Genomic DNA, 57,671 nt, shown 5'->3' on the forward strand with positions numbered 1-57,671 from the left:
CGTCGTCAACAACGCCAACGCCACGGTCAACGCCCTGAGGACGGCGAGCAACACTCTGACGGACACCTTCACCTACACGATGAGGGACACGGCCGGGGCGACCAGCACGGCCAACCTGGTGATCACGATCCAGGGCGCCAACGACGCGCCGGTGGCCTCGGGCGCGATTGCCGCTGCGGTGACGGACACGGCGGCAGCCGACACCTTCACCAGCCTGACGGGCAGCTTCACGGCCACCGATGTGGACACGGCAGACACCAAGACCTGGAGCGTCGGTGGTGGCACCAGCCAGGTCGGAACGTACGGCACCTTGACGCTGAACGCCTCGACAGGCGGCTACACCTACGTGGTCAACGCGGCGGCGGTCAACGCCCTGCCGGCGGGCAGCAACCCGACCGACGTGTTCACGGCAACGGTCACCGATGCGGCCGGCGCGACAGCCACGCAGACCCTGACGGTCACGCTCAACGGCGCCAACGACACGCCGGTGGCAGTGGTGGATGCGGGCACGGCGGTGGAAGCCGGAACGGGCGCGGGCAGCAACGCCACGGGCAACGTCTTGAGCAACGACACGGACGTGGACACGGGCGACACCAAGACGGTGAGCGCGGTCGCTGGCGTGGCCGGCAACGTAGGCAACGCCCTGGTGGGCACTTACGGGACCTTGACCTTGAATGCCGACGGCAGCTACAGCTACGTCGTCAACAACGCCAACGCCACGGTCAACGCCCTGAGGACGGCGAGCAACACTGTGACCGACACCTTCGCCTACACCATGCGCGACGCAGGCGGGTTGACCAGCACCACCAACCTGGTGATCACCATCCAGGGCAGCAACGACGGCCCGGTGGCGGTGGCCGATACCGGCACGGCGGTGGAAGCCGGAACGGGCGCGGGCAGCAACGCCACGGGCAACGTCTTGAGCAACGACACGGACGTGGACACGGGCGACACCAAGACGGTGAGCGCGGTCGCTGGCGTGGCCGGCAACGTAGGCAACGCCCTGGTGGGCACTTACGGGACCTTGACCTTGAATGCCGACGGCAGCTACAGCTACGTCGTCAACAACGCCAACGCCACGGTCAACGCCCTGAGGACGGCGAGCAACACTCTGACGGACACCTTCACCTACACGATGAGGGACACGGCCGGGGCGACCAGCACGGCCAACCTGGTGATCACGATCCAGGGCGCCAACGACGCGCCGGTGGCCTCGGGCGCGATTGCCGCTGCGGTGACGGACACGGCGGCAGCCGACACCTTCACCAGCCTGACGGGCAGCTTCACGGCCACCGATGTGGACACGGCAGACACCAAGACCTGGAGCGTCGGTGGTGGCACCAGCCAGGTCGGAACGTACGGCACCTTGACGCTGAACGCCTCGACAGGCGGCTACACCTACGTGGTCAACGCGGCGGCGGTCAACGCCCTGCCGGCGGGCAGCAACCCGACCGACGTGTTCACGGCAACGGTCACCGATGCGGCCGGCGCGACAGCCACGCAGACCCTGACGGTGACGCTCAACGGCGCCAACGACCGACCCATTGGCACGGTGAGTGGTGGTGCGACGACCTTCTCCGAAGGCAATAACGTCACTTCAACGCCGGTGGTGATTGATGGTGGCATCACCGTCAGTGATGTGGACAACACCAACCTGACAGGAGCGACGGTCTCGATTGGAGCCGGTTTCGCAACGGGTCAGGATGTCCTGGGCTTCGCCACCATGGGTGGAATCACAGGCAGCTACAACGCGACCACCGGTGTGTTGACCCTCAGCGGTACCGCGACGGTTGCGCAATACCAGGCTGCCCTGCGCAGTGTGACTTACACCAATACCAGCGAAACCCCGTCCACAGCAGTCAGGACGATCAATTACGTTGTCAACGACGGGCAGGCGCTGAACAACCTGAGCACGGTCGCCAGTAAAACGGTCAATGTGGTCTCGGTCGACGACACACCGCTCAATACCGTGCCCGGCGGGCAGACTATGGCCGAAGATGCCAGCAGGGTGTTCAGCACGGCCAATGGCAATGCGATCACGGTGTCCGACGTGGACAGCGGCACGCTGACGACGACGGTCAGTGTGACCAACGGGACCCTGACGGCGCTTGCCTTTGCAGGCGCCACCATCACCAATAATGGCAGCGGAAGCGTGACCATCAGCGGGACAGCAGCAGCGATCAATGGCGCCTTGAACGGGTTGAGTTATACCAGCACCGCCGACTACCATGGTGCCGCGACCCTGACGGTATTGACCAGCGACGGAACAACAACCGACAGCGACACCGTGACCGTGACGGTGACGCCGGTGGTTGATATCACAGCCGATGCGGCAACAACGCTGGAAGACACCGCGGTAACGATCAACGTTCTGGGCAACGATACGTTCGAGAATGCAGGAAGAACCATCACGGCAGTCAACGGAAGCGCAATCACGGACGGCGGAGCTGCGGTCGCGGTGACCAATGGCAGTGTTGCCTTGGTGGGCGGTCAACTGGTGTTTACGCCGGCGGCCAACTTCAACGGTGCGGTTCCTACATTCACCTACACGGTTACCTCCGGCGGCGCCACAGAAACCGCCAACGTCAATGTAACGGTCACGCCCGTCAACGATGCGCCGACACTGACCGTTTCGGCGGTCAGTCCTAACTTCACAGAGGGTTCTGGTCTGGCCCAGGCAGGGCCTGTTTCGGTGTTCAGTGGCGCAACGGTAAGTGCCGTCGAGGTGGGCCAGAACATCACCGGGCTGACGTTCACGGTCGGTGGTCTGCTTGACGGTGCCAATGAATCGATTGTGGTTGATGGCAGGACCATCACTCTGGCGGCCAGCAGTTCGGGAACCACGGTGACCAACGGGCTGGGCTATATCGTCACGGTCAGTGGAGGTGTCGCGACGGTGGCGCTGCTCGGCGGCTCCATGTCGGCTGCGGCCGCGCAGACTCTGGTCAACGGCATTTCCTACCAGAACACCAATGTCAACGAGCCGACTGCCGGCAACCGCACGTTCACCCTGACCCAGGTCAAGGACAGTGGCGGAACCACCAATGGCGGCGTGGACACCACCGCTCTGTCGGTTTCCTCTACCGTCAACGTGGTTCCTCTCAATGATGCCCCCACGCTGACGGCGACAGCGCGCAATCTGACCGTGACCGAGACGGCTGCGGCCGGCGATCAGGCGCCGTCGGCCCTGGTATTCAACGGCGCTGCCGTGAGCACCGTCGAAAGTGGCCAGAGTATCACCAGCCTGACTTTCACTGTCAGCGGCTTGCAGGACGGCGCCAACGAAACCATTGTGGTGGATGGACGTACTATCAATTTAGGAGCTAGTGTCGCAGGCTGGACAACGACCAACGGCCTTGTCTTCACCTCAACGGTGAGCGGTGGCACCGCAACCGTGACCCTGAGCGGCGCTTCCCTGACGGCCGCGCAGGCACAGACGCTGGTCAATACCATCAGCTACGCCAACACGGCTGTCGATAACCCGACTGCCGGCGTGCGGACGTTCACCCTGACCCAGATTCAGGACAGTGGCGGTACCCTGAATGGCGGCTTGGATGCTTCCGCTCCGGCTGTGGTATCGACGGTTACGGTTGTGGCCAACAACGACGCGCCCGTTCTGGATCTGGATGCGAGTGCGGGTGGCGATGGCTATACAACGACCTACATCTATGCGGGCGGGCGCGCTGCGGTAAAAATTGTGGATACCGACGTTCTCATCACGGATGTCGATACCCAGAACATTGCAAGCGTAACGATCGATATCAGCACCAACTTCAATGACAGGGGAACCGATTCTCTTGCATTCAACAACATCAATCCAAGCAAATTCACCAGTACCTATAACGCGGGGACGGGGACGCTGGTCATCAGCACCATTGGCGGGCAGACCGCGAACTTGGCGGAATACCAGGCAGCCCTAAGAGAGGTTACTTTCGACAACGTCAGCGCAAATCGAGCCCGTACACGGAGCGTGGACATCACCGTGACGGATGCACAAGGCGCTACAAGCAATACCGCGACAACATCTATCGTATTCTCAACTTCCACTGCCCCCATAGCCATTGTCGCGGGTGCGTCGGGCGATGAGGATGCTGCCTATATCCCTATCACGCTGACTGGTACTGATGACACTGCGATCACGCGTTTTCAAGTGGCCAGCTTTCCTGCAGGCGGAACCCTGTTCAGAGATGCAGCGTTCACACTTGCTGTGGCGTTAAACACCAGTTACACGGCTACTGGCAACAGTTTGACCCTGTACTTCAGGCCGAATGCTGACTACAACGGCACTTCGACTTTCAACTTTAAGGCCGGCGACGCGACCGCGTTGACCGTAAACCAGACCGCAACAGTCATCGTCAACCCTGTCAACGACGCACCAGTGCTGGCCGACTCCGTCCTCACCCTGGGGTCAGTCAATCAGAACGCAGCGGCTCCCACCGGCGCCGTGGGCAGCCTGGTCTCGACGCTGGTGGGCGGCGCTACCGATGTGGATGCTGGCTCGGTCAAGGGTGTCGCCATCACGGGGACCAATGCCACCAGTGGCACCTGGTACTTCACGACCGACGGTGGCACGACGTGGCGAGCCATGGGGTCCGTGAGTGACACGAGTGCTTTGTTGCTGGCTTCCGACGGCAACACGCGGGTTTATTTTCAGCCCGCACCGGGCTTTTCAGGCACGGTGGCCGACGGTCTCACCATCCGGGCGTGGGACACCACGTCCGGCGAAGCCGCCACCAAAGTGAATACCAGTTCCAACGGTGGAACCACCGCTTTTTCCAGCGCAACAGACACGGTGTCCATCAGCGCGATTGATATCAACGATGCGCCGACCTTGACCGCGACGGCGTTGAGCCCGACTTTCACCGAAGGGGTGGGAGCCATTCAATCTGCCGCGGTGGCTGTATTCAGCAGTGCGGCAGCCAGCACGATCGAGGCGGGGCAAAGCATCACGGGTATGACCTTCACGGTCACGGGTCTCCTTGACGGCGCCAGCGAATCGATTGTGGTCGACGGCAGAACCATCACGCTGGGCGCCAACAGCTCCGGCACCACCGTCACCAATGGGCTGGGTTATACGGTCACGGTGACGAGCGGCGTCGCCACAGTGGTGTTGACGGGCGGCACGCTGTCAACTGCTGCCGCGCAGACTCTGGTCAACGGCATCACCTACCAGAACACCAACGTGAACGACCCCGGTGCCGGTGACCGGACATTCACGCTCACGCAGATCAAGGACAGCGGCGGGACGGCCAGCGGCGGCGTGGACACCGCGACGCTGTCGATAAGCTCGATGGTCACGGTGGTCTCGGTCAACGACGTCGCCCCCACGCTGGATCTGGATGGAGGAACGGGGGGGACGGGTTATGTCACTTCCTACACCGAAAACGGTGCGGGCGTGCCCATCACAGCGGCCACCCAGGTGCTGGCGGACGACAACACCAATCTGTCCGGTGCCGTCATCACACTAACCAACTGGCAGGCTGGAGACAGCCTCTCGATTGGTTCGATTGCGGCCGGAATCACCTACACGTTCTCCGGCCCCAACAACAACATCCTGACCCTGTCCGGTTCGGCACCTGTCGCCAGTTATGCTGCGGCGCTTCGGGCCATCACTTACCTCAACTCATCAGAGAGCCCGAACACCACACCCCGAAGCATCACGGTGTCGGTGAGTGACGGAACTTTCAGCAGCGCGGTGGCAACAACGACGGTGAATGTGGTGTCCGTCAACGATGCGCCGGTCCTTGACCTGGACGCCAGTGCGGCCGGCACCGGCTTCTCGACCTATTTCATCCGGAGCACCGGTCCTGCGCCCACACCGGTCAAGATCGCTGACTCCGATGTCCTGATCACTGATGTGGACAATACCAACCTGACAGGCGCTACCGTCACCTTGACCAACTGGTTCACCGGTGATGTGTTGTCGATGGCCGGCATTCCAGGCGGTCTTGGCATCACTGCCGTGATCAGCGGTGCGAACAACAACATCGTGACCCTGTCAGGGGCGTCGAGCCTGGCCAATTACCAGACGGCACTCAATGCCATCACCTTTACCAACGCCAACACCGGCGCCAGCCTGACGGCACGTAACTTCACGGTCAGCGTGACGGATGGCGCATTGACAAGCAATGTGGCCAACACGACCATCAACATGGCGACCTCGGGTAATCCGATTGCGAGCGTCACCACTGCGGCGGGCAACGAGGACGCGGCTGGCGGGATCGCTGTGGCACTGACTGCGGTGGATCCCAACGGCACGGTGGCCAGCTTCACGCTCAGCAGCACGCCATCCAATGGGGTGTTGTATACCGATCCGGCGATGACGATTGCGGTAGCCACCGGCGTGGCTTACACCGCCAGTTCTGGAGGCTTGACGCTTTACTTCAAGCCGACGGCCAACTGGTCCGGCAGCACCAATTTCAACTTTTTCGCGACCGATAATTCCAGCGCCACCAGCGCCAGCACCGTGGCCACCATCAATGTCACGGCGGTGGCCGATGCGCCCAACCTCAGTGTGGTCAATTCGTTCACAGAGGTGTTTAACACCAACTGGGAATCTGTCGGTCCGCTGGCCGGTTCTGCCGACGACACCAACAATGCCACCCATGCCCTGGGAACGGCGCCCATTGAAGGCTGGTCGCTGCTCACAACGCTGACGGGGGACACGGCCGGCGCTTCCGCGGGTCGCCAGGTGAACCAGTTCTATTTCAATGCGGATGGTGATGCGATCACAACATCGGGTGGGACGCCCTACATTGCAGGCGGAATGCTTGGCAGCGCCACAGGCGGCGATTCGCAAAAGGTGTTTCTGCACCTGGACAACGCCGCCAATGGCGTTTCGGCACTCAACCCGAACTATCAGACACTGGGCATCACACGAACCATCAACGTGAGCAACACCTCGGACGTGTACCAGCTGAGCCTGAACTACGCGCCGGATGCGGCGCCGGTTGCGGGCACCGGCTTCCAGGTGGTGCTGGATGCGGGAACGGCTGGCGAGGTCGTGTACACCTATGCCGCAGGTGCAGTCAATTCCGCTTTGGTGTGGGAGGCTGTGCGCGCCGGGTTCAACTTCTCGACAACCGGCAACCACACGATCACCATCCGGACGTCCTCGGCCGAAAGCGGTGAGGGCGTGGGGGCCTACTTCGATGACATCCGGCTGGTGCAGGCGCAGGGCGCGATGCAGGACAATGCGACCAACCTCAACTCGGTGACGGGAACAACCACACAGATATCGCTCGCCGGAAAGATCACGACAAGCCTGGTGGACGCAGATGGGTCTGAAACCCTGTCGCTGCGCATCTCCAACATGCCGGGTGGTTCGCGCATTGTCTCCGGTGGTGTGACCTACAACCCGGTCAACGGTTCGGTCACCATTCCGACGGCGGCGCTTGCAGCCGCGTATCTGGTGTTCCCGGAAGACTATTCCGGCCGGGTAGACCTGGGGGTGACCGTCACGAGTACAGAAGGGTCCAACGGGACAAGCGCGAGTTCGTCCCAGACGCTGACCTTCAATATCTTCACCAGCGGCCTCTCTGCGAGCCCGCCGCCTTCGCTGGCCGTCGTCAGCAACACGACGATTGTCGAGGGCGATTACGCGGTGTTCGACATCCGGCTCGGCGCCCAGACCGGCAACGACGTGACGGTGACCTTGACCACCGGCAACGGGACGGCCACCGCCGCCGACTACGGTCCGGGACTGGAATATTCCATCAATGGCGGAACCACCTGGACCGCCTATGCGGGCAGCCTGGTGATTGCCGCCGGCAAGACCAGCGTGTTGGTGCGTACGCCCACCACGGTCGATGGAAGTATCGAGAGCTCGGAAACCTTCACGTTGACGGCCAACCTGTCAACTGGCCCGATCTCCAACTCCATTGCAGTGGGTACGGCGACCATTCTTGACCTGGACAGCGCGCCCATCCTGTCTGTCCGCCCCGTCGGGCAGTGGACCTTTGACGAAGCTTTTGGCGTGCCGGCAGTCAATGAGCTCAGAAACATCAAGGGGACGCTGTCGGACGCCAACACGGCCAATGGCGCCGCGCTGCCCACCTGGGTCGCAGGCCATGCGGGGACCGCGGGGACCGCGCTGCAGTTCGATGGCAAGGGGGCGTCCCTGGCTGTGGATCCGGTGGAATTGACGCCCATCACCGGTTCTGCCACGGTGTCCTTCTGGATCAAAACCACGCAAAACGCGATAACCGACACGGCTCAATTTGGCGGGGCCGATATCGGCTGGAACCGCCCCAGCGTGATTGGCTCCGAGCAAAATGGTGCCGTCAACGATGCGCAGTGGGGTTGGATAGACAACAACGGCCGCATTGGCTTGAACGTGGGGGATACCACGGGCGCCAAGAGCACGACGGTGATCTCCGATGACACCTGGCATTTTGTCGCCATGACGCGCAATTCGGTCACCGGCCAGACCCAGATCTGGGTCGATGGCGTGCTGGAGGGTAATGTCACGGCGGGTGGTCTCTCCGGTACGATTACCAATGTGTTCGGCATTGGTTTTACCAATGGCGTGAATGCCGATTTCTCGCGTCGGATCGACAATGACAAATACCTGAACGCGACCGTGGATGACCTGCGCATTTACAGCTCCGTGTTGACCACCGAACAGGTGCGCTCGGTCTGGCAGGTCGAGTCGGGTCATCACGACGTAGCGATTGCCAATGACGGCACCACCTTCCAGCTTGACGTGCAGGCACGAGCTTTCGATACCTTGACGGTCAATGGGCTGCTCACCGGCTGGACCATCAGTGACGGGGCGGGCCACAGTGCCACGGTCACCACCGGGCCGACGCAGGTGATAGATCTTTCCACCTGGGATCTGTCAACCCGGCTGACGGTCAGCGGCGTGGGCACGACCCAGTCGGCGCTGATTGATGTCACTGCAACCCACGGTGTACATGCGGTAGACCAGATGATCAGTCTGGTGTCCGCTACGAACGCGTATGAGGGAACGGCCGCGAACAACACGCCGACGCTCACAGCGTCTTCAGACTTCGTGTACGGCGGTGACGGCAATGACACGCTCAACGGTGGCGCGGGCGATGACCGGCTGGTGGGTGGGACTGGCAACGACACCATCAACGGCGGCGACGGGCGTGATCTGATCATCGGCGGTCAGGGGGCCGATATCCTGACCGGCGGCCTGGGTGCAGACATCTTCCGCTGGGAGCTGAACGACGGCGGAACGGCAGGCGTGCCGGTGACCGATACGATCACCGACTTCAATCTCGGCGCGCGCTCGGCGGGAGGGGATGTCCTGGATCTGCGAGATCTTCTGGTTGGCGAAACCGCAGGAACCCTGCTCGGACAGGACAATCTGGCGAATTTCCTGCACTTTGAAAAGTCGGGTGCTGACACGATTGTCCACATCAGCAGCACGGGCGGCTTCTCCGGTGATCCACACGCCGTGGGCGCGCCTTCGGGCGTTGTGCTGGGCGCTGTGGATCAGAGGATTGTGTTGTCCGGGGTCGACATGATTGGCGTGTACACCACCGACCAGCAGGTGATTCAGGATTTGCTGACCCGAGGAAAACTCAATACAGACTGACGCGCCTGGTTGCTGGCAAAAAAAGGAAGCCGCCGGTTTTTTTCTGATCCGGCGGCTTTTCCCAGGGCGGTGACCGGGGATTTGTCAGGCAGGCTCTTTGACGGCGGGTCCCGAGGCTCCGTCGAAGCCCGCTCCCTCCAGCGCCACCAGTTCCGCGCGGTCGATCACCCCATCGGCGTATACCTTCATGCCCATCTTGTGGGCGGCGCTCGCCAGGCTCTTGAGGAAAAGCTGGTTGTCCGTGCTGTATTGCAGGCCCCGAACGAAGCTGGCGTCGACCTTCAGGAAATCGAGCCCGAGATCGTGCATGGCGTCGACCTCGCTGAAATGCCGGCCGAATTGGCCCAAGCCCACACGGCTTCCGGTTTTCCTGATGTCGGCGACGAAATCGCGAAAGCTGTCAATGTGCTTGACGGCCGCGGCTTCGGGCACCTCCAGTAGCAAGCGGCGCGCCGCTTCCTGGTTGCTCATGAGAATGTCCAGCAATCGCGAGCGAAATTCCTTCTCGCTGAAGGAGCGCGCCGACAGGCTGACCGCCAGGCCAGCCAAGCCCGGCTCGCTGCCCAGGGTTCCAAGCGCCAGCCGGATAGCCGACAGATCCATCAGCGGCATCAGTTGAAAGGTCTCGCCTATTTGCCGAAAGTGTCGGGTGGGCTGCCAGGCTGGCGTGCCATCGAGCATCAGTTCCATGGTGCAATGCCGGTGGACAAGATGGCCCTGCAGGTCAAGCACCGGGAAGGAGAGCTGGCGGACCTTGCCGTTGGCGAAGGCTTGCCTGATCAGGGCAGCGGTTTGGTGGTCATCCTCGCTGGTGGTTTCGACGCCGGCCTCCCGGATGGCGTTGTCGCCTGTCGCCTCGGCCGCCACCAGGGCACCCGAGACCTGGGCCATCAAGCCCGCCATGTCCTGTCCGTGTTGCAACTTGCCCATGCCGATGTAAGCGGTCGGCCCGCTTCCGGTCAGGGGTGCACTCGCCTTCACCAGCGCCGCCAGCAGCTGGCGGGCCATGTCGTGCGCATCGGTCTGGCCCGGTAGCAGCAGCGCAAAATCGGATTCGCCGATGCGTGCAGCCACCGCGTGGGCCTGCTCGGCGTGCCGTTCAAGCACTGCGGCGAAGGTTTTCAGGAGATCATTGACGGCCGGTGTCCCCAGGCGCTGGTGATGCCGGGAAAGATGGGCCAGACGTACCAGCAGCAGCGTGCCGCCCGTGGCGTCTTCGGTGTCGAGCGAGTCCAGCAACTGGGTCAAAAAGAAGGTCCGGTTGGCCAGACCAGTGAGGTGGTCGTAGTTGGCGCTGATACGAAGAACCTCCAGGCGCTGCGCTTCTTCGGCAAACATGGTCTTGAGACGGGAAACCGTGCTGTTCATGGCCAGGGCCAGTTGTTTGAGTTCCGGCACTTCCGGCACGTCAATCAGCACAAAGCGGCGTTCGCTGATGTCGCTGGCCTGCTTGATGACCCGTTGTAGCGGTTCGCGAAGGCGTCGAAGGATCATGGCTCCCAGGAAACCGCCAAGCAGTCCCGACAAGGCCAGGGCGACCACCAGTTGCACGACGCTTTTCCAGAGTGCCAGATAGGCAAAATGGCTGTCGCTGACGAGGGTCACGGTGCCGAACTGGGTCCAGCCGTTGCTGATCTGCGCCTGTCCGGGTGTTGCGTTCAGGGGCAGGGCCCGGACAAACCAGGCGGGTACCGTGCGTACAGCGGCGGGCGCATTCCGCTCAACAATGGTTTTTCCAAGAGGGTCCACGACGCGGATCGAGGCATAGTGGCCGCTGTCGAAGAGGGCCGAAACCGCCAGTTCGACCATGACCGCGTCGGGTCGCTGCTGACTCAGTGCCAGTGCCAGTGCGGTGGCGTTGTCGGCATTTTTGGCCTTGAGCTGCTCTGTCAGGTAGCTTCGCGCGTTCAGCGTGGACGCGAGCAGGCCACCCAGCAGCGCGAGCAGCGTGCTGAGAATGATTGCGAGCCACATTTGGCGGTACATCGACATGGAAGATTCCCCTCGGAACAGTTCTTTATAGCGTTTTCTAAATGGATTCAATCAAAACCTTCGGCGCGCGCGCGCTTGAGCAATTCCTGCCAGCGGGTCAGATTGGCGGGGCCTCCGGCCCCTCTCGGACCGGAAGCGCCTTGCCAGAGCCCCTGGCTGTTGAAGCTGAATACCGGCTGCAGGTCCGGGCGGCGCGATGCAGGCAGCAAGTCGCCAATCAGGTTGTCCAGAATCAGGGGTTCGGCGTCCGGGGACGGGTAATAGGCCAGCACCATGTGGGCCTGGTTGATGCTGCTGTTGACGCCTCCCAGCCGGGCCTGCACATAGATCAGGCGCAGTTTCTCGTCGGGAATGTTGAGGAGCAACAGCGTGAAATACTTGGCGATAGCGAAGTCTTCACAGTCCCCCGCACCTCTGCCCAGCGTTTCCATGGGGGTGGCCCAGTAGTCGCTTTGACCCCAGATGGACTGGTCCTCGCCGAACTTGATCCGGTGGTTGTAAAAGTCGTTGACCCGCTTGAGCTGGGCGGGTGCTGGCTGATCGGCGCCGGTCTGCAGGAGTTTTTGCCAGTCGCGAAACGCTTCTCTGGCGGTCGGGCCAAAGCGCTGGATCAGGACGCTTTGCATACGGTCAAAATCAACCGCGGCCACCTTCAGCGCCCCGAGAACGAGCAGCACGACAATCAGGGCGGCTTTGGGAAGATGCTTCAAGTGTTTCGTTTTCGCCGCAATGGCGAAAATCGCCCGGATATTAATTGATCTTCGGAAATTCCTGCGTTAATATGAAAATGTCTATATAAAACAGTAACTAACGGTGATTTGTTAACCTGATTTCGAATGATTTTTCGTCATTCGGCTCATAACGAAGCCGTCATATGCCTCGCGCGACCTTGTAGCAAAGAGTAAGAAGATGCCAGAAAAGCAACCAGAACGCTTTGCCATGCTGACCCCGGCGGCTGCGGCCTGCACGCGGCTTTCTGTCAGTGTAACGGCGAAGCTGTGGACTGCATGAACTTGCGAGCGCCCATGCCGGCACCTCCTGTTGCCGGCGCTTTTTTGCATGGCCAGCGCATGGCTGTGCACTGCCGCCTGAAAAGCACGGTAGTCGCGCTGATGCTTGCCGGTGGTGCACTGGGGATCCTAGCGCTGGCGCTTCCGGCGCCGGCGTTTGCCCAGGCAACAGGCCAGTCGCTGACCCTCAAGGAAGCCGTACAGAACGCGGTGCTGAACAATCCCGAAGTTCTTGCGCGCTGGCACACCATCAAGGCCGCAGACGGTGAGCGTGATGCTGGCGCCGGTGCCTTGTTGCCCAAGGTCGATCTTGCCGCCGGCAGTGGCGCGGAGCGGCGCAGTGCGACGGCCACGACCACGACTGGCACCCGCTTTGACCGCAACTCGGCGAGCCTGACCATCACCCAACTGCTTTATGACGGTTTTGCCACGCGCAACGACATCAAGCGGCTCGATCATGCGCGGCTGGTGCGTCTGTTTGAGTTTTTTGACACCTCGGAGAGTGTGGCCCTCGAAGCGGCGCGTGCCTATTACGATGTCTTGCGTTACCGGGAGTTGTTGCGCCTGGCCGAGGACAATTTTGTCCAGCACCGTTCGGTTTTCGACCAGACGGAGCGTCGCGTCAAGGCGAAGGTGGCGCGGGCCGTCGATCTGGAGCAGATTTCCGCGCGTCTGGCCCTGGCCGAGGCCAACTTGCTGACCGAGACCTCCAATTTGCACGACACCACCGCGCGTTTCCAGCGCATTGTGGGCCTGATGCCAACCCGGGACATGCCTCTGCCTACGCCGTTGATGCGCGATATTCCGGAGGACCCGTCCGCGGCCGTGCGCAGCGCGCAGCAGCGTAATGGTGCCTTGCGTGCATCGATTGAAAACGTTCGCGCCTCCAATGCTGCGCTGGCCTCCCGCAGTGGTGCTTATCAGCCGCGATTCGATCTGCGTTTGCGCCGCGAGCAGGGCGCCAACCTGAACGGTGTGACGGGCAATACCGACGCCACCGTGGCTGAAGTGATCATGAGCTGGAACCTGTTCAACGGCTTCGGCGACCGGGCAAAGGAGCGCCAGTTTGCCGAGCAACTCAATGTGGCCAAGGATTTGCGTGACAAGACCTGTCGCGACATCCGGCAAACGCTGCTGATCGCTTACAACGATCAGCGCAAGCTCAAGGAACAGATCGGCTATTTTGATCAGAACAAGCTGTCGGTCGAGAAAGCGCGCAATGCCTACCGCCAGCAATTTGACATCGGTCAGCGTACGCTGCTGGATTTGCTGGATACGGAAAACGAACTTTTCCAGGCCAAACGTGCCGTGGCCAACGCCGAGCAGGACCTCAACATCGCATACGCCAGAACGCAGGCGGGTCTGGGCACCCTGTTGGCTTCCCTCGAGCTTTCCAAAATCGAAACGGGAGGCTTTCCCGGGCTGGATCAGTGGAACGACGGAGAAGACGCTTCCCAGCACTGCCCGGCCGAACCCGTCAGTGTGTACGTCGTGGACAAGAGCGCCTTGATCCAGCGTGCCGCCGATCAGGTGAAGGAGACCGCCCTGTTCAACGCGCGCGAACGCGCGGTGCAGGAGGTTTTTGCACCCACCGTGACGCCCTTGCCCCCGGCGGGCGGTCGTCCGGCCCCCGCCCCTGCACCGGCCACACCGGCTGCACCGCCTGCAACCGCGGCGCCGGCGGCACCGCCCGCTGGTTCCGGAAACAGCGAACTCCGACGGACGCTGGAACAGCAGACGGCCCTGGCCAATGCGCGGGAGCGTGCCGCGCAACAGGCCTTGGCCAATGCGCCAGCTGCCAGGTCCGCCGTGCAGCCGACATCCCCCGTAGCTGCGCCGAAGCCGGCACCCGTTGCGGCGCCGGTGCCGACCGCAGTGCCGGAAGCTGGCAGCAGCAGCGAGATCAGCACTGCTCTGGAAGCCTGGCGCGCGGCCTGGTCAAAACGCGACGTGGACGCTTACCTTGGTTTTTATGCACCGGGCTTCGTGCCATCCAACGAAGGTGGCCGGGACGCATGGATAGAAAAGCGCAAGGCGGTGCTGGCGCGTGCCGTCGATATTTCGGTGGAAGTGAGCGACCTGTCCGTCGCCACGCCCGACGCTAGCCACGCAACGGCGACATTCCGGCAGACCTACCGCTCGGCCAACTACCGGGACGTGGTGACCAAAACCCTGCAATGGGTCCGGGTGGGTGACCGCTGGCTGATCGTGCGTGAGAGCTCCGTGACGCCGGTGCAGGGCATCCAGTAATTCCCCGAGCGACCCGGAGACGGGCGAAGATTTGTCAGATGGAGTGCACGCGCGGCAGGCTTCACTGCGGGCCGTCCGCGTCGGCGAGCGCGGCTTCCTGGGGCGGTTCAGCCGGGGTACGCGCTCGCCAACAGGCGCCGGAGCAGGTTCCTAGCCCAGATCGGTTTCGGCTGCCACCCGGTCGAGCTCGTCGAACACCTTGTCAAAGTCCACCGGCTTGGTCCAATAGCCGGAAAATCCCGCCTGCTCGGCAAGGATCTTGTGCTCCGGCTGGGTGTCGGCCGAACACATGAAGGCCGGCGTTGACCGCAAACCGGGGATCTCCTGAATGCGTTTGAGCAGATCAATCCCGTGGGTGTCCGGCAGGCGGCCATCGAGCACCAGCACATCAGGCAACCAGCTGCCGGCCACCTCAAAGCCCTGGGCACCGTTTTGTGCCATGCGGACCTCGACGTCGTCGCGTGTTCGCATCACGTCGTCAAACAGCATGAGGTTGTACATGTTGTCCTCGACATACAGCACCCGCATTTTTCGCCGCAAGCTGTGGCTGGCAGCCTTGGGAATCTGCAGGGGTGCCGACAGTGTGTCTGCCGGGCTGGCGCCCTGCGCGGTGGCGCTCTGCTCCCAGTAACCATCGGTGGACACCAGGTCCAGTGCCCGGCACAGCCGCGCAGACTGGAGCAGGGCGTTTTCCACCCGTTTGCGCTCGGTCACGTCCAGGCTCATTTCGATATAGGCCAGCGGTCGGCCCTGGGCATCGGACTCCAGATAGAGCAGGGCATACACGTCCACCAGGCCGCCATCGGGGCGGATGACGCGGTAGTCCAGTTCGATCGCGCCCGGGCTCTTGCGCAACTGGTCGCGCGCCCTGACCAACAGGTCCAGGTCGTCCGGATACACCAGGCCCATGGCTGTTTCCAGCGTCATGGGGGTGCCCGCAGGCAGGCCAAACAGCTGATAGGCGCGCGGGTTCCAGCTGAGCTGCTGGCTTTCCAGGTGGAAGACGGATTGGGCCACCCCGGTCATTTCCATCAGCTGCAGCTGCATTCGTCGCTGGGCTTCGGCCAGGCCGAATTCGGGCTCGGGTGTGGTCTGCTTGAAACCGGATGTCTGATCAGCCATGAAATGAAAGCCTGGTGAGTGTGAGTCGGAGGGGGTTCATGTAAATCTCCAGCCACGTCGACATCAACGTTGCCAATCCGCCCTCATCTTAAGCCCAAAAGCCCCGAAAACTCCGTCGACCGGCCTGCCTCTCTGCCGGCTTTCGGGGCAAGGGCCAACAGCTCAATCCGGCAGGACCGCCGTCACTTCAATTTCGATGCGGGCGCGCTCTTCCACCAGCGCGGAGACTTCCACGCAGGTCATGGCCGGAAAGTTTTTGCCCATCACTTCGCGGTACACCGTGCCCAGCTCCTTGAGCCGTGTGATGTATTCCAGGCGGTTCACCACATACCAGGTCATGCGTGCCATGTGCTCTGGCCCCGCGCCGCCGGCCTGCAGCACGGCCAGAATGTTTTGCAGGGCCTGGCGGGTCTGGACGATGAAGTCGTCGCTTTCAAATTGTTGTTGTGCGTTCCAGCCGATCTGCCCGCCTACGAAAATCAGCGCGCCTCTGGCCATCACGCCGTTGGCATAACCCCTGGGGGCGGTCCAGCCGTCCGGCTGCAATAGTTTCATCATGACTTTTCTTCCAGGGGGGATTGCAGATAAGGCCGCATCGCCTCGCGCCATCCCTCAGGGATGCGCAAAGCCTTGCCGTTGGGGATCTCGGCGCAGACGACCACCGCGTTTGCACGCAATTTAAGGCTCTGGCCCTTGTCTTCATTGCGCAAGTCGCTATGAATTTCATAGTGCATGCCGATGCTGGTGTGGCCCAGACGGGTCAGGCTGAGTTCGATGTCGACCTTGTCGCCATAGCGGCACATGCCGAGAAACTCAGTTTTCATGTCCACGATGGGCACGCCCAGACCACCGGCAATCATCTCGTGCTCGGGAAAACCGATGTGGGCCAGAAAATCTTCCTGCGCCTCATGCAGCAGATAAAAGTATTGCGGGTAAAAAACAATGCCTGCAGGGTCGCAGTGGTGAAAGCGGATCAGCTTCTGGGTGGTGAACTTCATGCCTGTCTCATTTCTGGCGCAGCTTGAAGCGCTGGAGTTTTCCGGTCTCCGTGCGCGGCAGGCTGCTCACGAACTCAATCCGGCGGGGGTACTTGAACGGCGCCAGCGTGGTCTTCACGTGGTCCTGCAGCAGCCGGGTCATGGCTTCGCCAGCTTCCTGGCCGGGCTTGAGCACGACAAAGGCCTTGACGATCATGCCGCGCTCCTCGTCGGGTTCGCCGATCACGCCGCATTCGGCCACCGCCGGGTGTTTGAGCAGGGCATCTTCCACCTCAGGGCCACCCACGTTGTAGCCCGAGGTGATGATCATGTCGTCGGCCCGGGACTGGAAGAAGAAGTAACCGTCGGCGTCCTGCAGGAAAGCGTCTCCCGGGTAGTTCCAGCTGTCCTTCACATACTTTGCCTGACGTTCGTCGTCGAGGTAGCGGCAGCCGGTGGGCCCGATGACCGCCAGTTTGCCAATGGTGCCGCGCGGGACTTCCCGGCCTTCGTCATCCACGACCTTCGCCGTGTAGCCGGGTACCACCTTGCCGATGGCACCGCGGCGCACATCGGCCGGTGCAGCGGAAATGAAGATGTGGAACATCTCGGTCGCGCCTATGCCGTCCGTCATCTCGATGCCGGTCGCGTCCTTCCAGAGCTGGCGCGTGGCGTCGGGCAGTCCCTCACCGGCGCTGACACAGATGCGCAGCGTCGGTACGCCATGCTGCTTCGCAAAGGAGGCCATCTGGCGGTAGAAGGTGGGGGCGGTGTAGCAGATGGTGGCGCCCACCTGGTTGATGAGCTTGACCATGGCTTCCGGGGTGTAGGGGATGCCGGGGTAATACACCGAGGCGCCCGCCCACATCGGGAAGACCAGCATGCCGCCCAGGCCGAAGGTGAAGGCCAGCGGCGGCGAGCCCATCACGATGTCTTCCGGCGTGGCCTGGAGCACATGGCGCGGCCAGGCCTCGCAGGCGGCGAGTACGTCGCGGTGGGTGTGCACCGCGGCTTTTGGCGTGCCCGTGGTGCCGGAGGTGAAGGCCATCATCGCGATGTCGTCGGCCGAGGTCAGGCAGGGCGCGAACTGGCCATCCTTGCCGGCGGCACGCACGGCGAGCGAACCGGGCTCGTTCAGGTTGAAGGGAACAAGGGTGGCGAGCGTCGGGTTCAGGTCGCGCGCGGCCTGCAGCTCGGCCAGCAGGCTGGCATCACACAGGGCCACCGTGGCCTGGGACTTGGCGATGATTTCGCCGAGCTCCTTGGCGCGCAGCAACGGCATGGTGGCCACGGCCACCAGCCCGGCCTTCACCACACCCAGCCAGGCCAGCGCCATGCCGATGGTGTTGCCGCCGCGCAGCAGCACACGGTTGCCGGGCACCAGCTGCAGGTCTTCGGTCAGCACCTGGGCGATGTGCCTGACGCGTTCGTGGGCGTCGGCATAGGTCAGGTTGATCTTGTCGGAGCGCAGGAAAGGTCGGTCCGACAGGCCGCGCTGGTCAGCACGCTCGAACAGCACGTCCACCAGGTTGGCCTGCGCTGGAATCTGCAGCTCCGGCAAGTCATAGCACATCTGCGGCCACTGGTCCGCAGGCGGCAGGCGATCATGCACGAAGCGGTCGGTCTGGACGGAAGGGTGGGAGGGGGTGCTCATGATTGCAATACCGCCTTGCCAATGATGAGTTGCTGGACTTCGGTCGCGCCTTCGTAGATGCGCAGCGAGCGGATGTCGCGGTACAGGCTTTCGACCTTGGTGCCGACTTTCACGCCCAGGCCACCGTGCATCTGCAGGGCCATGTCGATCACGCGCTGGGCATTTTCCGTGGCCGTCATCTTGGCCATCGCCGCTTCCGCAGTGATGCGCTTGCCGGCACCGCTGGCTTCGCTGTCATCGCGCAGCCAGGCGGCGCGATAAGTGAGCAGGGCGGCCGCATCGATCAGGGCTGCCATCTCGCCGATTTTGGCCTGCGTCAGCTGGAAGTCGGCCAGGGTCTGGCCGAACATCTTGCGCTCGCGCGAGAAACGCACCGCCTCGAACAGTGCGCGGCGCGCCATGCCCAGCGCGGCGGCGGCGACCGAGGCGCGGAAAATGTCCAGCGTCTGCATCGCCAGCTTGAAGCCGCCGTTGAGCGCGCCCAGCTGCGCCTCGCCGGGGAGTTTGCAGTGCGCAAACTTCAGCGTGGCCAGCGGGTGCGGCGCCATCACCGCGATGTGCTCGCTGCTGTCCAGGCCGGGATTGCCGGCGTCCACGATGAAGGCGGTGATGCCGCGTGTGCCGGCTTCGCGGTCGGTCTTGGCGAAGGTCACGTAAAAGTCGGCGATGTCACCGTTGCTGATCCATGTCTTGCTGCCGTTGAGGGCCCAGCCGCCATCGGAAGGGCCGGCGCTGGTCGTCATGGCGCCGGCGTCCGAACCGGCGTCGGGTTCGCTCAGCGCAAAGGCGGCGATCTTGTCGCCGCGTGCGACTGCGGGCAGGTAGGCGGCCTGCTGCGCTGGTGTGCCCGCCAGGGTGATGGCGCCGCTGCCCAGGCCCTGCATGGCAAACGCAAAGTCGGCCAGCGGGGAGTGAAAGGCCAGGGTTTCGCGCAGGATCACCAGCGCGCGCGAATCAAGCTTGTCCATCGCCCCGCCGGCGCTGGCGGGAACGCAGTAGCGCAGCCAGCCGCCGTCGCCGAGCAGACGCACCCACTCTTTGCAGGCGCGCCTGTCGTCACTTTCGTCAACTTGCTGGGCGGGCACCCAGGCCGCAAGTTGCTCGCCGAGGGTGCGGTGCGCATCGCCAAAAAACGGCAATGCCAGGTGTCGGGTATCGGCTTTCACATCAGTCTCCCTGGAACACCGGTTTCTGTTTGCCGGCAAAGGCGTCGTAGGCGCGCGTGAAGTCTTTCGTCTGCATGCAGATCGCCTGCGCCTGGGCTTCGGCTTCAATCGCCTGGTCCAGCGTCATGGCCCACTCCTGGTGCAGCATGGTTTTGGTCATGCCGTGGGCAAAGGTTGGACCAGCGGCCAGATCGGCGGCCAGCGCCTGCGCCTTGCCCAGCAGTTCGGCGGGTTCGTGCAGGGCGTTGAAAAAGCCCCACTGCAGACCCTCCTGCGCCGTCATGGCACGGCCGGTGAACAGCAGCTCGGACGCACGGCCCTGGCCGATCAGGCGCGGCAGCAGGGCGCAGGCACCCATGTCGGCGCCGGCCAGGCCCACACGCGTGAACAGGAAAGCGGTTTTGGCCTGCGCCGTGCCCAGGCGCATGTCGGCGGCCAGCGCCATCATCGCACCGGCCCCGGCGCAGATGCCGTCAATCGCGGCGACGATGGGCTGTGGACACAGGCGCATGGCCTTGACCAGGTCACCGGTCATGCGGGTGAACTCCAGCAGTTCGGGCATGGCCATTTTGGTCAGCGGGCCGATGATTTCATGCACATCGCCGCCCGAGCAGAAGTTGCCCCCGGCGCCGGTCAGCACGATGACCTTGACGTCGGTGGCGCTGTTCAGCGCGCGAAACAGGTCGCGCAGCTCGGCATAGGAATCAAACGTCAGCGGGTTCTTGCGTTCCGGACGGTTCAGGCTCAGGGTGACCACACCGGCCTCAAAAGCATAGGCAAAGTGGCGTGCCTGGTAACCGGCCAGCGCATTGAACTGCGCGTGCATGGGGTTGCTGGGGCCAATGTAGTGTTTCATGCGTTTTCCATTTCCTGGTTCAGATCGGTCTGGTGCTGTTTGACTTTGCCCAGCAGCTTGTGCAGGGTGTCGATTTCGCGCGGTGACAGGCCGCCAAAGGCCTGGACGATCCAGCCTTCATGCTGGCGCGCCATCTCGTCAAAGGTCTTGCGGCCGCGGGAGGTCAGGCGCACGCGGTAGGCACGGCGGTCGCCCTCGACGTCCATGCGTTCGACCAGGCCTTCGGCCACCAGCTGGTCGGTGATGCCGGTGACGTTGCCGCCGGTGACCATCATGCGGCGCGACAGCTCGTTCATCTTCAGCCCGTCGGGATTGCGCTCGAGCTGCGCCATCAAATCAAAGCGCGGCAGCGTGGTGTCGAACTGCTCGCGCAGTTGGCCGCGCACCTGCTTTTCAATCAGCTGGGTGCAGGTCAGCAGGCGCAACCACAGGCGCAGCGCTTCCGGGTGTTCGCGGTGGCCTCGTGCTTCCATGTCCATGGCATCTCTCCTGATTCACTATTGATTTGATAGCTGCTAGCGCTTTCCAGACAAGGGCTCAGGCCTGTTTTTGCTTTGAAAGTTCGCGGTACATCTGGTCCCGCCCGCTGAGGTAGGGTTTCGGCCAGTCCACCGCGCGGCTTTGCAGCTTGGCCGCTTCGTGCAGGGTCCAGGCCGAGTCGGCCAGATGCGGTCGCGCAATTGCGCACAGGTCGGCACGCCCGGCGGCGATGATGCTGTTGACGTGGTCCACCTCGGAAATCGCACCGACCGCAATCGTCTGGATGCCGACCTCGTTGCGGATGCGGTCTGCAAACGGCGTCTGGTACATGCGGCCGTACACCGGCTTGGCCGCGCGGGTGGTCTGGCCCGAGGAAACGTCGATGAAGTCGCAACCTGCCGCCTTGAACAGGCGCGCCATCGCCACCGCGTCGTCGGCCGTGTTGCCGCCCGGCGCCCAGTCGTGGGCGGAAATGCGCACGCTCATGGGCAGGTGTGCCGGCCAGACGGAGCGCATGGCCGCAAAAACTTCCAGCGGATAGCGGCACCGGTTTTCCAGCGAGCCGCCGTACTCGTCGCTGCGCTGGTTGGTCAGCGGGGTGATGAAACTCGACAGCAGGTAGCCATGCGCGCAATGCAGTTCCAGCCAGTCGAAACCGGCTTGCGCCGCATAACGGGTGGACTGCACAAACTGCGCCTTGATGCGGTCCATGTCGTCCCGCGTCATGGCCGCCGGCACGGCGTTGGTCGGTCCGTACGGGACGGCGCTGGCGGCCAGCAGCGGCCAGTTGCCCGCGGGCAAGGGCTCGTCGGGCGCCTCCCAACCCAGCTGGGTCGAGCCTTTGGGGCCGCTGTGGCCCAGCTGCATGCCCATGGCCACGCCTTCGCCCGAGCGGTGCGCGAAATCGACAATGCGTTTCCAGGCCAGCATCTGTTGCTCGTTCCACAAGCCCGGGCAGCCCGGCGTGATGCGGCCTTCGGGGCAGGGCGCAGTCATTTCGGCAAACACCATGGCCGCGCCGCCCAGTGCACGCGCACCCAGGTGCACCAGATGGAAGTCCTGCGGGAGGCCATCGACAGCGCTGTAGGTCGCCATGGGGGATACCACGATGCGGTTTTTCAGGGTGAGTTCGCGTACCTTGAGCGGCAGCAACATCGGCGGCGGCGCGGGCTGGCCGGCGCTTTTGGCCAGCCACTGCTCGTAGCCCTGCAGCCAGGAGGCGTCGCGCACCCGCAGGTTCTCGTGGCTGATGCGCTGCGAACGTGTCAGCAGCGAGTAAAAGAACTGTTCGGCGTCCAGGCCGCTGTAGCGGTCCACGTTTTCAAACCACTCGGTCGAGTTGCGCGCCGCGTTCTGGATCTTCAGGACCTCGACCGAGCGAACGGCTTCATAGGCCTGCAGGGCCTGGTCCGCAGCCGGGTGTTGCGCAAAGCAGCGGCTCAGCTCGATCGCATCTTCCAGCGCCAGCTTGGTGCCGCTACCGATCGAGAAATGCGCCGTGTGCGCGGCGTCGCCCATCAGCACGATGGGCACGTCCTTGCCGGCAATGGTTTCGTGGTGCACCCAGCGCTCGCAGACCACGCGCGGAAAGCGGATCCAGATCGCCGACCCCCGCACATGGGTGGCGTTGTTCATCAGGGTGTTGCCGTCCAGGTATTTGGCGAACAGCTTTTCGCAGAAGGCAATGCCTTCTTCCTGACTCATCTGGTCCAGCCCATGGGCTTTCCAGACCGCCTCGGGCGTCTCGACGATGAACGTTGAGGTGTTGTCATCGAACTTGTAGGCGTGCGCTGCGAACCAGCCGTGGTCGGTCTGCTCGAATGCAAAGGTGAAGGCGTCGAAGGTCTTGTGGGTGCCCAGCCAGACAAAACGGCAGGCGCGCAGGTCGATGTCGGGCTTGAAGGTGTCGGCGTAGCGGTTGCGGATGCGGCTGTTCAGGCCGTCGCTGGCGATCACCAGGTCAGCATGGTACTTTTCCGTGATGGCCTGGTCGTCCTGCACATCGGTTTCAAACACCAGATCGACACCCAGCTCAATGCAACGATCCTGCAGGATATTGAGCAGGCGCTTGCGGCCAATGCCGCAAAAGCCGTGGCCGCCCGAGCGCACCGAGTGGCCCTTGAAAAAAACCTCGATGTCATCCCAGTGGTTGAACGCGTCACCAATCAGCTGCGCGCTGACGGGGTCGGCCACCTGCAGGTTGCCCAAGGTCTGGTCCGACAGCACCACGCCCCAGCCGAAAGTGTCAAACGGGCGGTTGCGTTCCACCACCGTGATCTGGTTGGCCGGATTCTGCAGCTTCATCAGCACCGCAAAGTACAAACCGGCGGGTCCGCCGCCCAGGCAGAGAATGCGCATGGAAAGACCGTTCAAGTTGATTGATCGAGTCTTAATTGTTTAGGTTTAAACTATTTTCGTCAAGCGGTTTTCTATGGGATTGCGTCATGGTTAACGCTGACCCGGCGGAGTCCGAACTGCAATGGCCGAGTTATCTCCTTTCAAGCAGGGGCCGCGGGTCCGGCCTTGGCCTGTCCTGAGTCTGTCGAAGGGCCGGCCCGCAGGCGCAGCGCCCCCTCGGGGGGCAGAGAGCTACGCGCAGCGAGCGAACGTGGGGGCTCAAGGTGCTTGAAAGTCACCCGCCCGGTAGGTCAGCACCAGGGTGTCGCGGTACCCGTCCCGCGCCGCATCATCGAGCGGCAGGATGGGCGTGGTTTCATGGATCACCCGGGCGTCGTCCAGCAGCAGCGTGGTCAGCGGTTCCTGCATGACAAAACGCAGGCCGTGGGGGCCGTTGGCGTCGAACACCCGCGTCTCGCCGCCCTTGACACCACGGCGCGCCACCAGCATCACCACCACGAAGTCCACGCCGTCGCGGTGCGCACCTTCCGGCGTTGGACGGCCCACGCCGCCTGCGGTGTCGATGCGGAACTGGTGGGCCTCGATGTACCAGCGCGGCACCGGGCGAACCGCGGCGAACAGCTGGCCGAGGGCGCCCAGCAGGGCCGTCCAGGCCGGCGCGGCGGCGACGGCCGGCTCGACCGGTTCGAACCAGCGCTCAAAACCGCCATGCAGGGCGTTGTAGTCGATGGGCTGCCAGTGGGCGCGGTGCGGCGTCTGCTGCAACTGCCCACCGGGCAGCTCCTGCACAAAGCAGCTGTGCCGGCGCCGGCGATAGTGGCCGCCATCCTTGAGATGGGCATCGGGCGGCAGCTTGTCCCAGGAGGCGGCCAGACCAGACCATTGACCGGCCCAGTCAGGCGGAAGGGACAGTGTGCGCGGCAGGTCGGCGGCAGACAGCAAACTCAGGCCGTCCTGGCTCAGTCCCTGGGCGGCGGGCTTTTGAACGGTGGGGATATTGAACATAGACGCCTATTTTGCTTCACGGGGCCGGCGCATGAACGGGCTAGCTGCCTACAGGCGCGTCCCGCAGACGCGCTCATAATCATTCCTGTTCATGCAAGAAAAAGGAGCTGCCATGTTGTACAAATTCAAATCCAAAGCTTCCGGTGACCTGATCATGCTGGAGGCCAATGGCCGGCGGGTGCTGGAAATCATCGGTAAGGAAGCGGGTCCCAAGGGCATCATCCTGCCCGAGCAGATGCCGGCAGCCATCGCGGCCTTGCACGCCGCCGTCGCGCTCGAGGAATCGCACGACCAGCAGGCCGAAGCCCCGGTTCCCGGAGAGGGGCTGGGCCTGCGCCAGCGCGTCGTGCCCTTCATCGACATGCTGGAGCGCAACCACAAGGCGGGTCACGAAGTGGTCTGGGGCGTCTAGAAATAGAGCCCCCACGGTCGCTCACTGCGTGTAGCTTCCTGCACCTTGCAGGCCGCCGCTCGCCAGAGGCTTTGCTTCTGTCGCCTGTCCAAAGCTGCGCAGGCAGCTTTGGAGACGCAGGCTCCAGCCCCGAGGGGGCCGCTGCGCCTGCGGCCCGGCCCTTCGACAGACTCAGGACAGGACAGGCGAAGGCCGGTTCCGCGGCCCCGGCTTGAAAAGACGCCCCGGGCCTCACGCACGTTGACCTTTCGCGCCCGAGGTGGCCTGGCGCTCGTCAGTCGACCTTCGCGCCGGACGCTTTCACCACCAGGGCCCACTTGGTGATTTCGGCCTCGATCAGTTTGGCGAATTCCTGCGGGGTGTTGCCGCTGGGGATGGCCCCCTGGGCCAGCATTTTTTCCTTGATGGCCGGTGTTGCCAGGGCCTTGGCCACTTCCTGCTGGATGCGGCTGACCACGTCGGGCGGCGTGCCGGCCGGCGCCAGCAGGCCAAACCAGCTGCTGGCCTCAAAACCCTTGAGCTTGCCGGCTTCTTCCACCGTGGGCAACTCGGGCATGGCCGTCGAGCGCTGGGCGCTGGTCACGGCAAAGGCCTTGAGCTTGCCGCCCTTGATTTGTGGCATGGCCGACGGCAGGTTGTCGAACATCACGTCCACGTTGCCGCCTATCAGGTCCAGCAGGGCCGGGCCGGACCCGCGGTAGGGAATGTGCGTCATGAAGATTCCGGTCTGCGACTTGAACAGCTCGCCGGCCAGGTGAATCGAGGTGCCGTTGCCGCTGGACGCCATGCTGAACTGGCCGGGATGGGCCTTGGCGTATTTGACAAAATCAGCCACGCTGTTGATGCCCAGTTTGGCGGCTTTTTCGGCGTTCATGACCATCACGTTGGGCACCCCGGCCACCAGCGTGATCGGGGCAAAGTCCTTTTGCGGGTCAAAAGGCATCTTGCTGTAGAGCGATTTGTTGATGCCGTGGGTGCCCACCGTGCCCATCAGCAGGGTGTAGCCGTCGCCAGGTGACTTGGCCACGAGGTCGGCGCCGACATTGCCGCCGGCACCGGCCCGGTTGTCCACGATGAAGGGCTGACCGAAAGCTTTTGTCAACTCGGGCGCCACGGCGCGGGCCAGGATGTCGGTGGTGCCACCGGGCGCAAACGGCACGACAATGCGCACCGGCTTGGTTGGCCAGGCGGTTTGTGCTTCCACCGGAAGTGCTATAAAAATAGTAGCTGCCAGAGCAATGCTGGAAAGTGCCAGGCGGCGATTTTTCTTGAAGATGGGCATGATGTGGGGTTCCTGTTGCAGTAGGTCAAAGGGATGGGTTTACCTTAGCGCGACAACCCGGGCGCTTCAATCGGTGCAATCCCGGCCCGCAACAAAAAAGGCCGCCTGGCTTTCGCCCGGCGGCCTTTTGTTTCAGGCGGTTGTGCCGAAATCAGTCGGCAAACTTGCCGGCGGCTTCGATCACTGGCTTGAGCTTGGCGATTTCCGAGGCCACAAAGGCCTTGTGTGCGGCGGGTTCCACGCGATTGTCAGTGATAACGATTGCGCCCAGGCCTTCCTGCTTCTTGATGAAGTCGGGGTCTTTCAGTGCGAGTTTGAGCGCCGTGTTCAGCTGGGCCTGAATGGCCGGCGGCGTGCCTTTGGGTGCGTACAAGCCATGCCAGATGGTCAGGTTGAAACCCTTCAGGCCCATGTCCTGCAGGGACGGGTAGTCCTTGAGCAGCTTGTGGTTGCTCAATGGCTTGGCGGTGGTGACCGCAAAGGCCTTGACGCGGCCGGCCTCGATCTGGCCGGTGGTGTTGGTGGTCTGGTCACACATCAGGTCGACCTGGCCGCCGACCAGCGCATTCATGGCCGGGCCGGTGCCGCCGAAGGGAATGGTGGTCATGGCTTCCTTGGCGTTGATCGCCGCTTGCCACATCAGGCCGCACAGGTGCGAGGCTGAACCCAGCCCGGCATGGGCTATGTTGAGCTTGCCGGCGTTGGCCTTGATGTAGTTCTCGAAGTCGCGGTAGGTGTTGGCCGGCAACTGGGGCTTGCCAATCAGCGTCATCGGCACTTCATTGATCATGCCCAGGTACTCGAAGTCCTCCAGCGGCTTGTATTGCAGCTTGCGGTACAGGGCGGGGGCCGAAGCCATGCCGATATGGTGCAGCAGCAGGGTGTGGCCGTCCGGGGTGGCTTTGGCGACCTTGGTGGCGGCAATCGTGCCGCCAGCGCCGTTGACGTTCTCGACGACGAAATTGGAGCCGGGCATGTTCTTGCGCATGGCTTCGGCCAGGTCGCGTGCCACCCGGTCGGTCGGACCGCCGGCTGCAAAAGGAACCACAATGGACACCGGTTTAGAGCCGGGATAGGTCTGGGCGTTGGCGAACAGCGCCGTTGCGGCAGCGGCGAGGACTAACAGGCGTTTCATGAAAATCTCCTTTGAAATGTACCTCGCCAGTGTAGAGCCCGACGGGGTCGCATTCATCGCGGGAACTACGTAAGGGCAAGTCCCCGGGCCCCCTCGGGTACGGCTCTGCCGGCCCGCAGGCGCAGCGCCCCCTCGGGGGGCAGCGCAATACGCGAAGCGACAAGCGTGGGTGTATTTTCTTGAGCAGCCAGGGCCGCGGAACCGGCTTTGCCGGGCCGCAGGCGCAGCGCCCCCTCGGGGGGCAGCGCAGCACGCGAAGCGACAAGCGTGGGGGCCCTACTTGTAACTCCGGGCGTCCTCAATGACCTTGCCGTCGTTGGGCAGACTGCCCGGCGCCATCAGCTCCACGTCGCCGCGCAACTTGGTCACATCGCGGATCGCCTCGCTGATCCGGCTTTCCAGCCCTTGAGACATCGCGGCCGCCTCGACCTTGAGCGTCATGCTGTCGCTGGCCATCTCACCGGTGACCACCAGGCGGGCCTTGAGCACCTCGGGAAAACGCCGGGTGATGTCGGCCACCTGTCCCGGATGCACAAACATGCCCCGGATTTTCGTGGTCTGGTCGGCCCGGCCCATCCAGCCCTTGATTCTCGTGTTGGTCCGGCCGGTGGGACAGGCACCCGGCAGGATTGCCGACAGGTCGCCCGTGCCAAAGCGGATCAGCGGGTAGTCGGGGTTCAGGGTGGTGACCACCAGTTCGCCGACCTCACCCTCGGGAACCGCGTCGCCGGTGCCGGGACGGACAATTTCCACAATCACGCCTTCGTCGAGCACCAGGCCTTCGCGAGCGGGGGTTTCGTAGGCGATCAGCCCCAGATCCGCAGTGGCGTAACTCTGGTAAACAGCCAGGCCGTGCCCGGCAAACCAGTCGCGCAGGCTGGGTGGAAGCGCCTCACCACCCGTCAGGCCCTTGCGGAGGCTGGAAATGTCGCTGCCGGTCTCAATCGCCTTCTCGACCAGGATGCGCAGGAAACTGGGCGTTCCCATGTAGGCATCGGGCCTGAGTTCGGCGATCGCCTGGAGCTGCTGCTCGGTCTGCCCCACACCGGCCGGAAAAACGCTGCAGCCAATCGCATGCGCACCGGATTCCATGATGAAGGCACCCGGGGTCATGTGGTAACTGAACGCGTTGTGGGCCAGCTCGCCGGCGCGAAAACCTGCGGCGAACAAGGCGCGGGCTGCGCGCCAGTAGTCGCGGGCGGTGCCCTCGGGCTCATAGATCGGGCCGGGGGAGGAGAAAATGCGCGGCATCTTCGGGCCGCGCAGCAGCGTGGAAAAACCGCCAAATGTGTCGGTGCCGCGGGCCGCCTGCTGCCGCGCCAGAAGCTCATGCTTGCGCGTGACGGGCAGCCGTGCCAGCGCCTGGCGCGAAGTGACGGCTGCGGCGTCCAGACCCGCCAGAATGGATCCAAAGGCCGGTGCCGCTTTTTGCGCATGTGCCACCTGCGCCGGCAGCGACGCCATCAGCTGGGTCTCGCGCACGGCCGGTTCCCGCGTCTCCAGGACGTCGTAATACTCAGTCATAAGATCTCCGAGGGAGCGTTGGGCTCCCCTCTTCACCAGCAGGGGCCGCGGAACCGGCTTTGCCGGACCGCAGGCGCAGCGCCCCCTCGGGGCTGGAGCCTGCGGCTCCAAAGCTGCTTGCGCAGCTTTGGACAGGCGACGGAGGCGAAGCGTCTCGCAAGCCGCGGCCTGCAAGGCCTCGGGCGCTACACGCAGTGAGCAACCGTGGGGGCTTCATGCCAGCCAGCGCTTGCGGCGCTTGTAGCTCTTGACGTCCTTGAAGCTCTTGCGTTCGCCGCCGCCAACGCCCAGGTAAAACTCCTTGACGTCTTCGTTGTTCGCCAGATCGCTGGCCTGGCCGTCCATCACGATACGGCCGCTTTCCATGATGTAGCCGTAGTCAGCGTATTTCAGGGCCATGTTGGTGTTTTGCTCGGCCAGCAGAAAGGTCACCTTTTCCTTCTGGTTGAGGTCTTTCACGATATTGAAGACCTCCTCGACGATCTGCGGCGCCAAGCCCATCGAGGGCTCGTCGAGCAGCACCATGGTGGGGCTGGCCATCAGCGCGCGGCCGATGGCGCACATCTGCTGCTCGCCGCCCGAGGTGTAAGCCGCCTGCGAGGTGCGCCTGGTTTTCAGGCGCGGGAAATAGTTGTAGACCTTCTCGAGGTTGGCCGCCACTTCGGCCTTGCTTTTGAGCGTGTAGGCGCCGGTCAGCAGGTTTTCCTCAATCGTCAGGTGGGCAAAGCAGTGCCGCCCTTCCATGACCTGCACCACACCGCGTTGCACCAGGTCGGCCGGCGACAGGTTTTCGATGCGTTCGCCGCGCAGCTCTATCGAGCCCTTGGTGACCGCGCCGCGTTCGCCTTGCAGCAGGTTGGAGATGGCCCGCAGGGTCGTGGTCTTGCCGGCGCCATTGCCGCCCAGAATGGCCACGATGCGTCCTTCGGGTACCTGCAGGGACACCCCCTTGAGCACCAGGATCACGTGGTTGTAAATGACCTCGATGCCGTTGACGTTCAGGACGATGTCGCTGGCGATGTCAGGTTTTTCCATAAGAATGTTTCTGCTTGTTGCTGTCCAAACGGCAGCGCTGCAACGGGGGCTTGAAGCGCTGGCGTTTGGCGGCTCGCTGGAGCCGCGCCCCCTCCCGACGGGCGGGAGGGGTGTTCAGCTGAAAGATCAGGACTGGCAATCCGCCGGTGTGCGCGGCGTCAGCTTCTTTTCAGCAGCGTACTTGCTGGCCGTGGCTTTCACCAGTGGCTTGATGATCTGCTGGTCGGCTTCCAGCCAGTCGGTGGTGAATTCCCACTTGCTGCCATTCCAGGTGTGGATGCGGGCCGCCCCTGCACCCACGTGATCGGCACACGAGGTGCTAATCGGGCGCAGGACACCCTTGAAGCCCAGGGCATCGAGCTTGGCCTGTGTCAGGTTCAGGTTCTCCAGTCCCCAGCGCACTTGTTCACCGGTCATGACCTTGCCCTTGCCGTACCGTTCCTGCGCTGCGCGTATGCCTTCGATACCCACGGCTGCGCTGACCACACCGCGCAGGTAGAGCACTTCACCCACTTCGTCCCTGGGTCCCGTTCCCTGGCCCTTGTCATGCAGTTTGGCCAGGATTTCCTTGACGATGGGCGCGTTTTTGTCCGCACCATGCTGCAGCGTGACGGCGTTGTAGCCCTTGGCGCCCTGCCCAACGTCCTTGACATCGGGTTCGGCACCGGACCACCACACGCCGTACATCTTCTCGCGCGGGTAGCCGGTGGCCTGCGCTTCCTTGAGCGCGGTGGAGTTCATCACGCCCCAGCCCCACAGCAGGGTGTAATCCGGCTTGGCCTGGCGGATCTGCAGCCAGGTGGCCTTCTGCTCGACGCCGGGTGCCGTCACGGGCAGCAACTGCAGCTCGAAACCATGCATCTTGCTGCGCTCCTGCAGCAGGGGAATCGGCTCCTTGCCGAAGGGACTGTCGTGGTAGACGAGGGCGATCTTCTTGCCCTTGAGTTTGTCCAGGCCTCCCTCCTTCTTGCCGATGGCCTGGATGATGGCATCGGCAGCCACCCAGTAGGTGCCCAGCAGCGGGAAATTCCACTTGAACACGGTGCCGTCGGCGCTCTCGCTGCGGCCGTAGCCGGTGGTGATGAGCGGGATCTTGTCGGTGGGGGCCTTTTCGGTCAGTGCAAAGGTCGCACCGGTTGACCAGGGATGGATCAGTGCGGCACCGCCGTTTTTGCCCTTCAGGCGTTCATAACATTCGACGCTGCGGGCTGTGTCATAACCGGTCTCGCACTCTTCGAAGATCAGCTTCACGCCGTTGATGCCGCCGCGCGCATTGACGAGCTTGTAGTAATCGACGATGCCGTTGGCGGTGGGCGTGCCGTTAGGGGCATATGGTCCCGTGCGGTAGGACAGCACCGGCAGGTACTGTTCCTTGGCCTGGGCCCATGCGCTGGTCGTCACGACGGACGATGCGCCAGTGGCAAGAACTGCCGCTGCCAGTAACAAATTGCGAACTTTCATTGTTGTCTCCTAAAAATTAAAAAAACACCTGAAAAAAACGGACACCTCGTTAAACGGTCAGACGGCGCAGGCCCCATGGCTGATTCGCTGTCCTCCTTCAGTGTGGAAAGGGCCAGAGTCGCATCTTCTGCTTGCCGGTCGACCACAGCTTGGCCAGTCCATGCGGCTCGACGATCAGGAACCAGACGATCAACCCGCCGAAGACCATCAGCTCGGCATGCGATACCGCCGTGGTGGTGATGGTGATGCCGATCAGACCGGCGACGAACGGAAGGAACTGGTTCAGCGCGATGGGCAGCACGGTGATGAAAGCCGCGCCGAAGAAACTGCCCATGATGGAGCCGAGTCCGCCGATGATCACCATGAACAGCAGGCGGAACGAGTAGTCCACCGAGAAAGCCGATGGCTCCCAGGCGCCCAGGTAGATGAAGGCCCACAGCGCGCCCGCGACACCAATGATGAAGGAACTGACGGCGAAGGCGCTGAGCTTGGCGTACATCGGCCGGATACCAATCACGGCCGCCGCCACGTCCATGTCACGGATCGCCATCCATTCGCGGCCGATCGCGCCGCGCACCAGGTTTTTGGCCAGCAGGGCCACCACGGCCAGGATGCCCAGGCAGAACAGGTATTTGCTCACGGCGCTTTCCAGCGGCAGGCCGAACACCTGCAGGTTTGAGACCGCCACCGATCCTGAAGGCGTGTCCAGCGTGAACCATTTGATGCGCAGAAACATCCAGTCGGCGAAGAACTGGGCGGCCAGCGTTGCCACGGCCAGGTAAAGGCCGCGCACCCGCAGGCTGGGAAGACCAAAAAGAATGCCGAAGAACATGGCGCACAGGCCGCCGAGGATCAGCGCCGGGATCAGGGGCAGGCCGGGAATCCGCACAAAGAAGTTGTAGGCCCCGTAGGCGCCGACGGCCATGAAGGCGCCCGAGCCCAGCGAGATCTGCCCGCAGTAACCGACGAGGATGTTCACGCCCACGGCGGCCAGCGAGAAAATCAGGAAGGGAATCAGGATGGCCCGCATCAGGTAGTCGCTGGCCAGCAGCGGCACGGCGACAAAGGCCACGGCCAGCAGCAGCGCAATGGCGATGCGGTCCTGCAGGATCGGAAAGATCTGCTGGTCAGCCTGATAGCTGGTTCTGAATTGGCCGTTTTCTCTGTAGAACATAGGGGGTGCCGTTAGATCGCGATGAAAGAAGTGCAGCGAAAGGGGGCCCCCAGCCAGCAGGGGGCGCGGGTCCGGCTCTGCCGGCCCGCAGGCGCAGCGCAGTACAAGAAGTGACAAGCGCGGGGATTCATACTCTGTCGATTATTTTTTCACCGAACAATCCCTGCGGGCGGAACAGCAGGAACACCAGGGCCAGCACATAGGCGAACCAGATCTCGATGCCGCCGCCGACGTAGGGGCCGAGGAACACTTCCGAGAGTTTTTCGCCGACACCGATGATCAGTCCGCCGATGATGGCACCGGGTACCGAGGTCAGGCCGCCCAGGATGACCACCGGCAGGGCGCGCAGCGCCAGCGTGGTCAGAGAAAACTGCACGCCGAGCTTGCTGCCCCAGATCATGCCGGCCACCAGCGCAACGACACCGGCCACGCACCAGACGATGACCCAGATTCGGTTGAGCGGGATGCCGATGGACTGGGCCGCCTGGTGATCGTCGGCCACCGCGCGCAATGCACGCCCGGTCGCGGTTTTCTGGAAGAACAGGCTCAGCAGTGCCACCAGACCGGTCGCAATCGCCGCGGCGATCAGGTCTTCCTTGTTGATCAGCAGTCCGCCAGGGAACACCGAATCGAACACGAAGATCGGGTCTTTGGGCATGCCAATGTCCAGGTTGTAGACATTGCTGCCGAAGATGGTCTGGCCCAGGCCGTCGAGGAAGTAGGCAATGCCCAGGGTCGCCATCAGCAGGGTGGCCGCCTCCTGATTCACCAGGTGGCGCAGCACCAGGCGTTCGATCAGCCAGGCCACGGCAAACATCAGCAGGCCGGCCACAGCAAAGGCCAGGATATTGCCCAGCCATTTGTTGTCTATGCCCGTCCATTGTGGAATCCACTCGGACAGGCGGGCCATGGCCAGTGCGGCAAACAGCACCATCGCGCCCTGCGCGAAGTTGAACACGCCCGAAGCCTTGTAGATCAGCACAAAGCCGAGGGCGACCAGGGAATAAAGCATGCCGACCATCAGGCCGCCAAGAAGAGTCTCTAAGAAAAAAGCCATCAGATTTACCTCACCCCTGTTGCGGGCTCGCTGCGCGTAGCCGCCTCTCCCCTTCCAGGAGACACCGCATAGGGCCCGGCAAAGCCGGTTCCATCGCGGCCGCTGGAAGAAGTCCGTTCTGTGTGAATGTTGCTGTGCATGGTTAGTGACTCGTTCCGAGGTAAGCCTTGATCACGTCCGGGTTGTTGCGGACTTCGTCGGGCGTGCCGTCGCCGATCTTCTTGCCGTAATCGAGCACGACGACGCGGTCGGAGATGTCCATGACCACGCCCATGTCGTGTTCGATCAGGACCACGGTGGTGCCGAACTCATCGTTGACGTCGAGCACGAAGCGGCACATGTCCTGTTTTTCTTCCACGTTCATGCCGGCCATCGGTTCGTCGAGCAGCAGCACCTGCGGCTCCATGGCCAGCGCGCGGCCCAGGTCCACGCGTTTTTGCAGGCCGTAGGGCAGTTGCCCGACCGGCGTCTTGCGGTAGGCCTGGATTTCCAGGAAGTCGATGATTTTCTCGACCGCTTCGCGGTGCATGAACTCTTCCTTCTGCGCCGGGCCGATGCGCAGCGCCTGCAGCAACAGGTTGCTTTTGATCTTCAGGTTGCGCCCGGTCATGATGTTGTCGAGCACACTCATGCCCTTGAACAGTGCCAGGTTCTGGAAGGTGCGCGCCACACCCATGACGGCCACCTGGTGGCTGTTCATGTGTTTGAAGGTCTGGCCGCGAAAGGTGATTGAACCCTGCTGCGGCGTGTAGACGCCGTTGATGCAGTTGAGCATGGAGCTTTTGCCGGCGCCGTTGGGGCCGATGATGGCGCGGATTTCGTGCTCCTTCACATTGAAGGAAATGTCGGACAGGGCTTTCACGCCGCCGAAGCTCAGACTGATGTTGTTCACGTCCAGGATGACGTCGCCGATCTTCTTGCTCATGGGGAAATCCGTTCGCACTGAGCTTGTCGAGGTGTTTGCATGATGGGTGATGGGGCTTCGACAGGCTCAGCCCGAACGGTGAGAGTGTTCATGCCGCTGCCTTCACCGGTGCAAAGGTCTGCGTGTCGCTGATCTTCAGCGTGGCACTGACGCTGCCGCTGCGCCCGTCTTCGAACTTGACCACGGTTTCAATGAACTGTTCGGTTTTTCCGCTGTACAGCGCATCGACCAGGGGTTGGTACTTGTCGGCGATGAAGCCGCGGCGGACCTTGTTGGTACGGGTCAGTTCGCCGTCGTCGGCGTCGAGCTCCTTGTGCAGCACCAGAAAGCGGCTGATCTGCGAGCCTGCCAGCAGGGTGTCGGCGCTCAGGTCGGCGTTGACCTTCTCGACACATTCCTTGATCAGCTGGTAGACCTCGGGCTTTTGCGCCAGGTCGGTATAACCGGCATAAGGCAGGTTGCGCCGTTCGGCCCAGTTGCCGACCGCGTCGAAGTCGATGTTGATCATGACGCAGACTTTTTCACGGCCGTCTCCATAGGCCACGACCTCCTTGATATGGGGAAAGAATTTCAGCTTGTTCTCCACATACTTGGGCGCAAACATGGCGCCGTCGTTGGCGCCGCCCCGGATGCGGCCCACGTCCTTGACGCGGTCGATGATCTTGAGGTGGCCGCTCGCGTCGAGAAAACCGGCATCGCTGGTGTGGTACCAGCCGTCGGCGGTCAGCACCTCGGCCGTGGCGGCCGGGTTCTTGTAGTAGCCCTTGAGCAGGCCGGCGGACTTGACGAGGATCTCGCCGTTGTCCGCCACCTTGATTTCCACGCCCTTGATCGGCACGCCCACCGTGTCGGCGCGCGCCTGGTTGTCCGGCTGCAGGCAGACAAACACGGCCGTTTCTGTCGAGCCGTAAAGCTGCTTGAGGTTGATGCCGATGGAGCGGTAGAAGGTGAACAGGTCCGGGCCAATCGCTTCACCGGCCGTGTAAGCCACACGCACCCGGCTGAAGCCCAGGTTGTTGCGCAGTGGGCCGTAGGCCATGACCTGCCCCAGCGCGTAAAGCAGCCGGTCGCCGGCTCCCACCGGCTGGCCGTCCATCAGGGCCGGGCCTACGCGTTTGGCCACGTCCATGAAGAAGTGAAACATCTTGCGCTTGAGCAGGCCCGCGTCTTCCATGCGGATCATCACGCTGGTCAGCAGGCCTTCAAACACCCGCGGCGGCGCAAAGTAGTAGGTCGGGCCGACTTCCTTGAGGTCGATGGTCACGGTGCTCGCGTTTTCGGGGCAATTGACCACGTAGCCGCAGCACAGCCACTGGGCGTAGCTGAAGATGTTCTGGCCGATCCAGGCTGGCGGCAGGTAGGCCAGCACTTCCTCGCGGCTGGTCAGCTTGTCGAACTCGGCGCCGGCTTCGGCGCGGTCGAGCAGGGTGCTGTGTGTATGCACCACGCCCTTGGGGTTGCCGGTCGTGCCCGAGGTGAAGAACATGGCGGCCACCTCGTCAGGATGCGCCTGTTCGACCTGGTCCCTGAAAAACGCCGGCTGGCTGGCGGCCAGGGCCTGGCCCGAGATGATCAGTGCATCGAGGGCGACCAGGCCCGGCTCGTTGTAGTTGCGCAGTCCGCGCGGGTCGTCGTAGATGATGTGGGCCAACTGCGGGCACTGCTCGCGGATGTCCATGAGTTTGTCGACCTGCTCCTGGTCTTCGACCATCGCAAAGCGGACTTCCGCATTGTTGATGGGAAACACACATTCGGCACCGACGGCGTCCTGGTAGAGGGGCACGGCAATCGCGCCCAGCGACTGCGCCGCCAGCATGGTGGCGTACAACCGGGGCCGATTCGCGCCCACCACGACCATGTGTTCACCGCGCTGCAGGCCGGCCTGATGCAGGCCGCAGGCGATGTGTTCCACCAGCGCGGCCATGTCGGCCCAGCTATGCGCCTGCCAGATGCCGTATTCCTTCTCGCGCATGGCCGGCGCCGTGGGGCGCTCTGCGGCGTGTTTCAGCAGCAATCGGGGGAAGGTGGTCTGCATTCGGTACCTTGTCTCCAGTGTTCAGTGCGGCTTCCGGTTCAGCCAAAGCCGTCGGTTGAAATGAATGGTAGGACTGGCTTTGACGTTACGGTGTCATTGCGACGACAATTTCCGGGTAAGTCCTAGTGGGGTGTGCCCGGGGGGCAGCCCTGTTATCGGATAAAGCGGCCATCGCGCGAAACCATGGTGAGTTCGACGAATCGCGAAGCGTTCGTCGCCGAATCGCTGAAGCTCACTTCGAAACCGCCCAGGTCGTAGCGTTTGAGGTTCCAGGTGCTGTCTATGAAGCCGCTGCGTGTCGGGTTGCGTCCCGCCAGCCGGAGCGCCTCGGCGAAGACCCGGGCGTTGATATACCCCTCCAGTGCCAGATGCGAAGGCGCCAGTGTCACGCCGGCAGCCTTCCAGGCCTGCTGGAATTCGCGAACGACGGGCACCACGGTGGCGTTGGGCAAGGGTACGACCTGTGAAATGGCGATGCCGGTCGCATCGTCGCCCATGGCCTTGATGGTGGCGGCGGCTCCCATGATGGAGAGGGCGTACAGCGGCAGCCCCTTGCGATGCATGCGCATCGCCTTGACAAAGTCGATGGTGGGTTTGCCCGCCAGGCCGACCAGCACCGCCTCCGGGTTCGAGGTCGCGACCTTGGCCGCGGCTGCGCCTGCGTCCGAGGAATTGTTCTCCACGGTCACGATGGCCGTGGCATCGAGCTTGTGCCGGGTCATGGAGCGCTGGGTGGCATCGAACACTTCCTTGCCGAAGGAGTTGTTCTGGTAGACGATCGCGATGCGCTTGATGCCGATGGTCGCGAGGTGCTGCACCAGTTGCTCCGCCTCGTCCGCATAACTGGCGCGGATGTTGAACACATTGCGGGCATTTTTGGGTCGCGCTGACAGGGCGCCGGAAAAGGGCGCAAAAAACGGGATGCCCGATTCAAGCACCTGCGGCAGCATGGCCTCGATCATGGGGGTGCCCATGCAGTTGAAAAGCGCGAAGTTGTTGCGGTCTTCAATGAAGCCCTTCACATTGGCGAGCGCGCGCTTGACGTCGTAGCCGTCATCGACCGCGACGAGTTCGATGGGCCGGCCGTTCACCCCGCCTTTGGCATTGATGGCCGCAAAACACGCCTTGGCACCCTGGTGCATGGCCTGGCCCAGTTCGCCGAGCGGGCCGCTGAGTGCCGTGGACTGCGCAATTTTCACAGGAGCCGTGTTGTCGGCGCGCAGGGGTGCATGAAGGGCCACGGGCAACGCCGCGAGCGCGCCCAGCACGCTGCGGCGTGTCAGTTGGTCGGCCTGTGGATCGCATGTTGCAGCCTGCCCGCGATGGAAGGTGGAGATGGGAGTGAGGGTCATGGGAGTCCTGGCTGGAGGTTGAAAATTGAGTGGCCAGATGCTAGACGGCCGATTGACAATGAAATGTCTGTTCGACGACAATTCAAGGGTGTGCCCCCTCCGGAGTTTCCCGGGGGGATTTCTTCGCCTCACCTGGGTGACCCGTGTCTACTGACCTGACCCTCCACCAGCGCCGCAGGACGCCCACGCCGGAAGAGCAGCAAGGCATTCCCTGGCTGTGGCAGTTGCTGCCCGAGGAACGCGCGCGCGCTGTGGCACAGCTGCAGGTGGGCGACGCCGCAGCAGGCGACTATGTGTGCCGGGTCGGCAGGCCGGTGACCTATTGGTTCGGCGTGGTCGAAGGCCTGCTCAAGATGAGCAGCGACAACGTCCAGGGCATCACCATGACTTTTGCCGGATTGCCGCCGGGCGGCTGGTTTGGTGAGGGGACCGCGCTCAAGCGCGAACCCTACCGCTACAACATCCAGGCGCTGCGAAAAAGCGTGGTGGCGGGCCTGCCGGTCGACTCCTTCCACTGGTTGCTGGACCACTCGATCGGCTTCAACCGCTTCGTGATGAACCAGCTCAACGAGCGTCTGGGGCAGTTCATTGCCGCGCGCGAAATCGACCGCCTGGCCAACCCTGATCTGCGTGTCGCCCGCAGCCTGGCGGCGCTGTTCAACCCTGTGCTCTACCCGGGCGTCGGCGAAATTCTTCGCATCACCCAGCAGGAAATGGCTTACCTCGTGGGGCTGTCGCGTCAGCGCGTGAACGAGGCGCTGTCCAACCTGCAGGCGCAGGGCACGATCCGCATTGAATACGGCGGTCTGCGTGTGCTGGACCTGGAGGCACTGCGCAACAGCATTGCTCAGTAAATACGGGCCGTGGCCCTTGTCCGGACTGCGTGAACAGCTATTAAATACATAGCAAAAAATCTCCTCGCCGCTTGCGGCGCTGACCTGCTGGCGGCGCCGACCCGGGCGATACCGCCGTAAAATGGGGCTTCATGGCCGATCCCACCTCTCCCAAACTCCCCGTCGCCGGCGCAGCGGTGCGTATTCCCAAAGCGGTGGCCGCTCCGGGCGCCCCGGCGCTGAAGGTCCGTCTGAACAAACGCATGGCCGAACTCGGCCTGTGTTCGCGCCGCGAGGCCGACGACTGGATTTCGCGCGGCTGGGTCCGCGTGGACGGCCAGCCGGCGGTCATGGGCCAGCCGGTGGCCGCCAATGCGCGCATCGACGTGGCGCGCGAAGCCGAGCAGTACCAGCGCCAGCAGGTCACCATCCTGATCAACAAGCCGGTCGGTTATGTCAGCGGTCAGGCCGAGGACGGGCACGAACCCGCCGTGGTGCTGGTTCAGCCGCAAAACCGCTGGCGCGAGTGCAACAGCCGCATGCGCTGGGGCCATGAGCAGCTGCGCGGCCTGGCGCCGGCGGGCCGGCTCGACATCGACTCAATCGGGCTGCTGGTGCTCACGCAGGACGGCCGCGTCGCGCGGCAGCTGATCGGCGAGGACTCCGAAATCGAAAAGGAATACCTGGTGCGTGTCACGTATCAGGGTGAACAAGGCGCCGAAACCGTCAATGTCCAGGCCGTGTTTCCACCGGAAAAACTCGCCTTGTTGCGCCACGGCCTGAGCCTGGACGGCGAGCCTTTGAAGCCGGCGCGCGTCGAATGGCAAAACCCAGAGCAACTGCGGTTTGTGCTCAAGGAAGGCAAGAAGCGTCAGATCCGCCGCATGTGCGAGCAGGTCGGGCTGTTTGTGACGGGCCTCAAACGGGTGCGCATCGGCATGGTCAACCTTGGGCATCTGCCGGTCGGCCAGTGGCGCTACCTGGCGCCGCACGAACGGTTTTGAGCCGGACTTGCTCCTGTTTCAGGAGCTGCTTGCGCACGTCCCTGTTGGGCTCAAGCCGGTTTTCATTCATCAAGTGAGCCCAAAACGATGCGGGTGGACGCCGTCAGCGGCGACCGCGACAATGGCCGCATGACCACCCCATCGTCGCCCCGCCCCGCGCGCGCCCTGCTGGCCGATTGGCGCCACCACCTGCACCTGTCCGACGTCCGGGGTCTTGCCCAGCTCGCCACCCAGGGAACGCTGGGCATCACCGAGCTGGTCGAGAGGGTGCAGGGCAATGTCTACAAGGCGGTTGCCGCCCCCTTTGGCGCCGCCGGGCAGAAGTTTGTGGACCGCGCGGCGGGTACCTCGGGTGTCCGCAAAAAAGGCATCACCGGCCTGGTCTACGGCAGCGTCAAGGGTGTGACGCGTCTGGCCGGCGGCACCGTCGATGCCCTGTTGTCGCGCGTGGCGCCCAGGGCGGAGCCGCCAGCCTCGTCGCCGCAGCGCGAAGCCCTGCTTTCGGCTCTCAATGGCGTGCTCGGCGACCAGTTGCTGGACACCGCCAACCCGCTGGCGATCACCATGAGCGTTCGCCATGATGGCCGGTCGCTGCCCATGGACAAAGTCGAATTGGCGCAGCGCCTGCCGCGCGCGACCGGCAAGATCCTGCTGCTGGTGCACGGCCTGTGCATGAACGACCTGCAGTGGCGCGCTGACAGCCCGGCCGATGTGCTGCCGGGCCATGGCCAGGACTACGGGGAGGGGCTCGCGAAGGAGCTCGGCTACACACCGGTTTACCTGCACTACAACACCGGCCTGCACACCTCGGTCAATGGCGGGCAGTTGGCGGCATTGCTCGAGCTGCTGTTGCAGGTCTGGCCGCAGGAGGTCGAGACCCTCAGCCTGCTGACGCACAGCATGGGCGGCCTGGTGGCACGCAGTGCCTGCCACAGTGCAACGGCGCAGGGCATGCACTGGCCCAGCCGGCTGCGGCACCTGGTTTTTCTGGGCACACCACACCATGGCGCGCCGCTGGAAAAAGTCGGGAGCTGGGTGGACACCGTGCTCGGCAGCAAGCCGCTGACCCGGCCGTTTGCAAAAATCGGACAGGTCCGCAGCGCGGGCATCACAGACCTGCGGCACGGCCATGTGTTGCCGGCCGACTGGCAGGGCACCGACCGGTTTGCCGGTGGGACAGACACGCGCCAGCCCTTGCCGCTGCCTTCCGGCGTCGCCTGTTTTGCGGTGGCCGCCACGCTGGCTGAGCTCCCGGCGGCGGCAACCACCGGGCGCAGGCTCGATGCCGCACTCGGCGACGGCCTGGTGCCCCTGTCCAGCGCGCTGGGCCAGCACGGGGAACCGGCGCGCTGCCTGGATTTCCCGGCGGACCGGCAATGGGTGGTGGCCGCTACCGGCCACATCGCCCTGCTGCACAGCCTGCCGGTTTACCAGCAGCTCAGGCGCTGGCTGACGTGAGCCTTCAATTCGCCGCCCGCGTCCGCCTCCTCATCCGCATGCGGTGCTAATTCAAGGCTAATTCAGTCCGGCGAAGATACCCTCTCCACCACCACACTCTGCCCACCATGGACACCTTTGCCGAACGTGTTGCCCGCGCCATTCTGCTAGCCGCCGGTGTGAGCGCCGTGTGGGTCCTGCTCGCCTTGCCGCCAGCAGGCGGCGCGGCGCTGCCGCTGCTTCTGCACCACCGGTTCCTGATTGCCGTGCTGGCCGCTGCACTGCTGGGCGCCGTGCTGGTGCGGACCCTCCGGCCGGCCGTGGTGGCGACGGGGCTGCTCAGCCAGGCCGGTTTTGTCGGGATTGCGCTGGCCATGCCCGGTTTCAGCGCGACCACGGCCTTCTACCTGAACCTGGCCGGCATGGCTGCCCTGCTGTGTGCCGGCGCCCTGCTGCTGCATTCGGCCAGGCGGCAGGCGCGCTGGGAAGGCCTGACGCCGCGGCACGGGGAGGCCTGATGCGCGTTCTGCTGGTGGAAGACGACGACATGATTGGCCGCAGCCTGCAGCAGGCGCTGGAGACCAATGGCTGGTCGGTGGACTGGGTGCGTGACGGCCTGCTGGCGCAAAGTGCGCTGGCCGATGGCGCTTACGCCTGCGTGCTGCTGGACCTGGGCCTGCCCAGGCGCGATGGTCTCGAGGTGTTGCGCCAGGCCCGTGTCCGCGGGGATGCCACGCCGGTGCTGGTGCTCACCGCGCGTGATGGCCTGGACGACCGCATTGCCGGGCTGGATCTGGGGGCCGACGACTACCTTCTCAAGCCCTACGAGTTTCGCGAGCTGCTGGCGCGCATGCGTGCGGTCATCCGGCGGCGTGACGGCAGCGCGCATTCGGTGATCGGCAACGGCATGGTGCAACTGGACCTGACCACCCGCGAGGTGCTGGTCAACGGCGAACCCTCGGCGCTGTCTGCGCGCGAGTACGCGCTGCTTCACGCCTTGCTGGAACGGCCGGGCGCCATCCTGTCGCGCGACCAGCTTGAAAACCGCATCTACGGCTGGGGCGAAGAAGTCATGAGCAATGCGGTCGATGTGCTGATCCACGGCATGCGCAAGAAACTGGGGGCGGACACCATCCGCAACGTGCGCGGCCTGGGCTGGCGCATCGCGGCCGCCGCACCGGCAGCCTCACCTGCCTTGGTGGCGGCGCCACAGGCCGTAACCACAGCCTCCGGAGACCCGGCATGATGTTTCACGTTTTCCCCGCTGGACGGCTGTGCTCGTTGCGCCGGGCGCTGCTGCTCTGGCTGGTGCCGGTGTTTTTGCTGGTGGGCGCCGCTTCGGCGGGTTTTGCCTACTGGAGCTATCTGCGCATGGCCAGCGCCTTCATGGACAACCAGATGGAGTTGCTGGCCGAGTCCATGGCGGCGCAGGAGCAGGACATCGCGTTGCCCCCGCTGACACGCGAGCGGGTGCACAAGCTGGGGACCTATGTGGTGCAGGTGTTTGATGCCGCCGGCCAGCCCCGCTTCAGCTCATGGCCGGAATCGGCCATGGCGCTGTTGGCAACACCGGGTTTTCAGGACGTCAGGACAGGCGGAGAGCGCTGGCGCGTCTACACCACCGGGCCGGGCAAGGCCGAGGCATCGCGCCGCATCCAGGTGCTGCAAAGCAGCGAGTTTCGCCGTCACGTCGCCGTCGGGCAGGCCGGCGCCGCCATCGCGCCCGTGATCCTGCTGCTGCCGCTGTCGGTGCTGATCCTGTGGTGCGTGGTGGCCATGGTCTCGCGTGAGGTGGGCACGATCGCCCGCCAGACCTCGGCACAGGACGAACACAACATCGCCGAGCTGCCGCTGGACCGGGTGCCGCGTGAAATTGCGCCGCTGGTCATTTCCTTCAACAGCCTGCTGACGCGACTGCGCGATGCATTTGCCACGCAGCGCCGCTTTGTGCAGGATGCGGCCCATGAGTTGCGCACGCCCATCACCGCGGTCGGCCTGCAGCTCGAAAACCTGCGCGGCGACCTGTGCACCGGCGCGCCGGCGCAGCGTTTCGCCCAGCTCGAGGCGGGCATCCAGCGGGCGCAGCGGCTGGTGGACCAGTTGCTCAAGCTTTCACGCCATGAGTCGGCAGGCGCAGAACCAGCCTTGGGGCCGATCAATGTGCACCAGGTGCTGCACGAAAGCATCAACCAGCTGATCACGCTGGCTGACCAGCGCGGCATGGATCTGGGGCTGGACGCCTCCGGGCTGCCCGCCGAGGCCGCCATGCTGCACTGCCCCGCGAGTGATCTGCGCAGCGTCGTGGATAACCTGATCGAGAATGCCTTGCGCCATGCCCCGCAAGGCAGCGTGGTGGATGTGCGCGTCGCGAGTGTGCAGGGGCGTCTGCTCATCGAAGTGGAAGATGCCGGCCCCGGTATTCCGCCCGAGCTGCAGGGCCGGGTGTTTGACCGTTTTTTCCGGGTGCCGGGAAGCGACGCGGGTGGCAGCGGTCTGGGGCTGGCCATTGCGCAGGCGGCGGCCAGGCGTTGCGGCCTGCGCATCACCCTGCGCAACCGAGAAGGTCGCAGCGGCCTGGTGGCGCGTGTCGAGACGCTGTGAAGTGGTGCCCTCATTGCCAGCTAAGACTTCGCTCATGGTCGCCTAATTTGCCGCAAATACAGTGAGATCACGGTTGAAGTTTGAGCTTGCGAGAGACGGACCCAACCGAATTTTCCGGTTTCAACCACTCACTGAAAGATCATCATGAACAAGTCTTACGCCCTCATCGCCATCGCTGCCTTTGCTGCCATCGCTTCCACCGGCGTGCGCGCCGAAACGCCCGATCCGGCCTCGCAGTTTGCGCTGCAGTCCGAAGGCAGCCGCACCCGCGCCGAAGTTTTGGCCGAGGCCGTGACCGCGGTCAAGACCTACAGCAATATTCCCTCCGGTTCGCGTGTGGCCGCGCCGGTGAAGTCTGCCGTGCCCACCGCCATCGTGCGTGGTGAGGCTGCGCAGGCCCTGCGTCTGGGCAAGATCCGCAGCGGCGAGCTGACCGGCCTGGAAGGCTGAGCCGGCCAGCGGTCGCGGGCCCCGGGGCGCATCCCGGACCCGCGATAATCAGGTCTTGAAATATGCGACGACGCCCCTAACTCCAGGGGCGTTTGTTTTATTCCCCCTGATTTTCAAGAACCCACATCATGAGCAAGCAAACCCTCTCCTTCCAGGCCGAAGTGGCCCAACTGCTGAAGCTGGTCACCCATTCGCTGTATTCCAACCCGGACATTTTTCTTCGTGAGCTGGTCTCCAACGCCTCGGACGCCTGCGACAAGCTGCGTTTTGAAGGCCTGAACAATGCCGAGCTGTACGAGGACGCGCCGAATCTCGAAGTACGTGTCAGCTTCGACAAGACGGCCAAAACCATCACCATCACCGACAACGGTATTGGCCTGTCGCAGATCGATGCGGTGGAGCACCTCGGCACGATTGCCAAAAGCGGCACGCGTGACTTCATGGCCAAACTCTCGGGCGACCAGAAAAACGACGCCCAGTTGATTGGCCAGTTCGGCGTCGGTTTTTATTCCGGTTTCATCGTCGCCGACAAGATCACCGTCGAGAGCCGCCGAGCCGGCTTGCCGGCGAGTGAGGCTGTGCGCTGGACCAGTGCCGGTACCGGCGACTTTGAAGTGGAAACGATAGAGCGTGCTGAGCGCGGCACCAGTGTCATTCTGCATTTGAAGGACGACGCCAGCGAGTACCTCAACACCTGGAAACTCAAAGGCATCATCAGCAAGTACTCCGACCATATTTCCCTGCCCATCCTGATGCGGAAGGAAGAATGGAAGGAAGGCGAGAACGACCAACCCGGCGAAATGGTGACCAGCGACGAGTGGGAAACCGTGAACCAGGCCGCGGCCCTGTGGACACGCGCCAAGAAGGACATCACGCAAGAGCAGTACGACGAGTTCTACAAACAGATCAGCTACGACAACCAGAGCCCGCTGGCCAGCACGCATAACCGCGTCGAAGGCGCGACCGAATACACGCAGCTGCTTTACATCCCGGCCAAGGCGCCCATGGATCTGTTCAACCGCGACAAGGCCGCCGGCGTCAAGCTGTATGTCAAGCGCGTCTTCATCATGGACGACGCGCAGGCACTGTTGCCGGTCTACCTGCGTTTCGTCAAGGGTGTGGTCGATTCGTCCGACCTGCCGCTCAACGTCTCGCGCGAGTTGCTGCAGGAAAGCCGCGCCGTCAAGGCCATCCGCGAAGGCTGCACCAAACGCGTGTTGTCCATGATCGAGGACCTGGCCACCAACGAGCCGGAGAAGTTTGCCAGCTTTTACGCCGAGTTCGGTGCGGTGCTCAAGGAAGGCCTGGGCGAAGACTTCGCCAACCGCGAGCGCCTGGCCAAGCTGCTGCGTTTTTCCAGCTCAACGACCGACACCGTCAGTGTGGGTTTCGCCGACTACAAGGGGCGCATGAAGGAAGGCCAGGACGCGATTTATTACATCACCGCCGACACCCAGGCTGCGGGCAAGAACAGCCCCCAGCTCGAGATCTTCCGAAAGAAGGGCATCGAGGTGCTGCTCATGACCGACCGTGTCGATGAGTGGGCGCTGAACTATCTGCACGAGTTCGACGGTACGCCGCTGCAGTCGGTCGCCAAGGGCGCGGTGGACCTCGGCAAGCTGCAGGACGAGGACGAGAAAAAAGCCGCCGAGGAAGCGCAGACCCAGTTCAAACCCATGCTCGACCGACTCAAGGAAGCCTTGAAGGACAAAGCCTCCGATGTGCGCGCCACGACAAGGCTGGTCGATTCGCCGGCTTGCCTGGTGGTGCAGGAAGGTGACATGTCCACGCAGCTGGCGCGCATGCTCAAGCAGGCCGGTCAGGCCGCGCCCGAGGTCAAGCCGATTCTGGAAATCAATGCCCAGCACCCGCTGGTCAAAAAGCTCGAAGGAAGTGACCACTTCGACGACCTCGCCCACATCCTGTTCGATCAGGCCCTGCTGGCTGAAGGTGGCCTGCCGGATGATCCCTCGGCTTATGTGAAACGCGTCAACGCCCTGCTGGTCTGACCTTGCGCCCGGTGCGGACCTGGCTCAGCGCCGGGTACCGCCCAGCGGCTCAAACGGGTTGACCGGCTCGCCTTTCCACCACTGCTTTTCGGGGCCCAGACGGAAGATGGCAAAGTGCAGATGGGGCGCTTCCGGACTGGCATTTCCGCTGGAGCCGACATGGCCGATCACATGGCCACGGCGCACCGTCTGGCCTTCTGCCAGGCCTTCTGCGTATCCGTCGAGGTGGGCATAGTAGTAGGCGAGCTTGTCGGTCGCATCGAACTGGTAAATGGTGATGCCGCCAGGTTTGCTGAGAAAAAGTTTGACGATACGCCCGTCGTCCACGGCAAGTACGGGCGTGCCGCGCGGCGCTTGAATGTCGATGGCCTCGTGGCCACGCTGGTTGCTGTCGCGACCATCAGCGAAGGTGTCTCGCAGGTCTCGCGCGGAAACGCCCTGCACGGGCAGCAGCAGCGCCGGTATGCCAGTCAGGGAAACAGAAGCTTGCGCTGGTGCCGATGCCGGCACCGGCGCTGCTGGGGGAAATGTCGGGTCAGTACGCACTGGCCGGGTGGTCGCCGATGCATCAGGGGCGAGAAGTGTTGCCTGTGTCGGCTCGGGTGATGAGGCGGGGTGCATGAGCACCCAGAGGACGCCCATGAGAAAAACCGCAGCCGCTAACCAGCCTCCCCAATACCTACGGACAGGCCGATCAGGCATGGACGCTGACGGCAAACCCTGGTTTCACAACTTGTGCCAGGCGCAGCACGTCCCAGTTGGTCAGGTGAATGCAGCCGTTGGTTTCGGCCGTCCCCACACGGGAGGGATCGGGGGTGCCGTGGATGCCCCAGTGGGGCTTGCTCAGCCCCAGCCAGTACACACCCACCGGGTTGTTGGGTCCCGCAGGAATGTCGGTTTTGGCATTGGTCTGCTTGGCATTTTTAAGCAACACCGGATCGTAGGTGAACACCGGGTTCTTCGCCGCATTCCTGACTTCCATGCGACCAAGGGGCAGCGGGTCCGAAGCACCGCCTATGCTGGCCGGAAAGGCGGCAACAGGAAGATCGGCCTTGTCGAGCAGATAGAGCACCCGTTCCGATTTGTCGATACGAATGGATGCTGCCAGAGCCGGTGATTTGTCAACGCTGGTGGCGGGAACGATGATGTTGTCTCCGGGCTCGAACTTGCTTGCGCGATTGGCGTCGCGCAGCCACTTCGCACTGCAGTGAAATTTCTCGGCGAGCGCCTCCTGGATGGTTTCATAGTCCAGCGATTTCAGTTTGGCTCGTTCCATCATGTCCGCAGGCGTTTTTGTGAACGGACCCGCGGCGTCTTCCTTGGTGATGGTGTATTCCTTCAGTACCGGTACGGACGTTTCACCCACCAGCCTCCTCCATGTTTCTGCGTCCACGCGGCCGGTTGATTTCAGGGCGTTGGCGGTCTGGAAAGCGGCCACCATGCGGCGCATGTTGGTCCCGAAGGCGCCGTCAATCTCGCCGGGAGAAAACCATGCGCGATCAAGCAGGATCTGCGCACGCAAGACGGATTCTCCGCGTGCGCCCGAGCCCAGAACAGGCATATCGGCGGCCGCGTTCACGCGTGCCATCATGGCCGTTCCGGTCTGGCTGACGGCTGCGGTGGCATTTTTGCGCTGGGACTGTGGGACGGCGGCTGCGGGAAATGCGGCACAGGCGGCCAGCCAAGAAAGCAGATGGCGGCGGGAAAGAAGGGAGTTTGTTTGCATGGCGAAGATTCCGTAGGCCCGGCATGGGGCCTGGCCATGGTGGGGCCGCCGGCCAACGGATCGTGTCAGCAAACAGCGTGTTGTCAGGTCATGAAAGGCGCTGCGACGGCACCTGCCTTGACCAACACGGCGCTGGATCAGTGCGCCGTTGGTTCGAAGCCGCCGGCGCTGCGAAGGCTGGCGGCTTCTTCACTGGTGAGCAGCTCAATCAATGTGGCCGCTGCTTGCGGCTGCGTGGCCCGGCTGCAGACGGCGGCGGTGTAGACCGTTGCCAGTTCGAACTCTTTCGGCAAGGCCGCCACCAGTTGCACGCCCGGGGCGAAGATGATTTCAGTCACCTGGGTGCAGCCGATGGCGCCGGGCTCGCCGGCTTGCGACAGGGCTTGCATGGCCGCTGCGCCATTGGGATAGGGACGCAGGCGATCGCCCAGTTCGGCCTCAATACCAAGCTGTTTGAGCACGTTCATGAAGTGAATACCGGCCGTGGCCTTGACCGGGTCGGGAAAATAAACAGTGCTTGCCGCCAGCAGGGCCTGCCTGAGCTGGGTCGCACTTTCCAGCAAGGGCGTGGCGACGCCGTCTTTCACGGCGATACCGGTTTTCACAATGCCCAGCGGCCAGGCACTGCCGGGCTTCACATGACCGCTTTCGGTCAGCTGCGTGATCAGTGCATCGGTCAGGATGACGGCATCGCAAGGGGCACCGGCCAGCAGCTGATCCCGCATCATGCCGACGGCATTGAAGCTGCCTTCGATGGCCAGGCCTGTCTTTCCGAGAAAGCGCGCCTGCAGCGCGGAGACCAGGCCTTTGGCGGCGCCGCCGCTGAGCAGATGAAGTGGGGTCATGGATGTTCCGGTCTGTCTGTCTCAGTCGACCTTGATGCCGGCGGTCTTGATCACGCGCGACCATTTGGCAATGTCGTCGCGCATGTATTTGTCGAATACTTCCGGTGTCATCACCAGGGGAACGGCCCCCTGCTTGACCCAGAGCTGTTTGACTTCCGGCTGGCTGGCGATCTTCGAGACGGCCTCATTGAGCTGGTCGACCACGGCCTTGGGCGTGCCGCGCGGCGCCATCAGGCCCAGCCAGATGGTGGCTTCATAACCGGACACGCCGGCTTCGTTCATGGTCGGTACATCCGGCAGCACTTCGGAACGGGTTCGGCCCGTGGTGGCGATGGCCTTGACCTTGCCCGCCTTGATCTGCTCGGCCATGGTGGTGACGGCGTCAAACATTACATCGACCTGTCCGCCGATCACGTCGGTGCGCGCGCCGGAGCTGCCGCGGTAGGGAATATGGACGAGGTAAACCCCGGCCATGCTCTTGAACAGTTCACCGGCCATGTGGTACGGAGTGCCGGGACCGGAGGACGCGTAATTGAACTTGCCGGGTCGGGCCTTGGCCTGCCGGACCAGGTCCTTGAGGGTCGAGGCGGACAGCGCCGGGTTGGCGACCAGCACCAGGTCCGAGTAGTTGACCGGCGCCACCGCCACAAAGTCGCGCATGAGCTGGAAGGGCTTGGCCGGAATCAGTGTTTCGTTGACCGTGTGGGTGTTGGACATCATCAGCAGCGTGTAGCCATCGGGCGCCGCCTTGGCCACCATGTCGGTGCCAATGATGGAGCCGGCGCCGGGCCGGTTGTCAACCACAAAGGACTGGCCCAGCGAATCCTGCAGGCGCTGCGCGATGAAGCGGGCGTAGTTGTCGGCGGGGCCGCCCGCGGCGAAGGGCACAATGATTTTCACCGGCTTGACGGGGTAAGCCTGCGCGGCGGCGCCGGTGGTCAGGACTGTCGCGGCCAGGCCCAGCGCAAGAAGCAACGTTTTTCTGATACCCATGAGGTTCTCCGGTGAAGACCTGGTGTCCAAAGCAGACCCTATTCCAGCTTGCCGATGCGCTTGACGACATCGGCCATGCGTTTGGCGTCGGCTTGGACGTAGTTCTCGAAATCGGCAGCGTCCTGGTAGAGCACCGGGCTGCCGGCGTTGAGGATGACTTCCTTGACCTTGCTGTCCTGCGCGGCAGCGTTGGCGGCGGCGCGCAGGCGCTGGGCAATGGGTTCGGGGGTGTCTTTGGGAATGAACAGGCCGGACCATTGCGCGTATTCGGCGTTGTAACCCGCGTCTTTCAGGCTGGGCGCCTCCGGCAGGGCAGCGAGCTTGCCATTGCCCCAATGGGCCAGTACCCGCAGCTTGCCGGCCTTGACGTGCTGCAGCACGGTTGCGGGCCCGGAGGACACCGCGTCGATTTGGCCGCCGAGCAGGGCCACCACCGCGGGGCCTGCGCCGGTAAAGGGGATGTGCGTCATTTTCACGTTGGCGTTCTGCGAGAGGATTTCCATGGGCACATGCATGGTGCCGTAGTTGCCCGATGAACCGTAGTTGATCGCGCCCGGACGCTTTCTGGCATCCTCGACAAAATCCTTCACCGTTTTCCATGGCGATTCGGCGCGCACCGCCAGCACGGTCGGGTCGGCGGTAAACCGCGCGATGGGACGCAGGTCGCTCAGCGCAAACATCGGCGGGCGCCCCCGCAAGGTGTCCGCCTCGGGAATGACGGTCAGCGAGGACAAGGCCAGGAGCACGGTGTAGCCATCGGGTTTGGCTTTGGCGGCCACGCCCATGCCGATGCCGCCACCGGCGCCGGCCTTGTTTTCAATCACCACCGGTTGCCCCAGATTGCGCGACATGGCTTCGGCCACAGGGCGTGCCACGAGGTCGGCCAAGCCGCCGGGCGGGAAGGGAACGATCATCGTGATGGGGCGCGCAGGCCACGCGTTTTGTGCGGCCACCCAGGTGGTGGCTGAAATGAGCAAGGCACCCAGCAATACGGATCTGCGTTTCATGTTTGTCTCCTGAGGGTTGATCTGCGGCGGATCGAAATCCAGTGCATTTTTTATGGTTTGCATGCTAACATCCGCCTGAAAATTTGGGGTTATCGCAATCCCTAAGAGTTTGCTTCCAGCTCCTGCTTCCTCAACCGCCGCGGCGCTTTCCTGCCGTGCAAAAACAAAGAGAGACAGCGTCATGAAAATTGTTGCCTACCGCCTGAAGGGCCGGTCCGGTGTGGGCCTGGTGTCCGCCGACCTCCAGCAGGTCCAGCCCTTTGATCTGCCCGAAGCGCAGAGCGACCTGGGGGCGCTGCCGCTGATCGACATGCAGGCGCGCGGCGACACCCTGCCGGCCCTGCTGCCCGCGCTCGCCCTCCATGAGGTGCAGATCATCGCTCCGCTACCAAAGCCGCGTCGCAACATTTTTTGCGTCGGTAAAAACTACTTTGCGCACGCAAAAGAGTTTGCCGGCAGCGGCTTTGACAGCAGCGCCAAATCGGGCGGCGACATTCCTGCGGACCCCATCATCTTCACCAAGGTGCCGGAGTCCGTGGTCGGTCCCGGCGTCGCCATCGAGATGCCGACGGTGTCCACCGCGATCGACTACGAGGCCGAACTGGCCGTCATCATCGGGCGCGGCGGCAAGGGCATTGCCGCGAAAGACGCGATGGCCCACGTCTGGGGCTACACCATCGTCAACGACATCACCGCACGCGATTGGCAAAGCCGGCACCAGCAATGGCACATGGGCAAGTCGTTCGACACCTTCTGCCCCATGGGTCCGTGGCTGGTGAGTGCCGACGAACTGGACGGTACCAAGACCAGGGTGCGTTGTTACGTCAATGGCGAGGAACGCCAGAACGCCTCGACCGCGGACCTGATTTTTGACATTCCCAAACTGATCGAAACCCTCTCGGCTGGCATCACGCTCTATCCCGGTGACGTGATCGCCACCGGCACGCCGGTCGGTGTCGGGATTGGTTTCAAGCCGCCGAAGTACCTGCAGGCCGGTGATGTGGTGCGGGTGGAGATAGACGGGATCGGCAGCCTGGAAAACCCGGTGCGCTGAAACACGCCCGGAAAATCATTGTCAGCCGCCGGCGTGCTGCTGCGCGCCGCCGCCATGCAGTTCATTGGCAAAGCCGTGGTTCACATCGCGGTGGCCCGCTTCGTCTTCCCGCACGGCCAGCACCACGTCCCGCAGGGTTGCGTCGGCGGGCAGCTTCCAGTAGTCCTTGGCAATCTGCGGGGCGGCCACATTGGCATGGACGCCCGAGTCGATGAGCTCCAGGTAGTGGGTGTAGCTGGTATAGGCTTCTTCCTCAAAGTAACCGACCACGCGGTGCGCCACGCCAGGGGCGATCAGGTAGAGCAGGAAGTAGGCGTTGTAGAAAAAGCCCTGCACAAGGATGACCAGCGCGCGCTCGAACCTGTTGGGCTGCGCGATTTTGATGAACGTCATCAGGTGCATGCGTTCGTTCTCGGCCTCGTCCATCAGCGTCCGTATCCAGCCCTTGTCGTCTTCAATGCGGCGCAGACAGCGCAGGTGTGTCAGCGTGGCCCCCACCATGCCGGGAACTGCGGCGACGGTTTCCAGCACGATCGCGCGGTGGCCGTAGCGCTTGGCGAAAAACAGGTCGGCAAAAAAGCGCAGGAAGCGGACAAAGGCATAGGCGAAGCGGTCGCCAAAGGTGCGGGGGATGTGGTGGGGATTGTTCATCGGAGCCTTCGCATGCACGGAATGTGCAGCCTTGCGGACCACCGTACACGAAAGGCCTTCGCCTGTCTGTCGGGCAGCAGGCCGCGTGGGCCTACAGGGTCTGCATGCGCAGGCGGCGTGCTGCCTCCTCGGCCCGCGCGTCATCGATCTCGCCCATCACGGCGCCCATGTCCACGGGTCCAAGCTTGTGCGCAAAGCGGCCAGTGAGCACCGTATCGGGCCGCAACACGCCGCGTTGGTACAGGTCCCAGATCTCATGGCCGTAGTCGGTGGTCAGCAGGTCAGGCGCGAAACGGCCGAAAAAACTGCGTAGGTTGGCGACATCGCGCAGCAGCATGCGGCTGGCGTGGTTGTTGCCGGCCGCATCGACCGCCTGCGGCAGGTCGATGATGACCGGGCCGTCTGCGGCCAGCAGCACGTTGAACTCGGACAGGTCACCGTGCACGACGCCGGCGCACAACATGCGCACCACCTCCGTGAGCAGCGTGGCATGGTGCAGGCGTGCTTCTTCCGGCGTGAATTCCACATCGTTCAGGCGCGGCGCCGCATCGCCATGTTCGTCGGTTACCAGCTCCATCAGCAGCACGCCGTCGCAGAAGTTGTGCGGCTTGGGCACGCGAACACCGGCGGCAGCCAGGCGGTAAAGTGCATCGACTTCGGCGCTTTGCCAGGCCGCCTCGGCCGCCTGCCGGCCAAAGCGGGTCCCCTTGGCCATCGCACGCGCCTGGCGCGTGTTCTTGACTTTGCGGTTTTCGGTGTAGTCCACCGCCTGCCGGAAGCTGCGCTGGTCGGCCTCCTTGTAAATCTTGGCGCAGCGCGTGTCGTTACCGCAACGCACGACATAGACCATGGCTTCCTTGCCGCTCATCAACTGCCGCACCACGGTGTCGATCAGGCCTTCTTCGATCAATGACTGCAGTCGCTTGGGTGGTTTCATGGCCCCATTTTGCGCCCCGCGGGTAAAGCGCCTGCGGTCAGCCTGCCTGCCCGTCGATACGCGGCCGCGTCAGCACCGGCCAGTAGCGCACCGTATAAAGCGCAAAGCCGGCAGACCACAGTGCCGCCGACACCAGCGTGGCCTGGATGATCCAGGCCGGAGCGACTAGCGGCACGAACACGCGGACCAGCGCCGCGAGCAGGACGAGGACATAACAGGCCACATCGCTGCGGTCGGCCCGCAAGGGCCGGCCGGTGTGGCCGCGAGCGGTACGCGTCATCATGCCGATGATGAGGCCGCCGATGGCGCCCACCGTCAGTGCGTGCGTGGCCAACGAGGGAGCGACCCATCCCGCTGCTGCGAAAGCGCGCAGCGTGAGATGCACCGGAATCCAGAAGTAGGCGACCTGCAGCACCCAGACCAGCGGCGCACGTACGGTCTTCCAGGGGCGCCACAGGCTCCAGCGGGCAAGGTGGGCCAGTGCGCAGACGCCGGCCACGGCGGCCAGCCACGCGCCCTGCAGTTGCACGGCGTCGGCCAGCAGCAGCACCAGCACGCTGCCCAGTGCGGCCTTCTCCAGCATTGGCTGGCGAATGGCATGGGCTCCCGGGACGCCGTTGTTGGTGAACATGGGAATCACGCGGCCGCCCATCACGGCCATGATGAACAGCATGACGTCCAGCGCGAGCTGGATGCCGACCCAGCCCGGAAACTTCACCACGCCGAGTTGTGCCAGGTGAATGCCGAGTACCGCTACCGCCATCAGCAGCAACAGACCGACAAAAAAGTAGTTGCGGCGATTGCGTGCGGCGATGAACGGAATCGCCAGCGCAATGGCGGCCGCGAGCGGGAAAGCGACATTGGCCAGTAGCGCCGCCCAGCCGAAAGGCGTGAGTACCAGGACCCGGCCCGCCACCCACAGGGCCGCCAACGCGGCCAGGGGCCAGCCAGTGGGCGTCGGCCGGTTCGACCAGTTGCGCCCGGCCGTGAAGAGGAAACCGACCACCACGGCGAGTGCGAAGCCGAACAGCATCTCGTGAGCGTGCCACATCGGCCCCTTCAGGTAAGGCAGGCCCAGCCAACCGGAGAATTGCAAGGCCCACAGGCCGATGGACAAGGCAGCGAAAGTGCTCGCCAGCAGGTAAAACGGACGAAAGCCAAGGTCCCAGAGGGCCCAGCCAGCCGGTGCTGGCGAAGGGCGGGGAGGTTCTGCGATGAGGGGAGTCATGGGTGGGCCTTTCGATGGGGCAGGGCGTCGGGCCCGCCATGATGGATGCGCCAGGCGATCGCGGCGCCGGCAATGGTGGCCGAAAACAGCGCTATCGCGGTAGCATTGAGGAGGGCGCCGATGCTGCGCAGCGGTCCCCCGGAGATGCCGGCGCCCAATCGCAGCAGCAGGGAGAGGTGCAACATGGCAAGCGGTACATAGAAAAAGGCGCCGAACTGCAGCTTGACGCGCGCAATGGCCGGCAGGATCACCGGTGCATGGCCCATCATCATGCTGACGATGAAACCCAGGCCGAGGGCGTGCAGTGCGGCGTCGCGCAGGGGCAGGCCCAGGGCGGTGGCTGCCCACGCAACACCCGCCACGGCCAGCCACGCGTAGCCGCCCAGGAGGCAAACCGCCATGTAGCGGCTGAGTCCATGCGCCCGGACGGTGTGACGGGCAATGTCGAAGACGACCAGCCACAGCGCCAGCAGGGCCAGCGCTGCGCCGTAGATCAGTCCGCCGGTTGCCGGTGCCAGGGCCGACCAGGCCGCGCCCGCGAGCAGCGCCGCCAGCACGACTTGCAGCGACAGCTCCGCGGCGGGTCGCCGGCGCATCAGTCGCGTCATTTCCAGGCGCTCGGCGGCGATGGTCATCACGAGAAAGGCGAACCACCAGGGCAGCGTCGCCACGCTGCCCTGGCCCGTGGCGAACAGCAGGTTGCCGGTCAGCCACGCCCCTGCAGCGACCAGCAACAGCCAGGTGTGCGCTGCGCGCTGGCGCCGAACGATCACGAGGTTGACCGCTGTGAAGATGGCGGCAGCGGCCACGCCCAGCCATGCACCCGGCCCGGACTGACCCAGCAGCAGGAGCGCCCCGCCTGCACCCGAAGCCAGCGGCGCGAGGAAAGCGGCGCGCAGCTTGACGGCCACGGCCCGTTCGATGCCGATGACGGTGCCGAGAAACCCGCAGATCATCAAGGCCGCATGGGCCAGCGCCGCCTGGCCGGGCCAGGTGGCATCTGGCAGGGAGTGAAGCGTCACGCCCACGCGCAGCAGGCCCCCAGCGATGCCTGCCAGCAGCGACAGCGCGACCCCTCCCAGCAGCAGCGGCCGTACGGCCAGGGTGATCCACCGCGGCGCCGTCTGGCGCTGCGCTTGTCGGGGGCGGCGCGACGTGTTCACCACTGCATGAAGCGCCTGGCGCGCTCGCTCATCCGTTCGGCGGACCAGGGCGGCTCCCACACCAGCTCGACTTCGATCAGGAGTTCGGGCGGCGCCACGCGGTCCAGCTCGGTCTCGACTTCGTCGATGATGAGGTCGGCGACCGGGCACGCGGCCGATGTCATGGTCAGCCGGACATGCAGTTTTTCGTCGGTCACGGTGACGCCATAGATGAGCCCGACATCAACGATGCTCATGGCAACCTCCGGGTCGACCACCCGCGTCAGTGCCGCCACCAGGGGCTGCCGCAGTGCCTCAGGGCCTTCGTAGGGAAATGGCGCTTTGGGCTCAGTCATGGCAGCTCCGTGATCAGAGCTCAGACGGCGTGTTTTGCCGCCGGTGTGGGCGGAGTTCTGTCGATAAACAGCACCTTGGCCAGCGCCTGGCGGTTCTGGACCAGGTCGGCCAGGGTGTAGCGGTCCAGCACGGTGTAGAAGGCCTCGACCGCCTCACCCAGCACACCACGCAGCCGGCAGATGCGTGTGATCGCGCAGTGGTTGAACTCATCAGAAAAACATTCGGCGACCACCGCTGCGCCCTCGGTCTGGCGCACTACTGCACCGATACCGACCAGTTCGGGCGGCATGGCCAGTTCAAGCCCGCCGCCCTTGCCGCGCACATTGGCCAGCCAGCCGCTTTTGCCGAGCAGGTGCACCACCTTGGTCAGATGATTTTCCGAGATGGCAAAAGAGCTCGCGATTTCGGCAATCGTGGCGCGTTTCTGGGGTTGCGCGGCCAGGTAGATCAGCACACGCAAGCTGTAGTCGGTAAAGGCGGTGAGTTTCATAGGGTGAATGTAAGGCCTCAGCCGCGTACCTGGAAGTCGATCACGATTTCCCCCGGTTCGCGCCGGACATAGTCGATGCCCAGCTTTTCGCCGAAGGCCTGCTGCAGCTGGTTCAGCAGTGGCATCGGGTCATGGTCGTTGACGAAACGCATGGTTTCCCCGGGGTGCAGGCTTTCCAGGGCGCCGAAGATGGCCGCGTGGCGGAAGCGTTTGGCAACACCGCGGGCGTCGAAGGGGTGGACGTTTTGGAGGGTCTGGATCTCGCTCATGATGAAAGCTCCAATAAAAAGGGAAAAGGGACGAAAGGCCGGTGTGACCGGCCTTTCGAGGGAGGTCAGAGACCGGCCGCCGCCTTGGCCGTGATGGCACTGGTGGGTTGAACCGCGGGCCGCCGCAACAGGCGCACGGCATACCAGGCCAGCAGGGCCGCACCGATGGCGAACAGGATGTCGCCGGGCACCCGCATCCAGACCAGTGTTTCCATCACGGGTGAATGGATGATTTCCGGCGAGCGGGCATACCACAGGCCTTTGCTCACGCTGGCCCAGGCCTGGTAAATACCGGCGGGCAGCAGCGACAGGAAGACCATCATCGCCAGACCGATGTTCAGGCTCCAGAAGGCAGGCTTGAGGATGTTGTCGGCATGGAGGTGGCGCGCATACAGGCCGCGCAGGCAGAACAGCATCAGGCCGATGCCGAGCATGCCGTACACCCCGAACAGGGCGGCGTGGCCATGGGCTGCGGTCATGTTCAGGCCCTGCACATAGTAGAGCGAGGCCGGCGGGTTGATAGCGAAGCCGAGCAGGCCGGCGCCGACGGTGTTCCAGAAGCCGACCGCGACAAAACACATGACAGGCCATTTATAGGCAGCCAGCCACGGCAGGGCCTTGGAACGCCGGTAGGTCTGCAGGGCTTCCAGGCCGATCAGCGTCAGGGGCACGACTTCCAGTGCCGAGAATACCGCACCGACGGCGATCACCGAGGTGGGTGTACCGGTGAAATACAGGTGATGCAGCGTGCCCAGAATGCCGCCGAACAGGAACACGATGGTCTCGGCGATGATGGCGCGGTTGGCGCTTT

General features: G+C 63.6%; 46 protein-coding genes (1 of these 46 running past the window's edge). 12 read left to right on the top strand and 34 right to left on the bottom strand.

The window, feature by feature from the left end:
- Nucleotides 1–9,565 (top strand): VCBS domain-containing protein (locus PSV26_RS00355; RefSeq protein ID WP_300566375.1); only part of this gene is annotated, 9,565 nt, incomplete at its 5' end.
- An 84-nt stretch (nt 9,566–9,649) separates the two neighbouring features.
- Here the strand turns inward: PSV26_RS00355 and PSV26_RS00360 are convergent.
- Nucleotides 9,650–11,557, bottom strand: a complete 1,908-nt coding sequence (locus PSV26_RS00360) for a LapD/MoxY N-terminal periplasmic domain-containing protein (RefSeq protein WP_300517245.1) — start codon at nt 11,555–11,557, stop codon at nt 9,650–9,652.
- A gap of 47 nt (nt 11,558–11,604) precedes the next feature.
- Nucleotides 11,605–12,267 carry a transglutaminase-like cysteine peptidase gene (locus tag PSV26_RS00365; protein WP_300517248.1) on the bottom strand — a complete coding sequence of 221 codons (663 nt, stop codon included), beginning with the start codon at nt 12,265–12,267 and terminating at the stop codon, nt 11,605–11,607.
- Between the two features lie 315 nt (nt 12,268–12,582).
- Here PSV26_RS00365 and PSV26_RS00370 point away from each other — a divergent pair, with 315 nt between their 5' ends.
- A complete protein-coding gene (locus tag PSV26_RS00370; protein ID WP_300566378.1) occupies nt 12,583–14,817 on the top strand; it encodes a TolC family outer membrane protein in 2,235 nt (744 codons plus the stop codon).
- Between the two features lie 150 nt (nt 14,818–14,967).
- On the opposite strand, the gene PSV26_RS00375 is transcribed toward PSV26_RS00370, so the two are convergent.
- From PSV26_RS00375 to PSV26_RS00415, 9 genes are all read right to left on the bottom strand, one after another.
- The gene (locus tag PSV26_RS00375; RefSeq protein WP_300566381.1) at nt 14,968–15,939 is read right to left on the bottom strand and encodes a response regulator; all 972 of its coding nucleotides are present in this window, start codon (nt 15,937–15,939) and stop codon (nt 14,968–14,970) included.
- Between the two features lie 162 nt (nt 15,940–16,101).
- Nucleotides 16,102–16,497, bottom strand: coding sequence for a RidA family protein (locus PSV26_RS00380; protein ID WP_300566384.1), 396 nt, complete (start codon nt 16,495–16,497; stop codon nt 16,102–16,104).
- Nucleotides 16,494–16,937 carry a thioesterase family protein gene (locus PSV26_RS00385; protein ID WP_300566387.1) on the bottom strand — a complete coding sequence of 148 codons (444 nt, stop codon included), beginning with the start codon at nt 16,935–16,937 and terminating at the stop codon, nt 16,494–16,496. Before PSV26_RS00385 ends, PSV26_RS00380 begins: the two co-directional genes overlap by 4 nt.
- A 7-nt stretch (nt 16,938–16,944) precedes the next feature.
- Complete coding sequence (locus tag PSV26_RS00390; RefSeq protein ID WP_300566389.1) at nt 16,945–18,570, bottom strand: AMP-binding protein; 1,626 nt, start codon at nt 18,568–18,570, stop codon at nt 16,945–16,947.
- A complete protein-coding gene (locus tag PSV26_RS00395) occupies nt 18,567–19,736 on the bottom strand; it encodes an acyl-CoA dehydrogenase family protein (protein WP_300517263.1) in 1,170 nt (389 codons plus the stop codon). Before PSV26_RS00395 ends, PSV26_RS00390 begins: the two co-directional genes overlap by 4 nt.
- A gap of 1 nt (nt 19,737) precedes the next feature.
- On the bottom strand, nt 19,738–20,592 hold the full coding sequence (locus PSV26_RS00400; RefSeq protein ID WP_300566391.1) for an enoyl-CoA hydratase family protein: 855 nt from the start codon (nt 20,590–20,592) through the stop codon (nt 19,738–19,740).
- A complete protein-coding gene (locus PSV26_RS00405; protein ID WP_300517269.1) occupies nt 20,589–21,071 on the bottom strand; it encodes a MarR family transcriptional regulator in 483 nt (160 codons plus the stop codon). Before PSV26_RS00405 ends, PSV26_RS00400 begins: the two co-directional genes overlap by 4 nt.
- A 58-nt stretch (nt 21,072–21,129) precedes the next feature.
- On the bottom strand, nt 21,130–23,430 hold the full coding sequence (locus PSV26_RS00410) for a bifunctional salicylyl-CoA 5-hydroxylase/oxidoreductase (protein ID WP_300566394.1): 2,301 nt from the start codon (nt 23,428–23,430) through the stop codon (nt 21,130–21,132).
- 258 nt (nt 23,431–23,688) lie between these two features.
- A complete protein-coding gene (locus PSV26_RS00415; protein WP_300517274.1) occupies nt 23,689–24,435 on the bottom strand; it encodes a 2OG-Fe dioxygenase family protein in 747 nt (248 codons plus the stop codon).
- Nucleotides 24,436–24,547: 112 nt separating this feature from the next.
- Here PSV26_RS00415 and PSV26_RS00420 point away from each other — a divergent pair, with 112 nt between their 5' ends.
- Nucleotides 24,548–24,847 carry a DUF1840 domain-containing protein gene (locus PSV26_RS00420; protein WP_300517277.1) on the top strand — a complete coding sequence of 100 codons (300 nt, stop codon included), beginning with the start codon at nt 24,548–24,550 and terminating at the stop codon, nt 24,845–24,847.
- Nucleotides 24,848–25,121: 274 nt separating this feature from the next.
- Here PSV26_RS00420 and PSV26_RS00425 read toward each other — a convergent pair whose 3' ends face one another.
- From PSV26_RS00425 to PSV26_RS00470, 10 genes are all read right to left on the bottom strand, one after another.
- Nucleotides 25,122–26,129 carry a tripartite tricarboxylate transporter substrate binding protein gene (locus PSV26_RS00425; RefSeq protein WP_300566397.1) on the bottom strand — a complete coding sequence of 336 codons (1,008 nt, stop codon included), beginning with the start codon at nt 26,127–26,129 and terminating at the stop codon, nt 25,122–25,124.
- Between the two features lie 151 nt (nt 26,130–26,280).
- Entirely contained in the window at nt 26,281–27,264 is a 984-nt protein-coding gene (locus PSV26_RS00430; RefSeq protein WP_300517283.1) for a tripartite tricarboxylate transporter substrate-binding protein, read from the bottom strand.
- A gap of 276 nt (nt 27,265–27,540) precedes the next feature.
- Nucleotides 27,541–28,788, bottom strand: a complete 1,248-nt coding sequence (locus PSV26_RS00435) for an AMP-binding protein (RefSeq protein ID WP_300566400.1) — start codon at nt 28,786–28,788, stop codon at nt 27,541–27,543.
- A gap of 213 nt (nt 28,789–29,001) precedes the next feature.
- A complete protein-coding gene (locus PSV26_RS00440; protein WP_300517290.1) occupies nt 29,002–29,823 on the bottom strand; it encodes an ABC transporter ATP-binding protein in 822 nt (273 codons plus the stop codon).
- A gap of 126 nt (nt 29,824–29,949) precedes the next feature.
- Nucleotides 29,950–31,284, bottom strand: coding sequence for an ABC transporter substrate-binding protein (locus PSV26_RS00445; protein WP_300517293.1), 1,335 nt, complete (start codon nt 31,282–31,284; stop codon nt 29,950–29,952).
- A gap of 97 nt (nt 31,285–31,381) precedes the next feature.
- A complete protein-coding gene (locus PSV26_RS00450) occupies nt 31,382–32,458 on the bottom strand; it encodes a branched-chain amino acid ABC transporter permease (RefSeq protein WP_300517296.1) in 1,077 nt (358 codons plus the stop codon).
- Nucleotides 32,459–32,585: 127 nt separating this feature from the next.
- Complete coding sequence (locus PSV26_RS00455) at nt 32,586–33,515, bottom strand: branched-chain amino acid ABC transporter permease (RefSeq protein WP_300517299.1); 930 nt, start codon at nt 33,513–33,515, stop codon at nt 32,586–32,588.
- Nucleotides 33,516–33,657: 142 nt separating this feature from the next.
- The gene (locus PSV26_RS00460; protein WP_300517301.1) at nt 33,658–34,440 is read right to left on the bottom strand and encodes an ABC transporter ATP-binding protein; all 783 of its coding nucleotides are present in this window, start codon (nt 34,438–34,440) and stop codon (nt 33,658–33,660) included.
- Between the two features lie 88 nt (nt 34,441–34,528).
- Nucleotides 34,529–36,475: an AMP-binding protein gene (locus PSV26_RS00465; protein ID WP_300566403.1), complete on the bottom strand. Its 1,947-nt coding sequence runs from the start codon at nt 36,473–36,475 to the stop codon at nt 34,529–34,531.
- A 152-nt stretch (nt 36,476–36,627) separates the two neighbouring features.
- The gene (locus PSV26_RS00470) at nt 36,628–37,827 is read right to left on the bottom strand and encodes an ABC transporter substrate-binding protein (protein WP_300566406.1); all 1,200 of its coding nucleotides are present in this window, start codon (nt 37,825–37,827) and stop codon (nt 36,628–36,630) included.
- 143 nt (nt 37,828–37,970) lie between these two features.
- Between PSV26_RS00470 and PSV26_RS00475 the strand changes: the two genes are divergently transcribed.
- From PSV26_RS00475 to htpG, 8 genes are all read left to right on the top strand, one after another.
- On the top strand, nt 37,971–38,681 hold the full coding sequence (locus tag PSV26_RS00475) for a Crp/Fnr family transcriptional regulator (protein WP_300566408.1): 711 nt from the start codon (nt 37,971–37,973) through the stop codon (nt 38,679–38,681).
- A 131-nt stretch (nt 38,682–38,812) separates the two neighbouring features.
- On the top strand, nt 38,813–39,664 hold the full coding sequence (locus PSV26_RS00480; protein ID WP_300566411.1) for a pseudouridine synthase: 852 nt from the start codon (nt 38,813–38,815) through the stop codon (nt 39,662–39,664).
- An 87-nt stretch (nt 39,665–39,751) separates the two neighbouring features.
- Nucleotides 39,752–41,122, top strand: coding sequence for an alpha/beta hydrolase (locus PSV26_RS00485; RefSeq protein WP_300566414.1), 1,371 nt, complete (start codon nt 39,752–39,754; stop codon nt 41,120–41,122).
- A gap of 107 nt (nt 41,123–41,229) precedes the next feature.
- Nucleotides 41,230–41,619, top strand: coding sequence for a hypothetical protein (locus PSV26_RS00490; protein ID WP_300566417.1), 390 nt, complete (start codon nt 41,230–41,232; stop codon nt 41,617–41,619).
- The gene (locus PSV26_RS00495) at nt 41,619–42,347 is read left to right on the top strand and encodes a response regulator transcription factor (RefSeq protein ID WP_300566420.1); all 729 of its coding nucleotides are present in this window, start codon (nt 41,619–41,621) and stop codon (nt 42,345–42,347) included. Before PSV26_RS00490 ends, PSV26_RS00495 begins: the two co-directional genes overlap by 1 nt.
- Nucleotides 42,344–43,702, top strand: a complete 1,359-nt coding sequence (locus tag PSV26_RS00500; protein ID WP_300566422.1) for an ATP-binding protein — start codon at nt 42,344–42,346, stop codon at nt 43,700–43,702. Before PSV26_RS00495 ends, PSV26_RS00500 begins: the two co-directional genes overlap by 4 nt.
- A 144-nt stretch (nt 43,703–43,846) precedes the next feature.
- Nucleotides 43,847–44,152, top strand: a complete 306-nt coding sequence (locus PSV26_RS00505; protein ID WP_300517322.1) for a DUF4148 domain-containing protein — start codon at nt 43,847–43,849, stop codon at nt 44,150–44,152.
- 128 nt (nt 44,153–44,280) lie between these two features.
- Nucleotides 44,281–46,161: a molecular chaperone HtpG gene (gene htpG, locus PSV26_RS00510; protein WP_300517324.1), complete on the top strand. Its 1,881-nt coding sequence runs from the start codon at nt 44,281–44,283 to the stop codon at nt 46,159–46,161.
- 24 nt (nt 46,162–46,185) lie between these two features.
- Here htpG and PSV26_RS00515 read toward each other — a convergent pair whose 3' ends face one another.
- The 5 genes from PSV26_RS00515 to PSV26_RS00535 form a co-directional block, all read right to left on the bottom strand.
- Nucleotides 46,186–46,803 (bottom strand): M23 family metallopeptidase, encoded by a 618-nt coding sequence (locus PSV26_RS00515; protein WP_300566425.1) that lies wholly within the window; start codon nt 46,801–46,803, stop codon nt 46,186–46,188.
- 52 nt (nt 46,804–46,855) lie between these two features.
- Nucleotides 46,856–47,887, bottom strand: coding sequence for a L,D-transpeptidase family protein (locus tag PSV26_RS00520; RefSeq protein ID WP_300566427.1), 1,032 nt, complete (start codon nt 47,885–47,887; stop codon nt 46,856–46,858).
- 137 nt (nt 47,888–48,024) lie between these two features.
- Nucleotides 48,025–48,732 (bottom strand): substrate-binding domain-containing protein, encoded by a 708-nt coding sequence (locus tag PSV26_RS00525; RefSeq protein ID WP_300566430.1) that lies wholly within the window; start codon nt 48,730–48,732, stop codon nt 48,025–48,027.
- Between the two features lie 21 nt (nt 48,733–48,753).
- Complete coding sequence (locus PSV26_RS00530) at nt 48,754–49,725, bottom strand: tripartite tricarboxylate transporter substrate binding protein (RefSeq protein WP_300566432.1); 972 nt, start codon at nt 49,723–49,725, stop codon at nt 48,754–48,756.
- A gap of 38 nt (nt 49,726–49,763) precedes the next feature.
- Nucleotides 49,764–50,732, bottom strand: a complete 969-nt coding sequence (locus PSV26_RS00535; RefSeq protein WP_300566435.1) for a tripartite tricarboxylate transporter substrate binding protein — start codon at nt 50,730–50,732, stop codon at nt 49,764–49,766.
- Nucleotides 50,733–50,913: 181 nt separating this feature from the next.
- On the opposite strand from PSV26_RS00535, the gene PSV26_RS00540 reads away from it, so the two are divergent.
- A complete protein-coding gene (locus tag PSV26_RS00540) occupies nt 50,914–51,786 on the top strand; it encodes a fumarylacetoacetate hydrolase family protein (RefSeq protein ID WP_300517341.1) in 873 nt (290 codons plus the stop codon).
- 21 nt (nt 51,787–51,807) lie between these two features.
- On the opposite strand, the gene PSV26_RS00545 is transcribed toward PSV26_RS00540, so the two are convergent.
- The 8 genes from PSV26_RS00545 to PSV26_RS00580 form a co-directional block, all read right to left on the bottom strand.
- A complete protein-coding gene (locus tag PSV26_RS00545; protein ID WP_300566438.1) occupies nt 51,808–52,437 on the bottom strand; it encodes an alternative oxidase in 630 nt (209 codons plus the stop codon).
- Nucleotides 52,438–52,528: 91 nt separating this feature from the next.
- Nucleotides 52,529–53,374: a PA4780 family RIO1-like protein kinase gene (locus PSV26_RS00550; RefSeq protein WP_300517348.1), complete on the bottom strand. Its 846-nt coding sequence runs from the start codon at nt 53,372–53,374 to the stop codon at nt 52,529–52,531.
- 37 nt (nt 53,375–53,411) lie between these two features.
- A complete protein-coding gene (locus tag PSV26_RS00555) occupies nt 53,412–54,602 on the bottom strand; it encodes an NnrS family protein (protein ID WP_300566441.1) in 1,191 nt (396 codons plus the stop codon).
- Complete coding sequence (locus PSV26_RS00560; protein ID WP_300566444.1) at nt 54,599–55,765, bottom strand: hypothetical protein; 1,167 nt, start codon at nt 55,763–55,765, stop codon at nt 54,599–54,601. The genes PSV26_RS00555 and PSV26_RS00560 overlap by 4 nt, the downstream gene beginning before the upstream one ends.
- The gene (locus PSV26_RS00565; protein WP_300566447.1) at nt 55,762–56,100 is read right to left on the bottom strand and encodes an iron-sulfur cluster assembly protein; all 339 of its coding nucleotides are present in this window, start codon (nt 56,098–56,100) and stop codon (nt 55,762–55,764) included. The genes PSV26_RS00560 and PSV26_RS00565 overlap by 4 nt, the downstream gene beginning before the upstream one ends.
- 20 nt (nt 56,101–56,120) lie before the next feature.
- The gene (locus tag PSV26_RS00570) at nt 56,121–56,591 is read right to left on the bottom strand and encodes an Rrf2 family transcriptional regulator (protein ID WP_300517360.1); all 471 of its coding nucleotides are present in this window, start codon (nt 56,589–56,591) and stop codon (nt 56,121–56,123) included.
- A 17-nt stretch (nt 56,592–56,608) separates the two neighbouring features.
- Entirely contained in the window at nt 56,609–56,860 is a 252-nt protein-coding gene (locus tag PSV26_RS00575; protein ID WP_300566450.1) for a DUF2249 domain-containing protein, read from the bottom strand.
- A 65-nt stretch (nt 56,861–56,925) separates the two neighbouring features.
- Nucleotides 56,926–57,671, bottom strand: partial view of a nitric-oxide reductase large subunit gene (locus tag PSV26_RS00580; RefSeq protein ID WP_300566454.1) — the end only. 1,531 nt of this gene lie beyond the right edge of the window; the window shows 746 of its 2,277 coding nt (coding positions 1,532–2,277); the start codon falls outside the window, past its right edge; its stop codon occupies nt 56,926–56,928.

It is taken from the genome of Polaromonas sp. (assembly GCF_029945685.1).
Classification (GTDB): Bacteria; Pseudomonadota; Gammaproteobacteria; order Burkholderiales; family Burkholderiaceae_C; genus Polaromonas.

Bases quoted from the DNA above. Each gene is read 5' to 3' on its own strand.
- PSV26_RS00360 (WP_300517245.1), bottom strand. From the start codon at position 11,557: ATGTCGATGTACCGCCAAATGTGGCTCGCAATCATTCTCAGCACGCTG.
- PSV26_RS00370 (WP_300566378.1), top strand. From the start codon at position 12,583: ATGCCGGCACCTCCTGTTGCCGGCGCTTTTTTGCATGGCCAGCGCATG.
- PSV26_RS00375 (WP_300566381.1), bottom strand. From the start codon at position 15,939: ATGGCTGATCAGACATCCGGTTTCAAGCAGACCACACCCGAGCCCGAA.
- PSV26_RS00380 (WP_300566384.1), bottom strand. From the start codon at position 16,497: ATGATGAAACTATTGCAGCCGGACGGCTGGACCGCCCCCAGGGGTTAT.
- PSV26_RS00385 (WP_300566387.1), bottom strand. From the start codon at position 16,937: ATGAAGTTCACCACCCAGAAGCTGATCCGCTTTCACCACTGCGACCCT.
- PSV26_RS00390 (WP_300566389.1), bottom strand. From the start codon at position 18,570: ATGAGCACCCCCTCCCACCCTTCCGTCCAGACCGACCGCTTCGTGCAT.
- PSV26_RS00400 (WP_300566391.1), bottom strand. From the start codon at position 20,592: ATGAAACACTACATTGGCCCCAGCAACCCCATGCACGCGCAGTTCAAT.
- PSV26_RS00405 (WP_300517269.1), bottom strand. From the start codon at position 21,071: ATGGACATGGAAGCACGAGGCCACCGCGAACACCCGGAAGCGCTGCGC.
- PSV26_RS00410 (WP_300566394.1), bottom strand. From the start codon at position 23,430: ATGCGCATTCTCTGCCTGGGCGGCGGACCCGCCGGTTTGTACTTTGCG.
- PSV26_RS00415 (WP_300517274.1), bottom strand. From the start codon at position 24,435: ATGTTCAATATCCCCACCGTTCAAAAGCCCGCCGCCCAGGGACTGAGC.
- PSV26_RS00420 (WP_300517277.1), top strand. From the start codon at position 24,548: ATGTTGTACAAATTCAAATCCAAAGCTTCCGGTGACCTGATCATGCTG.
- PSV26_RS00425 (WP_300566397.1), bottom strand. From the start codon at position 26,129: ATGCCCATCTTCAAGAAAAATCGCCGCCTGGCACTTTCCAGCATTGCT.
- PSV26_RS00430 (WP_300517283.1), bottom strand. From the start codon at position 27,264: ATGAAACGCCTGTTAGTCCTCGCCGCTGCCGCAACGGCGCTGTTCGCC.
- PSV26_RS00435 (WP_300566400.1), bottom strand. From the start codon at position 28,788: ATGACTGAGTATTACGACGTCCTGGAGACGCGGGAACCGGCCGTGCGC.
- PSV26_RS00440 (WP_300517290.1), bottom strand. From the start codon at position 29,823: ATGGAAAAACCTGACATCGCCAGCGACATCGTCCTGAACGTCAACGGC.
- PSV26_RS00445 (WP_300517293.1), bottom strand. From the start codon at position 31,284: ATGAAAGTTCGCAATTTGTTACTGGCAGCGGCAGTTCTTGCCACTGGC.
- PSV26_RS00450 (WP_300517296.1), bottom strand. From the start codon at position 32,458: ATGTTCTACAGAGAAAACGGCCAATTCAGAACCAGCTATCAGGCTGAC.
- PSV26_RS00455 (WP_300517299.1), bottom strand. From the start codon at position 33,515: ATGGCTTTTTTCTTAGAGACTCTTCTTGGCGGCCTGATGGTCGGCATG.
- PSV26_RS00460 (WP_300517301.1), bottom strand. From the start codon at position 34,440: ATGAGCAAGAAGATCGGCGACGTCATCCTGGACGTGAACAACATCAGT.
- PSV26_RS00465 (WP_300566403.1), bottom strand. From the start codon at position 36,475: ATGCAGACCACCTTCCCCCGATTGCTGCTGAAACACGCCGCAGAGCGC.
- PSV26_RS00470 (WP_300566406.1), bottom strand. From the start codon at position 37,827: ATGACCCTCACTCCCATCTCCACCTTCCATCGCGGGCAGGCTGCAACA.
- PSV26_RS00480 (WP_300566411.1), top strand. From the start codon at position 38,813: ATGGCCGATCCCACCTCTCCCAAACTCCCCGTCGCCGGCGCAGCGGTG.
- PSV26_RS00485 (WP_300566414.1), top strand. From the start codon at position 39,752: ATGCGGGTGGACGCCGTCAGCGGCGACCGCGACAATGGCCGCATGACC.
- PSV26_RS00490 (WP_300566417.1), top strand. From the start codon at position 41,230: ATGGACACCTTTGCCGAACGTGTTGCCCGCGCCATTCTGCTAGCCGCC.
- PSV26_RS00495 (WP_300566420.1), top strand. From the start codon at position 41,619: ATGCGCGTTCTGCTGGTGGAAGACGACGACATGATTGGCCGCAGCCTG.
- PSV26_RS00500 (WP_300566422.1), top strand. From the start codon at position 42,344: ATGATGTTTCACGTTTTCCCCGCTGGACGGCTGTGCTCGTTGCGCCGG.
- PSV26_RS00505 (WP_300517322.1), top strand. From the start codon at position 43,847: ATGAACAAGTCTTACGCCCTCATCGCCATCGCTGCCTTTGCTGCCATC.
- htpG (WP_300517324.1), top strand. From the start codon at position 44,281: ATGAGCAAGCAAACCCTCTCCTTCCAGGCCGAAGTGGCCCAACTGCTG.
- PSV26_RS00515 (WP_300566425.1), bottom strand. From the start codon at position 46,803: ATGGGCGTCCTCTGGGTGCTCATGCACCCCGCCTCATCACCCGAGCCG.
- PSV26_RS00520 (WP_300566427.1), bottom strand. From the start codon at position 47,887: ATGCAAACAAACTCCCTTCTTTCCCGCCGCCATCTGCTTTCTTGGCTG.
- PSV26_RS00525 (WP_300566430.1), bottom strand. From the start codon at position 48,732: ATGACCCCACTTCATCTGCTCAGCGGCGGCGCCGCCAAAGGCCTGGTC.
- PSV26_RS00530 (WP_300566432.1), bottom strand. From the start codon at position 49,725: ATGGGTATCAGAAAAACGTTGCTTCTTGCGCTGGGCCTGGCCGCGACA.
- PSV26_RS00535 (WP_300566435.1), bottom strand. From the start codon at position 50,732: ATGAAACGCAGATCCGTATTGCTGGGTGCCTTGCTCATTTCAGCCACC.
- PSV26_RS00540 (WP_300517341.1), top strand. From the start codon at position 50,914: ATGAAAATTGTTGCCTACCGCCTGAAGGGCCGGTCCGGTGTGGGCCTG.
- PSV26_RS00545 (WP_300566438.1), bottom strand. From the start codon at position 52,437: ATGAACAATCCCCACCACATCCCCCGCACCTTTGGCGACCGCTTCGCC.
- PSV26_RS00550 (WP_300517348.1), bottom strand. From the start codon at position 53,374: ATGAAACCACCCAAGCGACTGCAGTCATTGATCGAAGAAGGCCTGATC.
- PSV26_RS00555 (WP_300566441.1), bottom strand. From the start codon at position 54,602: ATGACTCCCCTCATCGCAGAACCTCCCCGCCCTTCGCCAGCACCGGCT.
- PSV26_RS00565 (WP_300566447.1), bottom strand. From the start codon at position 56,100: ATGACTGAGCCCAAAGCGCCATTTCCCTACGAAGGCCCTGAGGCACTG.
- PSV26_RS00570 (WP_300517360.1), bottom strand. From the start codon at position 56,591: ATGAAACTCACCGCCTTTACCGACTACAGCTTGCGTGTGCTGATCTAC.
- PSV26_RS00575 (WP_300566450.1), bottom strand. From the start codon at position 56,860: ATGAGCGAGATCCAGACCCTCCAAAACGTCCACCCCTTCGACGCCCGC.